The sequence below is a fragment of the Stenomitos rutilans genome, assembly GCF_059505485.1.
In genome coordinates this window covers 13,203-61,568 of record NZ_JCACKR010000088.1, presented here as the reverse complement: position 1 = coordinate 61,568, position 48,366 = coordinate 13,203, and the positions used below count along the sequence as shown (strand labels likewise).

Sequence of the window (48,366 nt, the reverse complement as noted above, 5' to 3'; positions counted from 1 at the left end):
CCATTGTACTAATTGCCTCTTTCACTCTGCATTCTCTTAAGATGCCGGGTTAATAAGTTGAACTTGGTTGAGTACGTGATTCACTTACTGCGCTTGCGGTTCCTGCATCATCTTCCAATTGGGACAACACTTAAGCAGATTGAGCAGCAGTTGGAACAATTTCTGGAATTCCATCAGTTTCTCTCAGCGGAGCAGGTACAAAAAACGCTCAGCTTTATCTTCTCATCAGTTACATAATCTTTTGCCGGGAAGGGAGTAAAAGCGAAGCATGACCGTGCTTGCGGTAGACTAATATCAAGACATTTTGACTAACTGTATTGAGTCTTATTCTCTTTTCCACACTTCAGCAGTCATGTCATGTCCATTTCCACCAATACCCACTAGCGTTTGAGCATCCTTGCTCATTGAAACTTTAAATATATTGTTTTGCTCCTGGATTGTGCCGATGTGTCTCCCAGTACCGACATCCCAAGCTTGGATCAACCCATCAGTCCCAGTACTCAGCAAAGTCTTGTTATCAGGGCTAAAGACGAGACTATAAACAGTATCAAGGTGTCGATGTAGATGAACATTTTTGAATTTATCAACTTTTTGAATCTGTTGCCCCGTCTCAAAACTCCAAATCCGAATATCATCAATCCTACCACCTGCTAGTAATCGTTCGTCAGAACTCAGAGTAAGCCCCCAAATTACAGTTGAAATACCTGTGTTCTCAAGAGTCCGCAGAACTACCCCTGCCTTCAAATCCCAAACTTTGATTTGGTACTCCCAACTCTTTGGACGAGTTCTATACAACGCATAATCTGCACTAATTAAGTATTGGCTGTCTGAAGTGAATATGAGCGGAGCAGAAACAACAGCAGGTAGTTTATATCTCTTCTTACCTGTTTGAAAATCCCAGGCAACGAGCTTATCAAATTCAGTAGCAAGAATCGTCATATCTGGGCTGAGAGATAATCTATTTGCCCAGCCTCCACCTTTAAAGGTACGAATTTTTTTACCGCTATCTATGTGCCAGGCTTGAATTAGACTCCCACCGCTGATCAATGTCTTACCATCAGAGCTAACAGCTAGAGAATAAATTCGATCTACATCACTCTGACCAAATAACTCCGCAATCATCCATGCTCGAACTTGCTGACCTGTTTGCAAGTCCCAAACGCGAATCGTTCGGTCTTCTAATCCGCCAGTAATTAAAATACAGCCGTCTGGACTGATGGCATGCGACCATTGACGACCTAAGTTGATAGATAGTTTGTGCTTGAAGAGGGTATGGAAATCTAACGTCATTTTCGCTCAAGTATTGAAACCGTTTACTTATAATGAATGGGTTTCCTGGCTCGTTTATCAAGTCGCTCGTAAGCTGCCTGAGCGGTGGGTAAGCTTTCGTAGGTGACAAAGTATTGAGTTGACCATTGGGAGATGCGATCGCCAAACCAAACTGATTCTGGGATCAAATCATGGGCATCTGCCTGACCGTTATTGTGGCTCAGGTGAATTGCGCCCACTGGATAGTTTTCGAGCAGAGCTAAACAGGTTTCCTGGGTTCGCTCTGGATCGCCATGATGCCAGATCAATACATGCGACACGTCCACGAGCAGGGGATAATCCACAAGCGTATCGAGGCTGGAATACCAGTATTCGGGTGAGGGCATGACTTCCAGAAATACAGGTACCTGCAATGTTTTTTCCATTTGCGCCAATGCCGTTTCGAGGTGCGATCGCTCACAGTCGCGCTGCAACGGCGGATGAAGCGATACCGCTCGCACATCATGATCCGCGATGAAGGCTGCATAGGGTTGCCAGGTTTTGGGTAAGAGCGGATTCAACCGTAACCGCATTCGCTCCTGATACAAACAAGCATCATGTAAAATCAACGGCATATTTCCGTAATTAACTTCTACCCCACAGGGACTCCCGATCGCCAGTTCCAAATACTGCAACTGCATCGGTTCGCGCAACGTTTGGAAGATGTCCAGACATTGATCGATTGAACGCATCCCGATCGCTGTAATACTAAGTCCCAACATTCAAGCCACTCCTAAACAATAGCGTCCATGTCGTTAAAGCTTCAGATATTGAGATTCATTCATGGTTTCCTCCTGTACAAAGGCGAAACTACCGATACCATCCCGCCACAATTTTCCAAGCAATTCGTAATTGTCTGCTGCCTTCAGTTCATCGCTTAGTTCATCCCAGTAATCGTATCCACCAATGTATTGAACCTGATTTGCTTCACACCATTCATTAAAAACAAAGTCTGACTTTTCTTCAAAACAGCCTGTATATTCCCATTCGCTTACCAACTTCTGATGAAGCTTTTCAGCCGCTGCTTCTGCTTCCGTTTTAGTCAAATAGCGGGCAACTCGTTTAGGAACGTAACTGCCAATCTCTCCTCCGCTATAGTTATCCCGTCCATTTCTACAAAAGTCTTCATAGTCGGTATGACCGAGTTCTAACCAATTGATTTCATCTAAAAAATCTAGATTCTGATATTCAGGATCTAGACTAAAAAACTCATCATTAAACTGAATGGCTGATTTAAAGACGCTGTAGACCAGATCGCCCGGACTCAATAAAATACCATTTGCGATCGCTGCTTTTGCTTTTTCTGAGTCTATCGATTGCAGCAGTTGATACGCCGTTGCTCGAACTGTTAGAACAGGATCATTATTTAGAGTAGCAATCAGTAAATCAATGCCTGCTTCACCATAGCTCAGTGCAGTGCTGAGAAGTTGCGATCGCTGTTCGGGTGGTGCGATCGTCAACCGCTGCTGGAGTCCTTCAATACCACCCAGCGTGGCGCTATTAATGGGTGGTGGCGTTTGTCCACCTAAAATGCCATCGGTTACTTGAGGGTGTTCCATAAAGTTGGAGATTTAGAGCGATCGGGTGACTTTGAAATAACCATTGCGCTTGATAGTTTGCTCATGAACGACTGCCAATGCACCTGCGGTATCCTTCCAAAGCTTGCTCAGTAGCTCAATCTGCTGCTGTGCTTTGAGTTCCTTAACCAGTTGACATCCCATTTCCCACCAATCGTCCTCTTGTTGTTGCAAAGGCAAGCCATTGTTAGCACGCCAACCATTCACATCAAATTTCATCGTGCGAACCCATTCAAATTCAAACAGGTTAGGGGTATCACGATCAAGGATGAGCCTCTCATGGATTAGCTCTGCTATCTCCTCTGCTTTTTCTCTTCGCAGATGTCGTGAGATCAGCCTGGGATTTTCCGTTTCCTCCATAAGTGCATCAAATGCCTCTGAATCTAATGAATCCCAATTAATTTCTGCAACTAGAGGACGTTCGACAACATCTGTGTAATCTCCTGCTGGATGAATGTCTTCAGGGATGGAATCACAGCGATAGAATGTTTCGTCATCGTATCCAACAGGAATTTCATAGATGCAATAGAGGGTGTCATTGGGCTTCAAGGGAATACCTGCCACGATCGCGCTTTTTGCTTTCTCAGAATCGATGTCCTGTAAGGCTTGGTATGCCTGTAAGCGAACCGCGATCGCATCATCATTTAGAATCGTAATCAGTAAATCAATCCCCGGTTCTCCAAGCTCTGCAATCTTTGGCATGACGGCAAGTTTCTGTTCTGTGTCAAGATGCAGAAACCGCTGTTGCAAGCCTTCCTGTCCACCCAGAACCGCTCCTGTGACAGGTGGGGCAACTTGACCACCCAGAATGACATCCGTAGCTTGGGGTTGTTTGGATTGTTCTGCCATGTGGTTTCACCAGCTCACGCTCTTGCGGTAAGGGTTCCCGTGACGGGGAAGTAGCCATCGCGATCAACGTTTTCTTCATGGACAAAGGTAAATTTGCCCATGCCAATCAAATTGCAGAATTCCTCTAAAAGCGGGTAATTTCGCTGACTCTGAAGCTGCTGCAACACTTCCTCCTGTGCCTCCCACCAGTACTCGCCCTGATCATCGTCTTCAGGAATATCTTCATCAACATAGTCACTCAGATCAATACTAATGTTGTGCGCTGTACACCAATCTCTAATGGATTGATTAAAGTTGCGATAGAAGCTACATAAATCGCCTGCAATATCTCTTAGATGATAGTTTCGAGGATTGAGATTAAGTTGATGACGCTGATTAAATGTTGCAAAATCTCCATTTGCTAAAAAAACTCGATGCAGGTCTTGGGCAATGGTTTCAGCTTGCTCTCGAAAAAAATAGCGCTCTACTGGATACAGCAGTTCTCCGTCATAACAGAAATCATGCGCTTCATATGCCTGTACAGAGTCTAAGAGGGTGTAATATTCATCGTCGTAGTCGATCGCCGAAATATATACCCTGTAAAGTCGATCGCCCTTCTTGAGGGGAATGCCTTTGGCGATCGTCTGCTGCACTTTTTTAACCGTTGTGGTTGGTTCAGCGATTGCCTGCTGCAACTGTTGATAGGCTGTTGCCCGAATCGTTAAGACTGGATCGCTGTTCAGTGTCGTGATGAGCCATTCTACGCCCGCTTCGCCATAGGCTAGGGCAGCCGTGAGGAGGTGCGATCGCTGTTCCAAATTGCCAGCCATAAAACGTTGTTGCAATCCTTCCATGCCACCCAAAACCACACTGGCATTAGGAGATGGAGCTTGACCACCGATGACTGCATCAGTACTTTCAGGATGAAGATTTGCGCTCATGATACAATTGTACTATAAATTTTCTACGACTTTAACATAAGTTGGCGCGGTCACAATCTCTTCATGAACAAACGCTAAACAACCAACCGCTTCCAGCCAAAGCTGCCCCAACAACTCGTACTGCTGGCTTGACTTCAATATTTCCACAACCTTACACTCCAAATCACGCTGTATTTCCCACCAGTCATCGATTTCGTAGTCGTCTTTCTCCCATTCCTTCCAAATAGACTGTTGTTCCTTTCCGAGTTTCAAATCATTTTGCAGGCTGTAGAAGCTGTTGATTCGTTGCTCGAACGCTGAACGGCTTTCACCTGGTAAGCGCACCAAAACATTGTTTGTTTTACACCACTCAATGAGGCGAAAACTTTCATTTTGACCAATATCAGAGATGTTTTCCTTTAAAGCTCGCCATTGATGATGTACTTGAGCCGCGATTTCTGCATTAGCTTGAGAAAGATGCTGAGAAACTAAGCCATGCTGATATTCGTTGTAAAACTCAGAGAGCGAATTTACGCCATCATAGGCGCGACAAATTTCTTCTACAGAATCGGCTAGATAATACCAGCAGTCGTTATAGCCAAGATAGGATTCGTACACAGTGTAAATGCGATCGCCCGGATTGAGCAATAATCCATCAGCGATCGCTTGCTGTGCTTTTGGAGAATCAATTTTTTGCAATAACTGGCAGGCAGTTGCCCGAACAATTAGGACTGCATCATTCACAGCTTCTACTAATAGATCAATTCCAGCTTCACCGTAGCTAAGGCTTTGTGGTAGCAGTTCTACTTTTTGATCAGGTGAAGCAACTTCTAATCGCTGATGTAATCCTTGAATGCCTCCTAAGATGGCTCCACTGGTAGGCGGATGTACGTGTCCACCTAAAACCAGATCGCTTTGCTGTGGCTGAGAGTCGTTAGCCATAATGCTATGTTTCCAGTGCTGTCAGGCGAAGATAGTAGGGGCGATCGATTACATATTCATGAACAAATGCCAGTGGTCTGTAGCGTTTTTGCTGCCAGAGTTCTCGTAGCAAGCTGAATTGCTTCTGGTTCTGCAAACTCATCAGCACTTGAAATTCGTATGCCCAATCTTCGTCTCCCCAATTTTTAGGTATCTTCGCATCCACAACGACTTGATTAGCTGCAACCCAAGCCTTCAAATTAAATCCCGCAGGTGTGTTGCTTTGAGAAATGCCACCAGCATCAAAGTCCTCATCGTCTTCCTCCAAATCATCCTCATCTGCTTCAATGTACGAATCAAGCTCATAGATTTCACAACCCAGGTTGCCAAACTTCTCCTCATAAACGATCTGGGCTTTTACTGCTGCGGCAGAAGGGTCAACATAATAGGCAATCAGACTCGGATCGTAGCCCTCGTCACAAGGATCTCGTTGATTGTCTTCTGGGGCATCTGATATGTATTCAAAAGCGTGACCGTCAGAATCTTGACTGGAGTGGTAGAGGGGATACTCTTCCAGATAATCCTCGTCCTCTTCCTCGTCAATTTGAGCGCGAATATAGTAGAGATCATCGCCAAAGGATACAGATGATTCGTATACGGCATAAATACGATCGCCAACTCTCAATGGCAATCCACGCTTTAATTCGAGATCGTTTGGTTTAAGAGACTTGAGCGGCAAGTAGGCAGCCATGCGAACCTGCAAATTGTCATCCTGCAATCCCCGCTGAATTAGCGGTAAAGCACTCTCCCCATAGGTTGCGGCTTCTGCCAGTGCTGCCAACTTCTGGGTGATGTCTGCCTGGTTAAAGCGGTGTTCCAGTCCAGCCAAACCGCCCAACACGGCACCACTGAACGGAGGGGGAAACTGCCCACCCAGAACAAGATCCTGAGCGTTGGGAGTAGAGGGTTGCGTCATAGAAGATCCTTTAAGGTGATGGCATTTGATGGGCGATCGGCACTCGTTCTAGAATGCCCATGCCAAACACTTTGTCTAACTCCAGGTAATCTAAATGCACATACCCAATGTGGCAATGGCAGGTTTCGTTGGTGCAGGGTCGTTCCACCAGAGCAGTTTCAAAGGCTGGATCATAGAGATTGCCGATCGCGTCCTTGATAAAATGACAGCGCCGCATGGTGCCTTCACCATCCACTGAAATGACTGATGCTCCGGCTCTACAAGCTTTGCCCAGACTGAGATAGTGATGAGTGTTCAGTTCATACAGCGGATCAATCGATTGAAAAAAAGCGCGATCGTCTGGGGTGAGTTGAGGCAATGCTGCTTTTACTGCATTAATCCAGAGATAAATGGATTGGGGCAGCCGTTGACGTAATGTAGTCATTGCTTCTCTAAATTGTAGAAAGCCAACAACACCAACGCTAAAGCGAATGCCATAATGCTGCAAATAGTTGCACTTTTCTAAAAACTGATCCAGCTTTGACCATTCGGGATGGAACGTTGTCCACAGTGCAAGGCGATCGGGATTTGTCTGCTCAATCCAATCAAGCGAACACGATAGATTCGTTTGAATTGCCACCTTCCGCACCTGCGGCAGATGGGACAACTGAGCCAGCGTTTGCTGATACCAGGAATGAATCAACGCTTCGCCCCAGGGTGTAAACAGAATCGAGAACTCATGCTGCGGATGATCAGCAATCCAGGCGGCAAATTTTTCTAGGGACTGGCGATCAACTGCCAACTCAGCAGCCGTTTGTTGTCGTTTCGCAAAAGGACAATATTCGCAACCATAGTTGCAGCTTACTAATGGACCACGATAAAGAATGGTGAGGTGCATGAGGGGAGGGATGAGGGATGAGGGGTGAAGGATGAACGATGAACGATGAAGGATAAATGGGTTAGGAGGGAAATGACGGTTTAATTCAAAATTCATCATTCCCTACTCCCTATTCCCTACTCCCTACTCCCTGGTTATTTCAATGCATATTGCGTCATGAGCGAGTGAACCTGATGGGAAAAGAGCCAGGGACCGATCGCATCCGATCTCTCAATCCCTGCTTCGGTTAACAAGAGTAAATCGGCTCGCTGGCTGGCTAGATGCCAATCCAGGAGCTGCTGAAGCGGCGGAAAATCGGCTAAAGGTTCTGTGTGGAAGCGATCGCGGTAGCTGGTTAAACTTAGTCCTTCATTGGATAGCAGGGAGAGTAGCAGGAAACGACGCTGTTGTTCCTCACGGTGGAGTTCAAAGCCGTAACTTGCTATGTCAAAGTCGGCATCCTCACGAGTCACATAGTGTTCCAGAATGTGACGCACCTCTTTGGCATTGACAGCATATTCATTGGAGTAATGCAGCGATCGGGTATAGGAACGTGCTCCGCAGCCTAAGCCAACCATGCCATCTGCCTGACAGCAATAAACGGGGCCAGATGTGGTAGCGGTATAGTTGGCGCGGAACATCCGCATTGAGATTTGAGTATAGCCTTCTGCATGCAGCAAAGCTCGTCCCGCCCGATAGCATTGTAACCGCACGTCATCCCATTCTCGATCCGTCAACCCTAAGCCAGTCAACGGACGCACATAAAGTGGGTAAAGATAAATCTCTTCGGGTTGAAATTGAAGGGCAGTGCGGATGGAATGTAGCCATGTGTCTACGGTTTGTCCAGGTAACCCGTAGATCAAGTCTAGATTGAGCGTGGGAAAGCCCAGATCCCGAATGCGTGTCAGAGCAGCCTGCACTTGAGTAGAGGTTTGGCGGCGCTGGGTTGCCAACACTTCTTGATCAACAAAGCTTTGCACTCCAATGCTGATCCGATCAACGTGGCGATCGCGCAAGAGCCGTAACTTCTCCGCCGTTGCTGTTTCGGGCGACACTTCCACCGAAATGGGAATGTTTTTAAGATTGGCACCCATTGTGTCTTCTGCCACATTGAGAATGGTTTCCAATGCAGCGATTGAGAGTTGAGTTGGCGTCCCACCCCCTAACGCGAAACGGGCAAATTGCACCGCTCCCAGTGCGGTTTTCACGCGCTCTGCTTGCCTCTGCACCGTGTTCACATACTGATTGACAAACTCATCATGATGATTGACGGTTGTAAAAAGATTGCAAAAGCCACAGCGCATCTCACAGAACGGAACGTGGATGTACAAAAACAGAGCATCCCGTTTCTCCGGTGACCAGATATCAGCGAGCGATCGTACCGGGAAGGGGAGGTATGCTGTTTTGTGAGGATAGGAGTAAACGTAAGTTTGGTAGGGCGATTGGTTAAGTAGGGGCGGGGGAGAGAGGGTGGGCATGGGAAGAAGGGGTAGGGCTAACTTGGTTTACTCGGCTGAGGTTTGCACATCTCGCACGGCTTGTTTTAATGTTTCAGCCGCTTGTTGTTGACGATCGGTTGCCGTTTGATCAATATCCGCATCGGTTACAAAGCCAACAGAGGCACGATAGTTATTCTTAATAGCTTGCAATCGATGCTGGGCCGCTTCAATGTCCTGATAGCTATTCATCTTCAGCGGTTGAATACCTTGTTTACCCAGCACCCGCAATTTTTCTCGATGACGCCTGAGAAGCGGCTCTATTGGGGTGTTATGAGGAAGTTGTTGACGTTGAACGTTCGGTATATCTGCTGTTGTATCCATTTCCAGAGTGTTTGATGTAATCAGGAAACTGCTATTCGACAACTCAGTTTCAAAATCGATCGCTTTACCCCCTTTTGGTGCTAGCCCAAACCATTGAAACAGCCTCACCAGCCAGGATAGGGGAAATTGGTAGCACGCCCCTACAGTGGTGCGATCGCCACTCAGTAGAACCCGGATGAATGTGCGATGAGCAGGATTAGTGCGGCTAACGGTTACATCTTCAATATCTGCGATCTGGCGGAACCCTAATTTCTCCAGCGCTTTTTGGGACTGCCGATAAAATGCCTGATTCAGGTTGTGGAAGGTTTTGCAATCCACCTGTTGAAAGATGTGCGGCTGCCCATAGAGCGATTGCATAGTTTGCAGTAACTTTTCAGCGGATGCTTGATTTTCTGAGTGTTCGTTTGACATAAATGTGCGGCTTCAGCTTTGGTAAACGTTCGCGGTATGCTACTTCTAGTATTCCCAATTTTCCCAGAGGATAAATTCTATCAGTGTTGTTGATTCTGAGTATGAAAAAGGTGCTGTATGCTTGAAATTTCGTTCGATTCATACTGCTTTTCAGCAACGTCATTCTAGCTTCTTACCGCTGTACTTCAGTGCAGTGGAATTGCTCTGATTCAATCAAAATTTCGGCATAGGGAACTGTCCAAACGTTAGGATGGGCAAGTCGATGTCCGGTGTAGCCATCTTCGCCGTAAGTGGTGCCGTGATCGGAGCAGAGGATGCCGAAAGTGGGAGCACGATCGTATAACGTTTTCCAGAGCGGCACGAGCGCACGATCAATGTATTCCAGGGCAGCCGCGTGAGTTTCAATGGAATCGGCGATCGCTCCAGGGAGATAGAAATAATTGGGTTGATGGAGCGCAGAAAGATTAATAAAGAGGAAAACGCGCTGGTCTTGGGGAAGATGATTGAGGCGATCGCACGCTAACGCAACCTGGTGAGCGGTGGAATTGCGATCGGTGACACCCAATGCCGGACTCCAATACTGCTCTTGAAACAATCCGGGTAAAACCTTTCCAAGCGGATTGCATTGATTGAAAAACCCAACACCGCCAATACAAATGGTGCGGTAGCCCCGGTCTGCTAACCCTTCTGGAAGACTTGCGCCATTGAGAACACAGGTTTCCGGCGCGATCGTGGTGCTGCCTTCAAACTGAAGTGCAAAGGGACGGGAATGGTTGCCAGGCGCGATCGGTGTGGGCAAAAACCCCGCGAAAAAGGCGTGGTGAGCCGCATAGGTAAAGCTACCGGGAGAATGGCGCATTTCCCAGCCAGTGTCGGGCAGAAGTGCAGCTAAATTAGGGGTGCGTCCTGCCTCCCATAACGATTGAGCGACATCATAACGTAACGTATCGAAGGTGAGAAAGATGATGTCATGGGTACCGACGATCGTGTTGTAATTCAGAATTCGGAATTCGGAATTCGGAGTATGCCATTCAGTATATTGAAAGTCAGGCATGTTTGGTTTGAAATTCGTAATTTAGCATTTGCAGTCTAATTTGCTCCAACTCAAAACTCTCTAGCAAAACTCAAAATCCAAAATCCAAAACCCAAAACTCAAAACTCAACTCCTTCCTGTTCCAACAGCATGGCAAGCTCGGTGGTATAAGTATCCCATCCTTGCCACGTAATCCCCTGAAGCAAATCACCAAACGCATTCAGTTCCAAAATATAGTGATCACGCAAATTGGGCGCAATTAACAAGTCAATGCCACAGTAAAAGCTGCGTGGGAAACAGGCAGCAGCACGTTCACAGGTGTGCAGCATCTCGTGCCAGTGATCGACTGATAATGCCTTTGGTAAAGCAGAAACGTCACGTCGATCGTTCCCCAAGTGTAAGTTGGTCATGGGACTATTTCCCACACGCAAAACCACCTGCCGCGCTTTGCCACCAATCACAACCACCCGCGCATCAAATTCTCGTCCTTCCAGCCGTGCTTTGGGCATCCACGCTTCGACCTGCGCCGACTCATTGAGTAAAAAATTGATGATATCGGCAATTTCATTGGGGTTAGAATACTGACGAATTTTGCGGGAGTTATAAAATCGCATGTCTCCCGCTTCCGTCACCCGCTCAACGGTGGTAGTGGCTCGTTCTGAAGTTCCGCGTCGCTCGTAGGCAACGACTCCAGAGGCAGACGAGCCATGTGCCAGTTTCACGAACACTCGCTGACAGTCCTGTACATTCATTTGTTCCACCAAATGCTCGTAACTGAGAATGGCAGCATCTGAATTCAGCGATCGCGGAGTTGGAATCTTGTGCTTCGCTAAAAGGCGCTGACACTGCACCTTGTCAAACATCGTGATGATGTCTTCTGGATGATTGAAAACGCTGCCCTGTATTTGTTCTGCCCAGTTTTGCAACTGCTGCCGCCAACCCAAATACCATTGACGAGGATAGAGAATGCGCCCCTTATCTGCGGGTAGATGGGAAGCGTTGATCGCCCCAATCCGCTGATGCTGACCTGTATCATCGACGTTCGCTCCTGCCGCAATCAACGCGCGATCGACCGTAAAATTTCGCTCTGGGGCATCAAAGCGAAACCAGAGATTCGGAGCCTCCCATTCGCTTAAGGAACACCGCCCTGCTAGCAGTTCCTCATAGGGCACCAGTGTAGCCGTTGGTAAGCCCAATCGAGTGAGCGCTTGTTGGAAAAGTGCCACTCGGCGAGTTTCAGGATTGGCGATGAGAACAAACTTGAGTCTGGAGCAATGGCTCATGCCGTTTCAGTTTATTCCTGCTGGTGACGGGCTTGGAGTTGTTGAAGCTCAGCAGTTGTAAATTCAGTAATGCGAACGATCGTTTCCAGTGGAATGTTCTCCTGAAGCATTTTTAGAGCCAGCGATCGTCGCTCTTCTTCTCTTCCTTCTTCTCTTCCTTCTTCTCTTCCCATCTGCTCGATCGAGGTGACGTAAGGCATTTGTTTCTCCTGCTCATACTGCTCAAGTTCAACCCGAAACGCCTGTTTCAAACCTTCCGGCAACTCCATCATCCAGTCCAGAAACCGGAATAAGTTCAGTATATCTTGCCGCTCATAGCCTTGCTCATAGAGTCGTGTGTCAACCTAAACTTCCATTCCTTGCGGCTGACCGCATCGTTACGAGTCTCCTTTGTTTTGAGATGCGCCATGACCGCAAGGGCAAAGGGATTCTGACTGACTTCCAACTCAGACCAGCGGGATGCATAATCCAGCAGCTTGATGATGGGAAACCGAAAGGTTGCTTCACAGCCCCAAAGTTCTTCCCGAAACGGTTGCGGTCGCCAGGTTGTTCGCTCATCTCCTAGAATGGCTAAACTTGCAATTCGCTGCTTATACCGATCGCGTAAACGGTAGTAGTACACAAACATCCGATCGCTGAAGCGACTCTCTTCCTGGTTTTGGATCTCAATATGCGCTAACACCCAGGTCTCCTCACCACTGAGTTTCCAGACTTTCACAAGTTTATCAACCAGCCGTTTACCCAGTTCCGCATCCCGCACGACCTGTCGTAACTCCTGATCCAGAAAGTCATAGCCTCGATTCCAGTCAATGTCGGCGTGAATCTGGGGAAAGAAAAACTGCATGAAGTCTTGAAAATAAACCTCCAGAATATCTTTCCAGGGGCTATCAAATTCATCCTGTTGCTCAGTCATCGGCTTGCTAAAAATTACTGCCTCAGTCGTGCTTTCAGAGAGATTCTGAGAGCGAAGGGAACTGAGACGGGTAACACGAACTACTCGGAAACCGCGCAATAGCGTTCTTCATACTCCTCGTATTCTTCCGTGCGTTGCTCGTCTGCAATGACCTGAATGCCTAAAGATTGCAACTGATCAATCATAGCTCCCGAAAGATAGCTCTCTGAAACATTGAGGATTTCCAGATCTCGAATGGCGTCACACTCCAGTAGTTTGGCGGCTCCTTCATCGGTGAGGGTGCCCATTGATAGGTCGAGCACTTGCAGTCCAGCCAGCAGGGGCGATCGCACCAATCGCTCAATCAAGTCATTGGTAAACTGGCTATTGCGTAAACCCAGATAAGTTAAACCGGGAAAGATCAACTCATCTAAGATCGGTGCTAGATCCTGTTCCCAGCAGTCGCCGCCATAGTTTTCGCTGCCGAACCAGAGTTCCAAATGCTCCAGTGCTGGAAAATCCCAGGCATAAATTTGCTGTACCGTTTCTCGGCTTAAGCCCCCAGTTTCGACAATGAGTGCTTTCAAATACTCATGGACGGCATTTTCTGCTGATGTGAACTGTAAGCCCATGCCGCCCCGCACTTGCAGCAGTTCTAATTGCGGATATGCCTGCAAGATTGGACTCATATCGCTTTGCATCAGCCAGGAAATCTCACACTCCTCAGAAGTGATATCGCCGATGAATAGAGCTTTTAGGTTGGGCAGGCGATCGCTTAGCGCTACCAAGCGTCCTACAAACTCTTGCGACGACGTATCTCCCGTACAGATCCCTTCTCCGTCATCCCATGTGCCAAATACCAACGCTTCAATTTGCTCTGGCTCTTGCGTATTGAGCAAGTCGTTGAGGCGATCGCTCATGACATCCTGCGTTTCATCATAATCACAGCGAAAGGCATAGGCAAGCTGTGACGGATTTAGCAACGCATCGCCCTGTACGCCCCCCTCATGAACCGTTCGATTGGCAAAGTGAGTGACATGGTTATACCGATAGCCAGTTAACCGTTCGGTCAAGTTCCATTGAGGGGAAGAGGGTGGCAGTGTTTGGGTGCCTTCGGGTTGTCGCAAGAGCCAACGGGCGCGTCGCCGAACCGTTTTGGAGCGATCGCTCAGTGCCTGTTCTAGACAAGCTCGTCCTGCCTTACCATAGCCCCAGGCTTGATCGAGAGCTTCTAAGCGAATCGTGAGATCAGGATTACCAAGTTTTTGCTGAATCCCTTCAACGCCGCCAAGAATTGCGCCCTGAGTTGGTGCGGGATTTTGCCCTCCCAGAACGGCATCTGAGGAGTGAGGCTCGGAGTTTGAGTGGGTCATAGAGATCCAATACGGCAGATTTTTTGTAGAGTTCCCCAAGATGCTAACTCAACATCATTTAGTATCCTTCAGTAAGGTTAAGAGCGCATCCAGCCATTACTGGTCGGCTTCTGGAGAGCAGGTGAAGGACATTAAGCGGGCATAATTCAGTCGCAAATCGTAACTGGCACGATCGACCTCCAGCACTTTCTACTTCCTGATTGTACTCAGTGCTCTTCAATCATTCGCTTCTGAAGGAAGTCCCCAAACCTGAATCGTGTCGTTTGCACCCGTCGCTAAAAATTGTCCATTGGGGCTGAAAACAGTGGATGTAATATAAACAAGACCGTGTCCTTCTAGTGAGTGGAGAAGATTTCTTGTTTGCCAGTTCCATAGCTTGATTTGACCGGAATGATAGGTTGTAGCCAGAGTTTGTCCATCCGGGCTAAAGGCGGCACTGCGAGCACCTGGAATATAGTCATTGCGAGCACCGACAGGGCGAATGTATGCGTTGGCGGGTAGCTCTATCGTGTTGAGCACGTCCCCGGTTTGAAGGCTCCACTGGTAAACAATACTCTTTGTACCTACACCAGCAATGGTCTTTCCATCTGGACTGAAGTAGACGGCGTGGCAGAAAATATCCTGTTTACGGATCCGTTCTCCTGCCGCTGAGAAAAGAGTGTCATTAATCAGTACCCATTGCCCGTCGGGGCTAACTTTGACAGCTTCTATGCTGTGCGGCATCCTCTCAAAACGGTCAAAAGAGCGCGATCGCTTTTCTTTCAAATCCAAAGCTTTTACTCTGTCATCCTTGGTTCCAACCAACAATGTTTGCTCATCTGGGCTGATCGCGATCGACGTTAGACTAGCTTCATATCTTCCCAAGGTTTCGACTTGCAACGTTTCAATGGTTTGCCCAGTGATCAAATGCTTGATCCGAATCTGGTTGTCTGAGTATGCGAGGTAACAGGTTTGTCCATCAGGACTGATCGCGATCGCTCTACAAAAGATGAACCCGTGTATGCCTCGCTCGCCTTCGCCTTGAGACGACAGTAGGAGCTTTCCGGTGTTCAAGTCCCAAACGTTTAGTGTGTCAGCGTTGTGGCTTACAAGCTGTTGTGAATCTGGGGTAAAGGCAATATTTTGATAGCCAAAAGTGCTTCCATCAAAGGTGAAGAGATGCTGAAAGGAGCGATAGGGGTTGTATTGAGAAACGGCATCTGCGATCGCAGGTTCTGTTCTCTGAAGCAGTTCCCCATAAGCTGCCCATCGCAATTGTCTCGACTCTTTTTGGATGAGAGCTTGCAGAAGTAAATTTAGCCCTGCTTCACCGTATTGAGATGCGTTTGCAGCGGCTGCGATTTGCTGCTCCCAAACACCACTTGATAACCGTTGCTTAATGCCTTCCAGTCCTCCCAAAACCACACCTGTAGGCGGCACTTGCCCCCCTAGTACAGCGTCGTTTTGCTTGGGTTGGCTAAAATGGTCGGTCATTTTGGTTCAAGCAAAAGCCTGATTTATTGGTTGATTATGCAATTCGCTCATCTTCTGTATCATTTTGCTCTAATTTAACTTCGCGATCGCCTCTCGTTCCACCAGCATTGTTCCCGTTAACAAATCGCGCACCGTTGCCACCAAAATTCGGTGTTCGGTGACTTCAAACTGGACGGCGAGGCGATCGATGCCCAGTTGTCCGGGTGGGTCTAGCCGTGCCATGCAGACCTGTTCGTGATTGCGTTCGAGCGAGCGGTAGGCTTCTTGCTGCCGTAGAGGAGCGCTGCTCATGCGTCCCTGTGCGTCATAGGTCACTTCGGCTTCGTTTACATATGCCACTTCGCCAATATCTAGCCGAATTTCGGTTTGTCCTTCTAACGCCGCTTGCAGCATCAGTGGTTCTGCCCGTTGAGCAGGATATTTGGTTCCCGGTTCAAACAGCGAAAAGTAGCTGTAGGCGCGGGAGTAAGGTTCCCACAGCCGAATGGCATAGCCATGACGCAAATAATCTTCTAGTCCGGCAATTTGGGTTAGCGCCAGTGCCCCATGAGCGACGGCTTCAAAGGGTTTGTGAAGCTGGACTCGCTGCCGCCCAAAGTAAGAAATGAACAGTTGCTGAATTGCTTGGATTTGGCAGCTTCCACCGACCAGCAAGACCTGATCAATCTCTGTTTTTTGGATTCCCTTACGAAAACCCAGCGTCAGCACTTCATCGATCGCCTGTCGCAGTTGTTCAAGCAATTGGCGATTCTCTAGCAGAGATTCAAAGCGCGATCGGCTCAGGCTCAGATCGTGGTACATCAGTTGGTCTTCATCAAACCAGCTTTCTTTCGCCTCGTCGTGGCTGGAGAGACGAATTTTGAGTTGTTCCGCGATCGCCAGCAAATTCTGCCAGCCCACTTCCCCCAGCGATTCGCGCGGCGTGCCGATCTGCTGCAAGTAATCGTCCACAATCCAGCGATCGATGTCTTCACCACCAACGTAGCTATCTGCCTTAGCCACCACCTCGGCGCGCAAAATCTCCTGTCCGGTTGCCATTGCAGCGGTGCGAACCAGACTGAGATCCAGCGTACCGCCCCCAAAGTCTGCCACCAGCACGGTAGAACCCGGTCGCTGTACCGCATAGCCCAGGGCAGCAGCGGTGGATTCATCGACGAATTTCACCTCAGGAAAGCCCAATTTAAGCGCCAGATCTTGAAACCAGTTGAGGTAGCGCTCAAAGGCTCCCACAGGCACCGTGAAGATCAGCAGCGACGGTTCAATCTGGAGCGATCGGATCGCCAACCAGATCTGCGCCAGAAACTCAATAGCGACACTCGCCGCATCGTAAATCTGTCCATCCAGCGTGCGGGCAGGCGGCTGAAAATCGGTGGCTAAGTCTCGTTTGAAGGTGCGGAAAAACCGTTGGGGTTGCTGCAAGCCCAAGCGCTGCGATCGCACCAGCTCTCCCAACACCAAATCATCTGCCCCCCGCACATAAACCAGGCTGGGTACAACCGCAACGTCCTCTGTCCCGTTGAGACTACTCGTAAGGCTGAAGAGTCGCGACAAACTGGAAAACCGGAGCGTTTCGGGTGCCTGGGTATCGGGTTGCAGAATGCTGACCACGGTATTACTCGTGCCAAAGTCGATCGCAACGGCAGTCATGCGGTAGCTCCTAAAGGCAACGTGCGGCTGACTTTGGCGGGAATGAGAATGCGATCGCCCTGACGGTAGCCCACAAACCGAATGTAGATCGCCTCTCCAGGCTGAAGATCGGCAGTGTCTCCCTGATGCAGTTGGGGATCATACGCCACGGATGCCCACGGACTGCCGATCGTTTGATAGCCCCAGGACTGAACCAGATTATCCAGGGTCGTAAACATGGCTACGACATTACGAGCAGGCAAATCGGGCTTACCCTCCACCATGCGTCGCACGGTGGGATATTGAGTCAGCAATGCCTGCACTTGCCCAAAAGCGGCTGCTTGAGTATCTTGCTGCACCTGGGTTGCCTGCTGTTCCAAAGAACTACGAAGGCGAAAACACTGTTGCTTCAGGGCTTCCACCTGATCTTCTAACGCTGCCTTCTCTCGCTGCGTCGTTTGCAAGGTTTCGGTCGTCTCCTGCAAGCGTTGCTCCAGATCTTGCTGGATTTGTTGAGACGTTTGTTTGAGCGTTTCTAACTCATGCTGAAGTGCCAACTGAGTAGCTTGAGCGTTACGCTGCGATCGCCAATACAGCACACCCAAGCCAGCGATCGCGGTGATCAATCCCTCGCTCAAAATCCATGCCGTGTCCATTGGGCTAACCTTGCTGGAGCGTTTGTGATTGTTCCGTTACGGCATCAATGCCGACCGCGTTCTCGTCATTGTCGGAGTATTCCGGCAACAACTCGCGCGATTCGACTTCGCCGAGCGATCGCTCCAAACCTTCGGTTGCCAACATGCAGGTTTCGCCCTTGCCATTGAGCACCGTTTCAGTCACTTTTCCGTCTTTACCAATGCGATACTCAATCTTTTGATACTCTGCCATCGCGTTCACTCAACTGATTCTAAGGTTGCTAAGACTATGCCATGTGCCATGCTACTGCCAAAGCCGCTAAAGGCAGATAGGTTCTCCTTTTTCAAGCATGTGAAGCTAGGAGTGGTGATGCCTTACATAATGGATCGACTAACTGTTGCACCTCATACAGAAGATAGAATACCCAATTTAGTCATTGAATGGCTTCAACGCGATGAGTTACAACCAAACCCGCCCCCTGGTTCCAATTTTTGGGAAACCAAGCTTCCAAGGCTCTCCACAATATAGCTGTTGGTATACCTTATGAGAAGTAGCGAGAGCGCAAAGACCGCGCCTTTGATGTGTCTCAAAGCCAGGTTGGGACGTGTCTCAACCTGGCTGGCTACTCTTTTAGAGAGCCTTGCCTGCCTGCACTAGAAGTGTGGGCTAACAGCCATAAACCCTATTCAAAGGACTGAAAGGAGTTTGCACCTGTTAAAAGAGGATTCGCACCGTTAGCCATAAATTGCAACCTACATTGATTGCATCCCACGTTTGTAGCCCTCATCCTTTGCTTATATGCCATCGCTTGCTCCTCGAAGAGTAGGCTTTAAAACCTTGCAAAACTGGGTGCACCCACTCAATCTCTCTTTCTTATCTGCCAAAGATCTCTAGAAAGCTTTGAGCATCTAGTTCCTTCAGAATTGGCACTGAGAGGCAGATTAGTCGCAACTCCCAGTTCTTATCAACGCAGCAATCAAAGATCTGACATCAGTTGTAGTCAGCAACAGCATCACGCGCCGAAACAAAGATTAAGGGAGCGTTACGGCGATATCTAATACATCCTACGACTATGGCTGTAGCAGCTTATTGTCCCAACTTGTTGACGCTTATTAAAAAACTTAGCAATCTTTAAGGTAGCGTTCACCCAGTATTCAGATGCGTCACGCATGATGAGCTTTAGCCGAGTAAACCACTCCACAGTTGAATTCACTGGCAAAGGAAACATGAAAAGACGCTATTTTTTATGGGCTGGGACAGCTATGGTTGGCACTGTTTGGCTATCACACCATTTTCCTGGAAGGTCAAAACAAGAGATGGCAGCCGCAAGTCCGAAACCAATCCACAGTCGCTTTGAAATTACCAAAACAGAACAGGAATGGCGCAAGCTCTTGACCCCAGAACAATTTCAAGTGCTACGTCAAGAGGGCACGGAGCTGCCCGGTTCCAGCCCACTCAACAAGCAACACGGTAGGGGAACATTTGCCTGTGCAGCGTGTGATTTGCCGCTGTTCACATCAGAGACAAAGTTTGATAGTGGAACAGGTTGGCCGAGCTTTTATGAGCCGATCGTGGGAGCCATTGACACCACGATCGACACTTCCTTCTTCATGACTCGTGTAGAAGTCCATTGTCATCGCTGCGGTGGGCATTTAGGGCATGTCTTTGACGATGGGCCTCAGCCAACAGGTAAACGTTACTGCATGAATGGCGTGGCGATGAAGTTTGTGCCAGCGCAAGCCTAAATCCAAATGATGTTGCAGCCATTGGCTCTGATTGATAAACCCGTAGCTCTTTATCCAAGCTGCTGCCACACTACGCCTTGTTCAAGCGACGCCATACCCACAAACCAATCCTGTGATAACCGATTCATGTTGGTTATTCCGACAGAAAGCTAGCAGCATGAAAGCGCCTTTGGTTTTACTGAAGGCGCTTTCATGTCTTCAATCCATCACTAAAAACGCTTAGCTTACGATACAGGTAGCTTTTCATCGTCTTCAAAGATCTCGGACAATCCATTTAGCTAAAAGTCTATGCTTTAGCCGCAGATGCTGGGAATTTCAACGATCGAACGGTTCATCCCAACCCCTCGTTACCAACTCATTCCAACAGCAATCTTTCTGTTGCGAAGCCAGGGTTGACCAGCAAACACCCAACGAAAAGCGCTAAAAAGTCATTTACTGATCGATGCTTCGATGATGGAAGTGTAGAGTAAGATGAGAAAAATTAACCTGTAGGAATTTTGTTGTGGCTAATTCTTATGTTTCTTATCTGCAAACGTTAGCGAAAGAGGAAGCGATCACCTTTGTAGAATCATTGCAGAAAGTGAAAGAACACTTGAGTCACGAACTTCAATGGATGAATGGACAAGTTCAGCAGAAAACCATTCAGCTTCAAGGGATTGATCACTTGTTATCCGAAGCCGTTGGGTTAGGGTTACTCGCCCCCCAAACGGCTTCCACCGCCGCTATAGAGATTGAACCAACCAGCGGACAGATAACTCCATCTGTACCTGCCGCTCTTGTTGAAACGAACGGCAATCGTTCAGTCGAATCTGTGCAGACTCCAACCGCTCCGCCCAAACGGGGTAAGCAGCGACAAGCAAGCAATACGACTTCATCCAAGCCTAGTGGAAAGCCACCCACCGCTGGCAAGGTCAGTGCCGCAAAAACGACGACAAGGGCAACCGCGACTCAACCTAAGAAACCAGGGCGACCCCCACGATCTGTCAGTGAATCAGGTAAAGGTGCTGACTCTGGGTTCCAGCAATTTTTGCAGTCCAGCTTTCAAAACAAGTCAATGACCGATGCAGTTGGTCAGATCTTGGCGGATGCTAAAGAGCCACTAAATACAGATGCCATTATGGATCAGTTGTATACTGGCTTGTCTGGTGAACCGTACCAGCGGGCAAAGAGTTCGCTTAGCAATATTTTGTCGGTTGGTAAGACCAAGGGTAAGTGGAAGAGTCCAGGACGTGGGCTGTATATCGGTTCCTAAACGTCGTTGAGCTTTTATACCCGTTCTACACAAGCGCGAATTAGCGCTGAGTGCTGTAGCTTGCTGCGAAGGGTGAGAGGCGTCAGCAGCTTCCCGCCCAACGTGCTAAGTAGTGATACTGAATCTAGCGTTGCAAACAGGGGTAGGGTACTCAAGGAGTGAGCCACTAACCGCCCGTTTGTAACCGTCGCTCAAATTCTTCACGAGTCCGTTCTAAAAGGACGATCGCGTCCTGGTAGACAGCATCATGTTCTTGCTTGAGCCATCCTAAGAGATGGGTTAACTGAGCATTGCGCAGCTCTAAGTCAGTTTGAAAAATTGCGGCAGTCGCCATATGAGTGGCGTACTCTGTAGGGTGCCCTTGCGTAATGAATGTGGCGGTTAACGCAGCAAGCGCATGTTGGCGAACGGGATCGGGTGTCTGTTCAGAAAGCATTAGAAGCAGGAATCGCTAAGAGGAACGTCATTTAAAAAGCATTCCCCTTGACTCAGAAAATCAGAACCAAGGGGACGCATGGAGAATCATCAACAGAAATCATCAACCGAGAACACTAAACTGACTGACGTTGTTTTGACAGTAATTGGTATGCTGCCAGAAAGTCATCCGTAAATATGTGGATACTGGATGGATCAGTGGAACCTGCGGCTCGGTAGCGCCGAATGGCTTCTAGAGCCGCTTGATTGCTGAGAAGCGCCAAATCTGCCCCATTCCACCCTTCGGTTTGGGTTGCCCAGTTAGTTAGATCTACGGATGACAAGGGGCGATCGTCGTTATGAACCTTAAGAATTGCCAGCCGGGTTTGTCGATCGGGTAGATCCACTTTGAGTTGAAGGTCTAACCGTCCAGCACGGAGTAAGGCAGGGTCGATCGCATCCGGGCGATTCGTTGCGCCAATCAGCAGTACGTTGAGACAGCCCTGAAGCCCATCCAACTCGGTCAAGAGTTGTCCAACTACGCGATCGCTCACGCCTGAATCGCCGTTAAACTTGCCACGCACGGGCACCAGCGTATCGATTTCGTCGATAAAGACCACACAGGGAGCCGCCTGCCTTGCTTTAGCAAATAACTCACGCACTTCCTGTTCCGCAGCTCCGACCCAACGGCTCAACAGTTCAGGCCCATTTACAGCGATGAAATTGGCTCTTGCCTGCGAGGCCACGGCTTTTGCTAAAAGCGTTTTACCCGTCCCTGGTGGCCCCCACAGCAAAATGCCCCGTGGCGCTTTGGCTCCGGTGCGCTGGTAGAGTTCGGGATAAAGCAAAGCACCTTCCACCGATTCTTGCAGCGTGCGCTTGATCTCCTCCAAGCCGCCGATTTCCTCCCAGGGCACGTTAGGCGACTCAACTTCGACCGATCGCAGCACCGAAGGCTTCACCTCTTTAAGCGCCTGGAGAAAGTCTGCCTGACTCAGCGTCATGTTCTCTGGCACCACACCTTGTAGAGACGGCACCTGACGACGCAGGGCGCTGTAAGCGGCTTTCTGACAAACGGCTTTTAGGTCTGCGCCAACCATACCGACAGTCAAATCAGCCACGATCGCCAAATCAACAGAGGCATCCAGCGGCATCGTGCGAGTGAGAATGGTGAGAATTTCCAGCCGACCGTTGCGATCGGGTACGCGGAACTGCACTTCGCGATCGAACCGCCCCGGACGACGCAAGGCGGGATCAAGATGATCCGGACGATTAGTGGCAGCCAGAATAATCACGCCATTGGTTTTGGCAAAGCCATCCATCAAGCCCAGTAGCTGCGCCACTAGCCGCTTTTCGACCTCGCCTTCTACCTTGCTACGATCGGGCGCGAGACTGTCAATCTCGTCAATAAACACGATGCAGGGAGCCGCTTTTGCTGCTTTCTCAAAGATGCCACGCAGTCGAGCCTCTGCTTCTCCATAGTATTTGCCCATCACTTCAGGGCCGACGATCGCAATATAGTTCACGCCTAATTCTTGCGCCAGACCTCGTGCTGTCAGCGTTTTCCCTGTACCCGGTGGCCCCACCAGCAGCACACCACGCGGTGGCTCTAGACCCAGTTTTGCCAGCAAATCGGGACGCTTAAGGGGAATTTCTACCAGTTCCCGTAATTCTTTCAGCACCTCAGAAAGGCCACCCACCTCACTGAGCGGAGCCGACGTGCCGCTATGGTCATCTGGCGGCGTCACAGGCACGTCCTCTGCTCCCCCTGCCCCACCAGCATCCGTCCGCATTCGGCTCACCCCCATGCTACTGGGAATATTGCCCTGTCGGGGAATACTGCTCATACTGCGGGCATTCACTTGAATGTTTGTTTTTAGTTCGCCCGCCTCTGCTTTTTCTTCCAAGGCTTTCGCCAGTTCTAACAGTTGCTCAAAGCCTTTAAATAGGTCGCTCATCTGATCCTCCTGACCGTTGCAGGATAGCTGCTGTCTTGTTGTGGGTAGTCTGTGGGTAGCGTCATTGAACGAATGCTATAGACGCTGACCCAGTATGCCCAAAACAATGAACCAGTTCGACTCTCTTCATTTGGCAATGTTTAGCGGCAAAGGAGGTGTAGGCAAAACGACTCTCTCCTGTGGCTTTGCGCGACGATGGGCACAGCAGTTTCCCAACGAAACCATTTTGCTGCTATCCACTGACCCAGCCCATTCTCTGGGTGATGTGTTGCAAATGGTGGTGAAGGATGAGCCTCAGCCGATCGCAGATTTGCCCAATTTGCAGGTGCGATCGCTCGACGCAGAAACTCTCCTGCAAACCTTCAAAGCCGAATACGGCAAGGTGTTGGAACTGCTGGTCGAACGGGGCAGCTTTGTCGAAAACGAAGACCTCACCCCCGTTTGGGATCTGAGTTGGCCCGGACTGGATGAACTCATGGGTATTTTAGAAATCCAGCGACTGCTGCGCGAACATGAAGCCGATCGCGTGGTCATAGATATGGCTCCCAGCGGACACACACTCAATCTGTTCGGCTTAATGGACTTTTTGGATGAGTTTCTGAGCGCTCTCGAACTCTTTCAAGAAAAACATCGCGTGATCAGCCAATCCTTTACCGGACGCTATACCGCTGATGATGCCGATACCTTTTTAAAGAATATGAAGTTTGATCTCGCAAGCGGACGGCAATTGCTGCAAGACCAGGCTTTCACCGCGTGTTTGGTGGTAGCGATCGCCGAACCCATGAGCCTTTTAGAAACTCATCGCTTCCTGGATGCATTAAAGACGTTGAAAATTCCGGTGGGTGGGGTGTTTGTGAATCGGTTGGTGGAATGGGGAGTGGGGAGTGGGGAGTGGGGAGTAGGGGGAGCAGGGAATGTAGGAGAAGCGGGGGGAGCAGAGGAAGCAGAGGGGGCAGGGGAAGCAGGGGAAGGTTCTGACTTCCGACATCCGACATCTGACATCCGACTCTCGACTCCCGACTTTCTCGATCGCCTTGCCGAACAACAACAACTTCTCACCAAATTCCTCCTGCTGGCTGGTCAATTGCCTGTTTTTGGCGTGCCTCAGCAAGTGCAGGAGCCAGTGGGTGCGATCGCGCTGGATGCTCTTTTGACTCAGGTTCAGCAAGCCACTGTAGAGGCAACCCTCGTTACTGCGCCTCATATTCAAATACCGGACAAGCTAGTGCCAGGTTTCGGAGATTTTATCGCAGAAGGGCGGCAACTGATTCTGGTTGGCGGGAAGGGGGGTGTGGGTAAAACAACGGTGGCGGCGGCGATCGCGTGGGGGATAGCTGAGCGGTATGGCGATCGTAATGTTCGGGTGATTTCGATTGATCCCGCCCATTCCCTTGGTGATGCATTTGGGCAGTCGTTAGGAAACGAGCCTGTCGCGCTGACCTCCAATCTGAGTGGTCAAGAAATTGCTGCGGAGCTTGTGCTCGATCGCTTTCGGCAGGACTACCTGTGGGAACTGGCAGAGATGATGAGCGGTGAGACCAGTGATGGCGAGACGACGCTGAAGCTGGCTTACGGCCCTGAAGCGTGGCGAAAAATCGTGGCGCAGGCGCTACCGGGCATTGATGAAATGCTGTCGTTGGTCACTGTGATGGAATTGCTGGAGTCTAAAGCGCAGGATTTGATTGTGCTGGATACAGCACCCACTGGGCATCTACTTCGGTTTCTCGAAATGCCAACGGCGATGGGTGACTGGCTTGCCTGGATCTTTAAACTGTGGATTAAGTATCAAAACGTGCTGGGGCGCACTGAGCTAATGGGACGGCTACGAACCTTGCGCCAACGAGTGATGCAAGCACAAAAGAAATTGAGAGACCCTGAGCATACGGAATTCATTGGGGTGATTCAGGCGCAAGCTGCCATTACTGCTGAAGCGCACCGTCTCGCTGAAACGCTGAAAACAATGGGTGTGGCTCAGCGCTACATCGTGCATAATCGCTTTGAGCCAGGACAAACGCTAACAGAGGACTTGTTCCCAGACCAGACGATCGTCCATTTGCCAGGTTTACCTCGCTCGATCGCACCCGTTGATCGCATCCAGATGGCCGCAAAATTATTGTTCTAACCGCAAGCAAAGACAGTCTGCACAGATAGAATACTGGTACTAATCCATCGTGCATGGGTCGTCTGTTCAACGTTTGTAAGGAAAGGAGCAATGTTTTTTGAGGTTTTGCCACTCCGGGCAGTGGCGTTTCAGAGTTTGTTTTTGTTGATTGCAATCGCGCTCGAAGGGCCGATTTTTTACCGCACGCTGGATCTCGATTACAAAGCCAGTATGCAGTCTGCGATTAGCGTTAACTTGCTTTCAACTTTTATCGGTTGGCTCTGTTTCTTTATTAGTCAGCCCTTCCTGCCTGTAGAGTGGCGTGTGCAGCTCATTAGCTTTATCTTTTTTGAAAATTTTTATGCTGACCCACTACTTAACGTCGCACCTGTTCTAGTGGTTTTGACGCTAGGGATGTTTTTAGGCACGTTTCTCATCAAGCTACAGGGGTTAGAGTTTTTGGATCTTCTTTTAGAACGAAAAAAGGAGCCAACTAGCGCGATCGCAGAAAAATCAACACGCTTTCGTAGCAAACAAGCCCAGTTAATCGGGTTTCGAGCAAATAGCCGCATTTATGCCGTGCTTGTCGCAAATGCTGCTAGCTTTAGCGCGATTCTGCTGCTTCTATTTCTGCGTTTGCTCGGTCAGGTTTACGTTTCTTCTTAGGCAACGCACGTCGCATGGCAGATATTTTAAATTTTTTAGGCTCTGTCTTAAAGGTCTTAATCCCCACCAGTATTACTTCCTGGCAGGCGATCTTTTGGTTTGCTGTGCTTATTTTTGTTGTGGGTAATTTAGGGCTTAATGCAGCCGTCAGAAATATTGTTTTCTCCGTTCTAAGCATTGACGAGATCTTTAAGCAGTTACGCAAAACGTTAACCCCGCCAAAGCCAGATTCCTGGCAAACGCTGCTTTGGATCAGCATCTTTTCTTGGGCAATGTCTCTATTACCAGAGAGCCTTTTTATTCAAGGGTTTATTGCGACCTGTGCCTGGTTTTTTCTCATTCCAGGTATCCATTGGTTTATGCATGAGGAAAAGTTTAAGGTCTTTGATCTCACCATTAATGTTAAAAAAGGCTTGACGGTGAATGGCATCTGGCTAGGGCCCTGGGTTACAGGCGCGCTAGTTTGCATGCTCCTGTTTTCAGGATTTCCAGAAAACCGCCTCTCCACCGCATTCCTTTTGTGGCCTCCGCTTTCGGCAATCATTGCAGCCCTACCCAAATTTATTGCAATGGGTCCCAAGTACAAAATTCCTGACTCTGCGGCGCGACAGGAACTGGTCATTTTATTGCTGACGAATCTTCTATTTAGCTGCTGGTTTCAGCTCTTTTTCTTAACTCAATCCTGGCTGGTTGATTACCCCAGTCTCCTGTCACAAGATTTGAGCAGAAGCGCCTTTGTGGTGAAGGTGGCTAGTAATCGTCCCTCTTCTCGCGGGATTGTGATTTTAGATCAGGCAGAGATTGCTTTAAAGGAACAGTTAGACGGTCGATCGTGGTCGCAGGTGGAGCGGTGGCTCTTTGACCTGAAACCTCAGATGCAGCAACTTGAAGCCACGGTGATGAGCCGCTTGCCTCCGCTAAAGGAGAATGGACTGTGGCATCTGAGCGGCGAGGTTTTGCCGAGAACAGAATATCAACTGCAATTGATGGCGCTTTGGCGAGGGCCATCGGCTGATGGATCTGGGTATTATCTAATGAAGCCATGCCAAGTTACGCGCATCCCAGATACGCGCCGCGCGATCGCGCGCACGGTGGCATCGACTCAGATTGCTCAAGTGTCATGTGATATGACGACGGATATCAAAGCAGGACAACCAGATATGGGGCTATGATGGCCTCTGCAATCGTGCGCCCTCTTAAGCCTGTCCCATTCCACTCTCCTGTATGAACTCTACCTATGAATGCTGCTAGAACGTTGGTGATCACAACAAACGTGTTTCGTGAGGTGATGCGCGATCGCGTCCTCTATCTCATCGGCTTATTTGCGCTGTTTCTGATTGCGTGCGTGCGTTTGCTGCCAGAAATTGCGGCCACAACTGAAACCAAAATTCTGCTAGATGTGGGTCTGGCGGCTATGAGTTTACTCGGTCTAGTGATTGCCATCTTTGTTGGCACGGGATTAATCAATAAAGAAATTGAAAAGCGCACGGTGCTGGTGCTGATGGCTAAACCGATTAGCCGCACAGAGTTTATTGTGGGCAAACATTTGGGACTATCGGCAGTGTTAGCGGTCTTGGTCGGCGCGATGACGGTAATTTATATGGCCGTTTTAGTGGTCGATCGTGTCTCCTTTCCCATCGGCAGCATTCTGGTATCGTCGCTCTATCTCTTTCTTCAGCTTTCGCTGGTGACAGCCGTGACGATCGTGTTTGGCGTGTTTACAAGTTCACTACTGGCAACGCTACTCACCTTTGCGGTCTACTTCATGGGCAACTTCAGCCGCGATCTGGTGACATTAGGCGCATTAAGCAAGAACCCAGCCGTCGAAAATCTGACGCGCAGTATTTATCTAGTGTTGCCCGATCTAGCGCGACTAGATCTGAAAAATCAGGCCGTATATGGTCAATTGCCCGGTTTAAGTTTGTTGCTGGAGAACGCTGCCTACGGCATTCTATACATTGTGGTGCTGCTGGCGATCGCCACCTTCGTCTTCTCCCGCCGCGAATTTTGATGACATGCAAAGGACAACGGTAAGTTCAAAACTTTAAGATAGATGCAATCCAACTTGACGGAACAGCTTATGTCACTTGATGAGCTTACGCCCCTTCTCAAGGAGCTATCCTACGCCGATAAGCTTCTGCTGCTGCACGTCCTGGTCGCTGAGTTACTGAAAGAATCTGGTCTAACCCCATTGGGGGCTCAAAGCAACATAGTGAGTCAAGGGTTACATGATTCTTTTGAAGCAGCGGCTGTTTTAGCAAAAGCACTGACAGAAGAAAAAGTGGCTACACATGGTTGATAAAGTCAGATTTGCCTTCACAGAGGTAGACCCAGATCTGGGTGCATTGAGTACACTGCCTTATCTACCGATCGTTCTGACGTATCAAAACCAGTCTATCAACGTCTCAGGTTTGTTAGATACAGGTTCTAGTGTGAACGTCTTACCTTATGAAATGGGCTTGAGATTGGGTGTTGTTTGGGAACGCTAACGGCTCTCTGTTTCGTTGGGAGGCAATTTGTCCAAGTTTGAAGCGCGTGCCCTGGTTTTGACTGCAACTGTTGAGCATTTTCCCCCGGTAGAATTGGCGTTCGCCTGGACACAAGACAGAAACGCTCCCTTGATCTTGGGTCACATGAATTTTTTCCTTGCCTTTGATGTGTGTTTCTACAGGGCTGAATTGCTGTTTGAAGTCAGTCCTAAAAGATTTCAATAGAAGGCGATCGCTCAATCTTTCTTATTACGATCGCCACCGTCGTCTTCTCACGCCGCGAGTTTTGACCACTATTAGTATGGATCTAGCTTGCCAGTTTGCTCCAGGCTACATAAGGCAGATGTGATGCCGTTGCTTTGACTTGCTCTGCTTGTGCCACCAGCTGCCCACATGCATCCCAGGTGCCACTAAGCATCATTTGGCGCACCCCTTCTCCCAGCGTGACGGGAATCGATGTAGTGCCATACTCGACCGTCAACGTTTCTAAATTGATGGTGACAGATAAGTCAGGGGTAGCCGCGATCGCCTCTTGCAACTGCTTCACCGCATCGGGAGTTGCTGTCACACAGGGAATGCCCATCGCCACGCAGTTCCCAAAAAAGATTTCGGCAAAGCTCTCACCCACGATCGCGCGAATGCCCCACTTAGAAATCGCCTGCGGTGCATGTTCCCGCGACGAGCCACAGCCAAAATTGTTATTCACCACCAGAATGGTTGCGCCCTGATACCGCGGCAAATCAAAGGGATGCTGCCCATTCGCCTGCTTGCGATCGTCCGCAAAGACTTCGGCACCCAGCCCATCAAACGTCACGCAGCGCAGAAACCGTGCCGGAATAATGCGATCGGTATCAATATCATTACCAACGACCGGAATACCGCGCCCCGAAACCGCTTTGACTTCACTCACCATAGAACGTACCGCTAATTAAGAGTATCTAGTATAAAACGAATTAGCTCATCACTTAAAGTCGGTTAAGCGCTAAGTGTTTTGAAGCTTAGCGTGACAACATTGCGGCCCAGACCATAAAACAAAGTGAGCAGATAAGAGAAAGTGCGATCGTTGCCTTATACTTATGTCTGAATAATGGCTGATGCAAAAGTAGGTGAATGCTAAAGAATATCGGGAGTAAAATACCCATTTCAATCAGAAGGTTACGATAGAAATAATAGTTTGAGAAATTTATGCTGCCTGCACTGGGTAGAAGACCAAAAGGCAGTTTAAACGTATATAGACTAAATGGATAGAGCAAAGGTAAGCGCATCGAACCAGTGAGCATATCAAAAACCAGGTGTGATAAAGCAGCAAGGACTAGCTGAGCTGAAAGAATGGCTAATTTACGCCCTCTAATTCGTAAAGATATCAGGATTAAAATTGTATAGCACGGCAAAAGTAAGCTGCCAAAAATGGAATGCGTAATTCTTAAACCCTGATGCGCCGAGGCATGAAGCGACGGCACAAAATGATCAAGATCGGGAGTCCATGCTATGAGAACTAACCAAATTAACCATAGCCAACGATAGTTTGAACGATAGATCGAAAGTTGATACAGCGATTTTGCTGAAAAATAGAGGCTAATAGCTGGAATGCTGTGACCAATAAAAGAAGACATTTGACGTTCTAAATTGATGACTGTATTAGAAGGACTGACTGATAAAATTCTCAAGACCTTGATGCTTACGCAGGTTAGGCAAAGTCGTTTCTCTATCTTTAATAATTTGAAATATTTCCTATCGGCTGTAGACCTGAAAACAGATCCAATATGGTTCTTGTTGAATTCCATATACGGCCTGAATAAGACGCAATTAGGACTACATCGCCATTCTGAACCATGAGCGGCTTCGTAGCCTCAACTTTTAGACGTGTATTAATGTTAGCTAATTGATGTGTGGTAGAACCGTTGGCATTGAGGTGAATCACTATTGCAACATTTTCTCTGCGTTCTAGGTTCTTCAAGCCGCCTGCTGCTAAGATTGCTTGATTCGAGGTTGCCCTTGCTGGCAGAATGAAGTTGCCGGGATGAACAACATCACCTAAAACTGTAATGTTGGTCGCGGAGGTAGTAGACGTTTCTTGAGGTGTCTGTACGAAAGCTGTGTTCGTCACCGTTGGGATCATAACGGTATCACCATCTTGCAGCAAGAAAGCTTGAGTTAAACCACCAACTTTTAGGAATTGCCAGAGATCAACGTTAATCGTTTGGCTAGTATGATTGGCTTGAAGGCGACGAATCAAAATTTGGCGTACATTTGCTAGTGGTGTGACTCCGCCTGCAATTTGGATCGCTCCAGTGAGCATTGGGCATTGATTGATACGTTCAAAGCTATTGTCTTGGTAACGCTGCCTTAAAGATGCCTGATCACAAACTCCAGGCGTTACAGGCGCTACGAAATAGGAGCCAGGACGCTCTATAGCTCCGAGTATCTCAATCTTTAAAGGGAGATTTGGTTTCACCAAGCTTTGCGCGATCGCAGGAACCCCTAAAACAACTTCAACAAGAGCTAAAAAAAGGAATTCTGTAATCGCTTGACTAATGCTTTTATACATAGGTGAAAATTGGTTTTTAATCAGTTTTAGTCAGCATGATTCAACAAATCACTGCGTTGTATCAGGCGATGAGATATGATCTGCGGCGGCGAGGCTGAGGTCGTAGTCGATCGCGCCAGATGCATCTGAGACAATGACAACCTCATAAAAACCAGAATCCATGAGCTTGCCCGACCAGCTTGTTTTGGACGAGTCTTCTAACAATGCGGCGGCTTTGCTGGTGGGTGGATAGATCGAGAGCCGCATTGCCCGACTCGCCTGCAACGTGATTTGAATAACCTGATCTTTCGTTAGCTGAGCGATGTATGCCTTGCCTTCACCGGGTTTGAGCGTACCACTGACCTGTTGGCTAAAGCGACCTTCGGGAAATTTGATTGTCTCTAACGCTGTGCCAGCCTTGACTGCACTGAGTTGCTCAGACGCGATCGCTTGCCACACCTGACCGATCGGCTTATTCAACAAATTCTGATTGCGCGGCTGATCAGGAAACAAGTAGAAAAATTGCACATCCGTCAGGTCATTGAGCGCTCGGCCGCTGAGATTGAGTTGGTTCACCGCCGCCTGCCGTGCCTGCACATCTGCATCGGTATAGCTGCCCAGGCGCGATCGAGCATCGGCATTGAGCGGCTTGAGTTGGTTTAACCAGTCACTGGCGATGCGATCCCATTCGGCCCGGAGGTTAGCATCAGCAGAGTCAGCCGTAAGTTGTCGGCCCACGCGATCGGGATGCTTGTCGTAAAACGTGGCATTCACCAGACTGGTGAGAAACCCGGCATCAATTTCCAACTCCTCACGACGGTTGTTCAGCGCTTGCTTGCGATCTTGTTCTGCCTGCGAAAACTGCGGAGACGCGCTATTGTTCGTGCTGGGCGTGCCTGGTTTGACAGGTTGGGGTTTGGATGGTGTGGGCTTCCAATCGGCGGCAACCCACCAGGCACCCCAGATAGTAGCACCTGTGAGGAGAAGTAGCGCGATCGTGCCCACAACCCCACCCCACCCATCAACAGGCCGTCTCACACGAGGCAGAGGTGAGTAAGCGGTTGCTCCCTGGGTGAGCGCTCCTGATTGGGCAGGCGAAACGGCTAGAGTGGCTAAATACAGTGCTGAGGGCGATCGCTGACCATTGGATAATGGGCTGTTCTGGCTGTAATCTGGACTGGCACCCAACGCTTGCATCACTTCCTGAGCCGACTGATAGCGCTTAGAGGGATACGGATCCAGCATGCGATTCAGCATGTTAGCCAACTTGGGACTCACCGTGACCTGCCGCTGCCACTGACGACGATTGCCTACCAGTAGATCCTGCGGTTCTTTGCCCGTCAGCAAAACCAACACCGTGGCAGCCAGCGCATACAAATCACTGTGTGGAGACACTTCACCGTGATCCATTTGTTCGCTGGGCGCATAGCCCGCTTTACCCAAGCGAGTCACATTTGCAGGAGCCGCGATCGCCCGTCGCAACTGAGAATTCACCTCAGCGGCAGCCTGCTTTACGCCCCCAAAATCGATCAATACAGGCAGACCATCTGCACTACGCAAGATCAGATTGTCGGGCGAAATATCTCGATGGATCACACCGCATCTGTGGATGTAGTCCAGCACGGGCAGAAGTTGCACCAGCAGTTGTATCACCTCTGCTTCTGTGAAACCGTAGCCCTGAGCCTGGCGCGATCGCAGCAATGCCTGGTACGTCTCACCTTCTACATAGTCCTGCACTAGAAACAGTCGCCTTTTGCCCTGCCAGTCTGCCTGAAACAATTCCCGAAAGCGTGGAATCTGCGGGTGTTGCAGCTTATGCAGAATGCCCGCCTCCCGCTCAAACAATTCCTCTGCTTTGTGTAGCGCCTCTGTTCCCTGCACCTGGGGCGCAAACTCTTTCAGCACGCAATACTCATGAAACCGATGCGTGTCTTCTGCCAGATACGTCCGCCCAAAGCCACCATGTCCCAACTCGCGTATCACCCGATAGCGCAATCCCAGGGTTTGACCCGCCATACCACCCGCTGGCGATCGTGGCACAGTCGGCAGCATCTCACCGCATAGACGACAAAAACGATTACTGTCAGGATTATCGTGCCCCTGACTGCAAAAGAGAGAGTTCATCGGATTTTAATGGGTAGCGGGTAAAGGGTGTTGAATATAGAGAGGGCGATCGCACAGTGGGCTTAATGCAGTCTCCATCATACTCATCGCTAAAGTAGTCTAGAAGGTGGCAGGCAAAAGGATGAGGAATGAAGGCAGAAGGCAGAAGGCAAAAGGTCAAAGACTGACCGCTGACCGCTGACCGCTCAATCAACTCTCAACTCAAAACGCTTAACTCAAAACTCTCTCCCCTCCCCATGACCTTCCACATCGGCTGTGCAATTTGGGCGTACAAAGGTTGGCTGGGAGACCTGTTCCCATCGGATAGTCGCGCGGCTGATTTTCTGCATCTCTATAGTCGTCGCTTTACGGCGGTAGAAGGGAATACGACGTTTTACTCCATCCCGGATGCGGAGACAGTGAAGCGGTGGGCAACGGAAACACCGGATGGCTTCAAGTTTTGCCTGAAGTTGCCGAAAAGTTTGACGCACAATGGTTTGTTGCAACCTGCACTGCCGGGTACGCTAGCTTTTCTGACAAAGATGCAGGGACTGGGCGATCGCCTCGGCCCTTTGTTCGCCCAACTGCCGCCCAGCTACAGCCCGTCAAGCTTTGCCGATTTAGAAGCCTTCTTGACCGCTCTGCCCCGTGACGCAGCAGATTTTGCCCTGGAAGTGCGTCATCTCGACTGGTTCAAAACACCTCATGCAGAGCGACTGACTGACCTGCTAGAACGATTGGGCGTTGGACGCGTTCTACTCGATACTCGTCCCATCTATGACGCACCCGACGACCCACAGTTGCACTCCGAGCGCAAAAAGCCGAAACTGCCCCTTCAACCAAGCGTCACGGCTCCCTTCAGCCTAATTCGCTTCATCAGCCATCCCGATCGCACCCTCAATCAACCGTATTTAGAGAAATGGGTTGCGCTGGTGGAGCAATGGCTTCGGCAAGGAACCCACATCTACTTCTTTGTGCATTGCCCTCTAGAGGAGCGATCGCCCGCCAACGCACGCTACTTTCAATCCCTACTTGAACAGCGTGGTACTCCTGTTCCACCGCTTCCCTGGAACAGCATTGATACACCAACTCAGTTGAATCTGTTCTGAGCGTCAGAGTGCTCAACACAACGCTAGAGCTTACACAAACCTCGGAGGTTTTAACCAGTCATGAAGATCGCAGCCAACGGTAGGCTTAAACCTCCGAGGTTTAGTTGAATAGCTCCGATGTTGTTTCGGATCGCAGGCACCACATTTCCAATGACACTGCATCCATTCGCAGTGTTATTGGAAACATTCGCAATGTATCACGCTGCAATTTGAATGTTCCCGATGTAATTGGCAATTGCAGGCAAACCATTCGTAATACAACCGCATCCATTCGCATTGACATAGAGAACATTCGTAATGTGTTGTGCTGCAATTTGAATGCACTCTATGACAGAAGCGATCGCAGCCGCAATATTCAAGATCGCAGGCGCGACATTCAAATGAATGAGGCAACCAGTCTTGAGGACAATCGCACGAGAAGCAGTGGCAGATGCCTATCGTTAATGCGTAGGATAGGAGAAAAATTCTGCTGCCTGGTTTTCTATGGCGGATGCGATCGATTTTCAGCCCTATCTCAAAGCGCTTCCTGATCCAGCGAATCACGACTGGGGCGATCGCTATACGCCAACTCAGGCTGAGTTGCCATTGAAGGTAAGGGCGATCGTCCAAGACAATCCAGGCGACCCCACTGCTCAACGTTCATTAGAAGCACAGAAGCGCGAACGCTTTGAGGTGTTGGAGGGTTTGCGAAAAGCAGTGCGGAAACATCATCAGGGGTTGCTGATTGGCAAACCGGGTTCCGGCAAATCAACTGCATTGCGCCGTCTACTGTGGGAGGACGCTCAAACAGCTTTAAAAATTGCTAATAGTGGACAGGGTAATTTCACAGTTCCCGTTCTCGTTGAATTGCGCGATTGCCGCAGCGGTTCTGTGCTGGAGTGGATTCAGAAGGCTCTACGACGATTGCGCCTGAGCCAGGAAACTGTTGAAGACCTGCTGTTTGCAGGACGACTGCTGCTGTTGTTTGATGGCTTGAATGAAGTGCCGACCTCGGATGCTTACTCAGCGCTGGATGAGTTTCGGCGGGATGAAGACTTCCACACCGTTCCCATCATCGTCACCACACGCGAGTTAGGTGCAGGAGCAGACCTGGGCATTGAGAAAAAGCTAGAAATGGTGCCGTTGACCGAACCCCAGATGCGGGAGTTTATCCAGAAGCGGCTGCCGGGGCAAGCCGATGAGTTATTGCGCCAGCTTAAGGATCGTTTGCGAGAACTGGCAGAAACGCCGCTGTTGCTGCAAATGCTGTGTGATGTTGTGGCAGAAAGCCCCGATGGACAGATTCCTCAAAATCGTGGGGAACTGTTTCGTCAAGAATTTGCTCGACGCTACGAGACATTTAAACCGCTGAAAGGAAGAGTATCAGACGACTCGCGCCGCTTTGCACTGGAACTGCTCCAGCACCTTGCCTTTGTGATGACGCAAGGAGACCCGCACACCACTCCCTTAAAGCCTACTCCCGCCTGGTTAACCATTCCTAAAGTGCAAGCCGAAACAATTCTGGAAGCTTATCTTACGAATCGCGTTGAAGCTCCTGCTCAAGCTGCAAAAGAGTGGCTGGAAGATCTACTGGAATTTCATCTGCTTCAAATTGCCAGTAATCCTGACGAGATCGAATTTCACCACCAACTATTTCAGGAATACTACGCGGCTGAAGCGCTACTGCAAAAGCTGCCAAAACTGAGTGATACCGAACTAAAGCAGAATTATTTGAATTATTTGAAGTGGACGGAAGCGATCGCTTTAATGTCATCACTACTAGAGAACGAAGTGCAAGCATTACAAGTCACAAAATTAGCGTTAGAAGTGGATTGGATGCTTGGCGCACGATTAGCAGGAGAGGTACAACCGAAATGGCAAGAGCAAACGGTCGAAAGGATAAGTACGCTGGATATACCTCCGAAATACAAGATGCAGCTTTTAGGTAATACTCACTCTGATCATGCTGTGCCGTACTTGATAGAGAGTCTAATTGACGAGCAAAATGCAATATGGGTTTTTGAAGCAGCCTTTGCTTTGAGGGAACTGAATAGAAAATCAGCGATTCCAGAGTTACTGAAAACATTAGATCACCATAATTCAGTTGTCGTTGTTGCTGCACTTTTCGCGTTAGGAGCAGTTGGCGATAGTACAGTAATCCCATCATTAAAACGGGCTTTAAATCACTCGAATGACAGTATTCAATCACAAGCTGCTGAAAGCCTGGGTGAACTATACATCCATTCAGCCGTTCCAGATCTACTCAACGCATTGAAAGATAAGACACGTGTAGAAAAAGTTCATATTCAGGTTGTTAAAGCTCTAGTTGCACTAGCGTCTGATTCAGCGATCCCAGATTTGCTAAAGATAGCTTTAGAAGATTCATCAGACTTCCTTCGTTGGGTTACAGCTGAAGCTTTAGCCCAGATCGATTATGATAAAGCGGCTAGGGAACTACTTAAAGCTTTAAATTCTGAAAATCATAATATTCGTGACAACGCCGCAGAAGCATTAGGCAAAGTAGGCAACGAAATAGCAGTCGAAGAGTTGGTTGTAGCGTTACGAGAGCATAGCTGGCAGGCTGCCATAGCGTTGAAAGAGATAGGAAGCACAAAAGCAACTCCATTGCTGATTACAGCCCTTCAAAACCCTTGTGCTGCTGAACTTGCTGCTTGGACATTGGGCGAATTAGGCGATTCAATGGCAGTACCAAGCCTGATTAATGTACTTGATCACTGGCATTCCCAATTAGTTGAAAATGCTGTTGAAGCATTAGGTCAGCTGGGCGATGAAGCTGCAATTCCAGCGCTAAGTGAACTTCTACAGACAAACCCGGCAAATAGCGTTCGTCTGAATGCCCTCATCGCTTTAGGAAAGCTGGGTGAAAAGCAGGTGCTTCCAGAACTAATCAATCTGCTGAAGCAGCAAGCTCTTGGTCGTGCTTCGCGCCGATCTGACTGGTGGGAAATTTTTGCCGCGTTGGAAAAGATCAGTGGACAGCTAGTTGTTTCTGCACTGATACAAGTGCTTAAGTCACCGATGCCTAACTTCCGTTGGAAGTCGGCTGAAGCTCTAGGGAATTTGGCAGATCCTTCCGTGATCGATAGCTTACTTGATGCATTAACAGACGAGCATTCTACCGTTCGGATGATGGTTGCACAAGCACTAGGTAAATTTGATTGTCAGTCTATTTTGCCAAAGCTAATTTCATTTCTAGAACCTGATAATCCAAATATTCAAGATCCAAATGTTCGAGAGGCTGCTATTCGTGCTTTCGGTGATTTGGCAGATAAAAAATCAGTCGAAGTGCTCATACAAACTTTGACCGATCCAGAGCTTGTTGTCCGCTACAGCGCGGCTGAAGCATTGGCTAAACTCAGCAATCTCGAAAAAATGCAACATCATGTTGCTGAAGTGTTAAGTCCTGCCTGGAAATCAAGTTTTGTGAATGATGGGTTTGTTTATCCACTCCGAGATATAAAAAATAACTGCAAGTTTTACAACTACAAAATTGCTTGGTCAGCGGTGGAAGAAGGGAGTGGGGTATTGGGTGTTGGGGGTGAAGATAAGAAAGGCACTACTTACGCAATTAAGGCTGAAGTGGTACAAATTATTGAGCAAAACCACGGTAATGTCATTGGGCAATAACCACCTAGGTCAGAATAAAGAAACCAGCAAACGGTGAGGGCAACGATGGAAATCGCATCTCATATCAGCGTCGATTCGGCAATTCATCACGGTACGCCTGTCATCACGGGCACTCGCGTTCCTGTATCCATTGTTCTCGGCTCACTCGCAGGTGGCATGGACAAAGAAGCGGTCATGCAAGAATATGAATTGACCCAGACTCAGGTGGAAGCAGCACTTGCCTATGCCACTGAGTTAGTCAAACAAACGACAGTGATTCCTCTGGGAGCCTGAGCGTTGAACATCCTCGTTGATGAAAATATGCCGTGTTCCCTCGCACCGCAAATTGCCGCGTTGGGTTTCTCCGCTCAAGACGTGCGCGATATTGGTCTCCGGGGACACCGTGATACAGAAGTGATGGATGCCGCCATTGCTGCCGATGCGATTATCATCACCCGCGATCGTGGACTCGCCGATCCGAGAGGTTGGGCAGAAGCATTCAGCGCAGGCGTCATCTTCGTTAACCTCCCAGACGATACGCCTGCAACCACCGTCAATGCCAGGATTCTCGAACTCCTATCAAACCGTTTACCCGTTTCGCTTCTGGGTGCTCTTACAACCGTTGAGCCTCGTCGTGCGCTCTCCCGTCCCATTCGTCGCAGATCTTAATCAGGAACGATCATGACTGAATCCTCTAAATATTCAATCAACACCGAAGTCAACCAGATCATTGAAACCAACACTGGCACTGTCATTGGTAAAGGCATTCAACACAACTATGCGACAAATCCTGAGTTAGCTGAAGCACTGGCTGAGTTCAAGCAAACTATTGTTGATCTACAGCAAAAATATCCCCAGGCAACAGACGCACAAATTCCGGCGATCGTGGATGTTGAGTTTCAAGAAATCAAGCGCACTCAACCCCAACGCTGGCAAAACTTTCTCAACTTGAAACGACAGTGGAACGGGGTCAAAAAAGGGCTGCTCAAAGTTGGTGAACATTTCGCCGAAGAAACTCCGTGGGGCAAAGGCGTAATCGGCTACCTTGAAGGCGTAACGGATGAAGTAAAGTAGACACTTTGACCGTAGAAGCGCCTCAAAACTAACATCTGCTCTACAACAGTTCCCTACAAAATTTCTACAGTGCCCTGCTGCCCATCAATGCGGACGCGCTGACCGTCTTGAAGTAACTGCGTCGCGTTGTGGATATCCATCACGGCAGGGATGCGGTACTCACGAGCGACGATCGCCCCGTGTGACAATCTGCCACCCACTTCTGCAATGAGTCCTCCCGCCCTTGCCAGCAGCGGTGCCCAACCCGAATCGGTGTAGGGCACGACGAGAATACTGGTGCGATCGACCTCTGGCAACTCCGCCAAACTCCGCACCACTTTGACAATGCCCTCTACCTCTCCCGGACTCGCGCCGATGCCCTGTAGCTGCTGCGATGACTGTCCTTTGTAAATGCTGATCGTTGGTGCCGGTAGATCATTGCCATAAATCAGAAAGGGTACTGCCTGAAGTTGACGATCGGCTTCCAACTGCGATCGACGCTGCCCCACTAATTTCTGAAACGTTACCCCTCTCTCTTCACCCCTCTCTCCTCCCTCTCGAATCTCTTCCCACTCTAGAAAAAAGATATCCCCTGACTCTGCCAGTAACCCTGACTCCAGCCAATGGTTTTCTAGAGCAACAAAGCTCCACCGCAATTCTGCCAGCAAACGACTGTAGATCTCTGTCACTCGACCTTTAAGCGTGAGGCGACGCTGTACTCGCTTGACGTTGCCAGTGGGTCGATCGATCTGAGGCGCGATCGCAGGTGGATGTTGACAAAACTGGACGAAGAGCGATCGTACAGGCTGCGGATCTTCTTTCCAGGTTGGCACCGCGATATCCGTCCCCACCTCGCTTAAGTAGCCGTATTGCTCGATCAGCACATCTAACTGTGTCAGGATGGTTTGCCCCTCGAACGTTTGAGCCAGAGAAGAGAGAGGAGTGGAGAGTGGGGAGTGGGGAGTGGGAGAGTTGTGCATTCTTACTTCTCCCTCTGCTTCCCCTACTTCCCCTGCTTCCTCCGCCCCCTCTGCTTCCCCTGCTTCCCCTGCCCCTTCTACTCCCGACTCCCTCTCTAAAACTTCTCTTGCCTCTTGTGCCAGCGTCTGAAGCGATCGCAAGGCCGCAATTTCTGGCGTATCACTGTTGTCTAATTGTTCATCCTTCACTTTCAGGATGCTTTTGCGTAAGGCGGCGCTGAGAGGAGCGAGAATGCTGTAGTAGGTAGCGGTTTGCAGCAGGTTGAGAATGCGATCAATGCGTGCCAGAAGCGCTGATGGCTCAAGCTCAGTCGCGGGTTGTCGAGAGAATTCTGTTAGAGCGGGTGCAAACTGATGGCGAGACGCTTGGCGAAAATCGTTTTCTAGACGAAATTCTCGATTCAATAAGCGTAAAAACCCTGGCACATTTCGCAGGGTGGATTGAAGCGGCGGTTTGCTAAATTTTGCGCCGCGTGTCAGAAATTCCAGGCTTTCGGGGGGCAGGCCCATGCGTCGAAACAACTGTCCTAACAATGAGGCGTTGAAGTAAGCGTAGGAATAGTGGAGCGTGGCAGTGTCGTTGAAGTCTAGTCCTTTGGCGCGATCGCCCAAAACAAGCGTAAACAGATTGCCCCACACGCCACAGGTTAAGGGACGATTGATTGACCAGGTGAGGGGGTGAATGAAACCAGGAATAACCTCAGCCGCAATCTTGCGCGTCCAGATGGGCAGCAGCGTGGTGATGGGTCGCGCCTGCAAGAGCCAGAGTTGCTTGCCATCATAGCTCCACTCAATATCCTGGGGAGTGCCTTGATTTTGAGCTTCTAAGTGTCTGGCGAGAAAGGCGACCTGCTGAAGCAACCGACCTGGAACAGAGCCATTGCCATTGATAGCTAAGGTCAGATCGTCTGGTAGTATCCAGCTAGATGGGGTTTGAGCCGTTGCGGGAGTGAAGTCGATCGCGGGCACAATCACCTCATACCGTTCTGGCGTTACCTGTCCCGATACAACCTGAGACGCACTGCCTGGTAACGCTTCGATTGCCACTGCATCTCCCTGCCTCGCCATTGGATCACGGCTAAAGGCAACGCCTGAAAAGGCTCCCCGCACCTGTTGCTGAATCAAGACCGCCATGGTGGCATCGGGTAAGTGGCGATCGCGCCGATACTTTACAGCACTCGGCTGATTGTAGGAAGCAAAACAGCGAGAAATAGCAGGCATCAATTGTTCGGAGCGGACGAGGCTGGGAATGGATTCGTACTGTCCTGCTGCCGATGCGGCTTCTGAATCTTCGCCTACCGCAGAAGACCGCACAATGAGCGGTGCTCTGGGCGATGGTTTGAGCCGTTCTAACAGTGGCTCTGGATCGTCACCAGGACTCAGCACCCAGCCCATCGGCACCGGATAGCCTGATCGCTTTAAGCGAGAGAGCGTTGCCGCTTTGTGCCCAACCTTACGAGCATCCACTGCATCATTAAGGGAACGGAGGGCACGATCGCCGCGAAAGAATTTGAAGGTTGATTGCGCGTCTGCTTTGGCGGTGGTGGAAGCCAGATCCAAATCATCAGGAATCTTGGTGTAAATCCAGCCCAGCATGATGGCAAGGACGATCGCCGCGCCAATCAGATCCTGGTTTAAGGGATGGCGCAACGCGGTGATGAGGGGAAAAATCACTAATACGCTGAGCCGTCCCTGCTGTCGTTCGCGCAGAATCGTGAAGCTAATCGCGCTGATGAGGAAGACAAACCCTGCCGCGATCGGGTCATGAACGACATAGCCCCAGACGACATTCGTTGTGCCCGCACCCTTGCCAAACCAGTAGCGCCCCATAACCAATGCCATCAGCGCAATGAGTTCCCAAACTGGATCGACAGGAAAGAACGATCGCGCGAGCAAAACGGCTGCAATGCCCTTCAGGGCTTCTGATAAGACGGCAAGCGTGCCTACCACTCGCCCACCGTGATAGAAGGCAGCCGAAACGCTCACATTGCCTGTGCCGACTTGTGCCAGGTTACGTCGCGTAAGGGCAACCGTGATCCAGGCGATCAGCGGCAGTCCACCCAGCAGTGGACAAACCACAAAGATTAATAGTGCGCCCCAAACCTGTGTCAGCGTCATAAGCGTGCATCAATCATCCTGCGGCTGAGCTGCTTTGTTTAAGCATTACCACGCTTAAACAAAGCAATAATGACGATGAGAACATGCTTCACCTCTGTCTCATCGTATCGTTAGATAGGTGTTGACTTATAGTTGCGCTCAGGGCGATCGTCGCACATACAGGGCTGCGGTATCGAGTCCCAGTCGTGGTGAAAAAATTTAGAACCAGGGATCAGATCGCATCAAAACAATCGCAGAGAGCGATCTTTGTGACCTTCGCGTCTCGGTGGTCGTTTAAAGGTAAGGCAACTTAACTCTTGAGCGTAATCAGCCGCCTAAATTACCGCTGTACGCATCCCCGCTGCCAGCAAGTTCCGGTCTTGTTCTCATACCGGGTAGTGCTTTTGTTTCACCTGTTTCGATATAGCCCACGTAGAATGCGCCTTCTTCCACACTAAGCGCACTGGCATTCACATCGCCTTCTAACCGAGCGGTGCGGCTGAGGGTCAGTTTCCCTTCGACTAGCACTCGTGCCTTGAGAACTCCATGCACCGTCAGGTTTTTCGCTCGCACTTCTGGCCCTTCAATTAGCCCGCTCTCAGAAATCTGCATATCACCCCGCACTTCAACGGTGCCATGAATGATGCCATCAACCAGCAGATCGCCCTCAACGTGAAGCGTGCCCTGAAACTCACTGTTGGGAGCGATGTAGGTAGGTAAGGTCTTTGACGGTGGTGGCGTATTTTTTCTAAACATACCGTTCTCTGAGGGTTAAGACTCAACCATTTAATTCTTGCGAACGTATAAAAAGCACATGATGTGTGCTCAGTCCTCGCCGTCATCATGGCACACTCATTACTGAAAGTTAAGGCTTTGCAGGTAAAAAGTTGCGATCGGCGTGGAGGGGTGGAGGGGAAATTGAGCGGTCAGCAGTCAGCAGTCAGCGGTCAGCTTTTTTAGCTTCGCTAAGTTTAGGAGGCAAAAGGCAGAAGGCATGAGGCAGAACTAACTCAAAACTCAAAATTCTCTTCCCCTGCTCCCCCTGCTCCCCCTGCCTTCCTTACCGCTCCACTCCCTCCCTCGTGGTCACAATCAAGCGTAGGATAAGTGAAGCCTGGTGGATGAGGACAGAATCATGGTCAAGCGCTTGCGCTCCAAACATAGTGCGACACGTCATGTTGGTTCGTGGAGACTCGATCACCCACTACAGCAATTTGCCTTTAAAGGCTTGCTGACAGGGGTAATAGTCACTGCGATCGTGGGACTTGTAGCACCGCCACTGGGGGCGAACACGATCGCAGGCTTATTTGGCCTTCCCATTCCCAGCCTACCGATTCCGGGTGGTTCGGTGGAAGATCTGCTGAAAGGGGCGATCTCAGAGCAGGCGATGAAAGCATTGGGCAGTACGTTGCAGAATGAGGCTCCGATCGAGTCCAGTAGCCAAGCGACATTCCCAATAGTGAATCAAGTACCAGGCAAGGCATTTAAGCCGAACGCCATGCCAACAACGCTCATGGCTCAACTCCGTAATGCGACTGATGGCACCGTCGCGCTACAGCCTGGAGATTACCGCATTCCAGTCGATGTGTTTTGCATGAAAGTATCGGCGCACAGCCCTGCGGGGCATCGCTACTTGCTGGCACCACTGAAAGGAAAATGGGCGGATATCATTGTGGCGTTAAATGCGCGATCGGCCGGCACTGCCATTCCGCACAAGCAGCTACAGGTTTTGTCGTGGAACTTGCAGGCTGGAATGAAATATGAGGAATTGGCAACCGAGCAACGGGCGATCGTCGATCAACTGCTGCCCGACTACAAGCCTCGGCTATCGCGTAGCTTTTATGAACAGATTGAATCAACGTGGAGCCAGCTTTCTGGCACGGTTCCAGGGCTACCGTCGATGGATTCCGCTTTGGGACGGTTAGGAACGGTTGGGAATGCGATCGTCACGCTCCGCCAAACCCGCGAAACCCTGCTCCGCTATGGCAATAATTTCGAGGCTTTGTCAAACGCCTTTGTGCTGCCTGGACAGGCCAATACGCCTACCGATGGAGCCAATACGCCGTGGAGCCAAATCAGCCCTCGTGTTTATGCCCGGTTAGTAACTCAGGGCACCTATGCCGATCCGGGTGAACTTCAGGTGCGCGTCACGGCAGAAGCACCCGTGGGTATGGGCGATCGCCCCCTGGTAGCTACAACGAATCTAGCCGATTTGCATCTGGCTGCTACACCAGTCAAAGTACCCCTGGCTGGCTTAGTAGGCGATCCGCAAGATAGTAGCGTGCAGCCCCTATCAATGTCTCCGCGACCAGAGGATAAAGACGAGGATGAATCGGGTTCTGGAAACTTGCACATTGAAGAAAAAGGCTTTTCGGGGCCGCAGCCGCCAGATCCACTGAATCAGGTGTAGGGGCGGCTATGCTACGCCTCTAACGTCTCCGTTCACCGCTGTCGATCGCTCCTCCTACGGAATCTGGTCACAGGAGGGCGATCTGGGTGCGAACCAATCTATTGATGTCGTTTGGCGAACTCGGCGAGCAACGTTGGATAGTCTTCTGGCAAAGGAAACTTCTTAAAGCTATGGACGGCAGGGGTCGTTGTCCACATCAGTTTCTCATCCGTGTAGGTCTCAATGAAGGGACGAAAAGATTGGGCATCATCCATCATCGTCGCTCGGACATTCACAAAGTCATCCATACCTTCTGGGCGCGTGAACAGCCAACTCATGCAGTGGGCGCAGAAATAATGACGCGTTGCGCCCTGAAGGCCGCCAATGACAGGGTCACCTAACGTGACCTTAAACCCATTGCTGGGATACAGGGTGCTCAAGCTAAAGGCACTTGCTGTCATCCGCTGGCAACCCGTACAGTGGCAGGCCATAGTCAGTAACGGTTCAGCATGCACTTCAAATTGGACTTGTCCACATCGACATTGCCCTTTTCTGGAAGGCTTACGGTCGGTCATTATTGACTCCTTCGCACTTAGCTCGACAACAGTCTCCTTTGTACTCGTAATCTAGAGCAACGCTCCGATGCCTGCTATGAGTCGAAGGGAGAATACCGCGCGGTATTGGTTTCTAGCTAATAGAAATTCAATCTATGACCTACGGAAACACCGCACCCTGAGTTGCACCGTGCTTTGTGCTGGCATCGTAGGCTTTGTGCTTCTGCTTGAACGTTGCTTTGACGGCATCTCGTTTTTGGGTGGCAAGTTTGTTCAAGGCATCACAGGAGGGAGCAGCGGGCATAGCTTTCAGTTGAGTCAGCAGATCGTTTCCGGCATCAATGCCTAACTGCTTGTGGCCTTCTTCATGCGTTTGCAGGGCCGCCAGGTGCTTTTTCCAGCGATCGATGAGCGCTTGAGGAGTTCCGTTGGGTGGCGTCCATTCTGGCAAATTGAAGGTAGTTTTAACGGTGACGGTGACGGTTTTCAGCTTACAACTGCCTTTCTTACCACCAGAGGTAAACTGCGCATCTAAATCCCAGGTTGTGGATGCATCAAAGCGCTTGCCTTCATCCTGGTTCATAGGGCCCAGTTGGTTCATCTGCGATCGCAGCTCAGCCGTTGTTTTGCCCTGAATTTTGTACGGTGCCGTTGTGGGAGTTGCCACCACTAAATCGGGATCACCTGCCCAAGCGGTAACCGCATAGCCCACCATACAACTACCAATAAATACGGCTAAACCTTGATGAAACATAGGATGTTGGGATGCGCGATCGCTTAAGGGGCTGTAAAAATCATGCCATGTTTTTGCCGCCAGCCGACCCTGCGGAAAGTAAGCTAAAGCCATCCACGGTCAGCTTAGAAGTTTTGAGTTTTGAGTTTTAAGTTTTGAGTTGAAGAGCTATTAGCGGTCAGCGGTTAGCTTTCTGTTCTGGATACCAGGCTCTCGTTTGCTATCCGGCTTCAAGGAAGCCGGAACTTGGTAGCAAGCACTAGCTGAAAGCTGATAGCTAATCCACCGTTTGTTTTAAGGCTTACTGGAGCCTGGTTTGTCCGTCGGAATCGTAATATCGATCGCCGTTACCAATTGCCCTAATGTCTCCAACGATGGTTTGATCGTGTCTCGATTGCCAACCACCAGTGTGGCAAGCTTTTCTGGCTGTAAGTAGGTTTTGGCAACGCGCTGTACATCGGCGATCGTGGTGGCTGTGACGCCCTTTTGGTAGCGAAAGATGAAGTCACTTGGATAGCCAAAATACTCGTAGCGTAGGAGCCGAGACAGGGTTTGCTCAGGCTGCTGAAAGTTGAAAATAAAGGAATTCAGCACGGAGTCTTTGGCGAAGGCAAGCTCGGAAGGGACGATCGGTGCTGTACGAATTTTGTCTACCTCGGCTCTCACACTTTTAATAAACGGCACTGTTGCATCCGATCGCGTTTGCCCACCTGCTACAAACAAACCAGGATAGTCGTACTGCGGCCCCCAATAGGCATAGACCGAGTAGGCCAACCCCTGGCGCGATCGCACCTCGTTAAACAGCCGTCCACCAAAGCCATTCAGCACTTCATTCATGACTGATAGTGCCGGATAGTCAGGACTATTGACCTGTCCGCCGAGATGCCCAATTTGCACATTGCTTTGCGTTAGCTGCGGCTGGTTGACCAAAAAGATGCCACCCTGCTTCGCCTGCGCGACGGTTGGTAGCGCAGAGGATTTCGTCTTTGCAGGCTTCCAGTCACCCAACTTCGCTTCCACAAGCTGGCGCATGGCCTTACTGTCAAAATCACCCACAATGCCCAGCAAAATGTTATTCGGTGAGAAATATTGTTGATGAAACTGCACTAAATCATCACGCGTGATGTTTGCCAGCGTGGCGTACTCGGTGTAGCGGGCATAGGGGCTACTGTCACCATACACCAGCTTGCGAAACTCACGATTGGCGATCGCGTCTGGCGCATCATTGCGACGAGCAATGCCTCCACGCTCCTGATTTTTTGCCAGGTTTAACTTATCGGTGGGGAAGGTCGGTTGCCTTAGGGTATTCACAAACAGGTCAAACACGTCTGGTAAGTCTTCGGTGAGGGTATTGAATTCAGCATTACCCGCAACGTCGTTGATCGCGGTTTCAACCGAAGCGGCCCGCTGCTCCAAAAACTCGTTCATGGCATCGGCGCTGAGGGTTTGAGTGCCCCCGGATCGCATCACTGTGCCGACTAGCCCCGCTAGCCCGACTTTAGAGGCTGATTCCAGTCGATCGCCCGTGCGAATGAACGCACTTCCATTAATCAACGGCAGTTCGTGATCTTCCATCAGGTAAACCACCATGCCATTTGCCAAGGTAAATCGCGTGTAGTCCGGCAGCTTAATGGCAGGTGGCGGCGAAAAGGTCAATTCGGTGTAGTGCTTTGGCGTGGCAGCAGCGGCTGGATGCAGTGCCAAGAGCAATAGCAGCAGCGGCACCATCACAAAGGAAAAGACCAGCACAATGATTTTTGCCGTTCTCTGCTTTTTAGTTTCTGTCGTCGTTGACATCGCGTCCTCAATTGCTGGATTGCCCTCTGGTGGTCTAACTGACTTCTCTTTTTCAGTTCCTTGTGAATTGAGAACTGTTTTTTAGAACTTGTATCTTATTTTTAGACTCACAATACATCACTCAATGCAACGACAGGTAAATTAGGCACTTTGCGGAAATCAGCATCATTAGTCAGAAAAACAGAATACTTTTCACTCATTGCTGTTGCTGCGTGGATTGCATCTGGTGTTCTTAAGCTTGTTGCGGCACGAAGGTGAGCGGCTGCTTTAAGAACAGCCTGAGTGACAGAAATTGCTTGTATGTCTGATGCTAGAAGTAAGCTTTCGTAAATCTGAATCAAGTCAGAGTTTCTGTTCCTCAATGGAAGGACCCACGTTTCCATCAGCGTCAGTTCATTGCTAATCACTTTTAGTTTGTCAACATTTAGTTCAAGCCAAAGTGTTTCTAACAGAGGGAAATAATCTGGAATCTTTTCCACGCTGTAAATCACGATCGCCGTATCAACATAAACCAGACTGGATTCTGGGATGGTTAGCGTTCCCATAAGTCTCGCTCTTCTTTAAGGTAGCGATCAACCGCTTCAGCCGTTTTAAACTGTTGCTGACCTGGCAGCTGGTTGAGAATGTCGATCGCGGCCTGCTGTTTGGGAAGTGCTTCTGACAGCACAACAAAAACCTCGACCTCTTCACCAACCGAGCCAGGTGGTATTTGAATCTCAATCTTGTGTCCTGGAAGGACTTTAGTCGTAATGTGTAACGCCGATTGCATCGTTATCTTTGCTCCATGAGGGTATAAGGCATCGACAGTCGTAATGTGTAACGCCGATTGCATCGTTATCTTTGCTCCATGAGGGTATAAG

General features: G+C 49.6%; 48 protein-coding genes and 1 pseudogene. 15 read left to right on the top strand and 34 right to left on the bottom strand.

Going from position 1 to position 48,366, the window contains the following annotated elements:
- Window positions 1-54 precede the first annotated feature (54 nt).
- Window positions 55-237 (top strand): annotated as a pseudogene (locus AC5JLP_RS16075) (IS630-like element ISAcma32 family transposase); the annotation flags it as partial.
- Between the two features lie 87 nt (window positions 238-324).
- Here the strand turns inward: AC5JLP_RS16075 and AC5JLP_RS16070 are convergent.
- From AC5JLP_RS16070 to AC5JLP_RS15980, 19 genes are all read right to left on the bottom strand, one after another.
- The gene (locus tag AC5JLP_RS16070; protein ID WP_496068939.1) at window positions 325-1,290 is read right to left on the bottom strand and encodes a WD40 repeat domain-containing protein; all 966 of its coding nucleotides are present in this window, start codon (window positions 1,288-1,290) and stop codon (window positions 325-327) included.
- 23 nt (window positions 1,291-1,313) lie between these two features.
- Window positions 1,314-2,030, bottom strand: a complete 717-nt coding sequence (locus AC5JLP_RS16065; RefSeq protein ID WP_496068938.1) for a hypothetical protein — start codon at window positions 2,028-2,030, stop codon at window positions 1,314-1,316.
- A 33-nt stretch (window positions 2,031-2,063) separates the two neighbouring features.
- A complete protein-coding gene (locus AC5JLP_RS16060) occupies window positions 2,064-2,867 on the bottom strand; it encodes a hypothetical protein (protein WP_496068937.1) in 804 nt (267 codons plus the stop codon).
- 12 nt (window positions 2,868-2,879) lie between these two features.
- Complete coding sequence (locus AC5JLP_RS16055; RefSeq protein ID WP_496068936.1) at window positions 2,880-3,734, bottom strand: hypothetical protein; 855 nt, start codon at window positions 3,732-3,734, stop codon at window positions 2,880-2,882.
- A gap of 14 nt (window positions 3,735-3,748) precedes the next feature.
- Complete coding sequence (locus tag AC5JLP_RS16050) at window positions 3,749-4,654, bottom strand: hypothetical protein (RefSeq protein ID WP_496068935.1); 906 nt, start codon at window positions 4,652-4,654, stop codon at window positions 3,749-3,751.
- A gap of 12 nt (window positions 4,655-4,666) precedes the next feature.
- Window positions 4,667-5,575 carry a hypothetical protein gene (locus AC5JLP_RS16045; protein ID WP_496068934.1) on the bottom strand — a complete coding sequence of 303 codons (909 nt, stop codon included), beginning with the start codon at window positions 5,573-5,575 and terminating at the stop codon, window positions 4,667-4,669.
- 4 nt (window positions 5,576-5,579) lie between these two features.
- Window positions 5,580-6,530 carry a hypothetical protein gene (locus tag AC5JLP_RS16040; RefSeq protein ID WP_496068933.1) on the bottom strand — a complete coding sequence of 317 codons (951 nt, stop codon included), beginning with the start codon at window positions 6,528-6,530 and terminating at the stop codon, window positions 5,580-5,582.
- 10 nt (window positions 6,531-6,540) lie between these two features.
- Window positions 6,541-7,506 carry an STM4011 family radical SAM protein gene (locus AC5JLP_RS16035; protein ID WP_496068932.1) on the bottom strand — a complete coding sequence of 322 codons (966 nt, stop codon included), beginning with the start codon at window positions 7,504-7,506 and terminating at the stop codon, window positions 6,541-6,543.
- A gap of 35 nt (window positions 7,507-7,541) precedes the next feature.
- Window positions 7,542-8,864: an STM4012 family radical SAM protein gene (locus AC5JLP_RS16030; RefSeq protein WP_496068931.1), complete on the bottom strand. Its 1,323-nt coding sequence runs from the start codon at window positions 8,862-8,864 to the stop codon at window positions 7,542-7,544.
- Window positions 8,865-8,891: 27 nt separating this feature from the next.
- A complete protein-coding gene (locus tag AC5JLP_RS16025; protein ID WP_496068930.1) occupies window positions 8,892-9,617 on the bottom strand; it encodes a hypothetical protein in 726 nt (241 codons plus the stop codon).
- A gap of 172 nt (window positions 9,618-9,789) precedes the next feature.
- Window positions 9,790-10,671: an STM4013/SEN3800 family hydrolase gene (locus tag AC5JLP_RS16020; RefSeq protein ID WP_496068929.1), complete on the bottom strand. Its 882-nt coding sequence runs from the start codon at window positions 10,669-10,671 to the stop codon at window positions 9,790-9,792.
- Between the two features lie 98 nt (window positions 10,672-10,769).
- The gene (locus tag AC5JLP_RS16015) at window positions 10,770-11,933 is read right to left on the bottom strand and encodes an STM4014 family protein (RefSeq protein WP_496068928.1); all 1,164 of its coding nucleotides are present in this window, start codon (window positions 11,931-11,933) and stop codon (window positions 10,770-10,772) included.
- Window positions 11,934-11,944: 11 nt separating this feature from the next.
- Window positions 11,945-12,205 (bottom strand): hypothetical protein, encoded by a 261-nt coding sequence (locus AC5JLP_RS16010; RefSeq protein ID WP_496068927.1) that lies wholly within the window; start codon window positions 12,203-12,205, stop codon window positions 11,945-11,947.
- A 23-nt stretch (window positions 12,206-12,228) separates the two neighbouring features.
- The gene (locus AC5JLP_RS16005; protein ID WP_496068926.1) at window positions 12,229-12,846 is read right to left on the bottom strand and encodes an RpnC/YadD family protein; all 618 of its coding nucleotides are present in this window, start codon (window positions 12,844-12,846) and stop codon (window positions 12,229-12,231) included.
- 80 nt (window positions 12,847-12,926) lie between these two features.
- Window positions 12,927-14,198, bottom strand: coding sequence for an STM4015 family protein (locus tag AC5JLP_RS16000; protein ID WP_496068925.1), 1,272 nt, complete (start codon window positions 14,196-14,198; stop codon window positions 12,927-12,929).
- Window positions 14,199-14,414: 216 nt separating this feature from the next.
- Window positions 14,415-15,671, bottom strand: a complete 1,257-nt coding sequence (locus AC5JLP_RS15995) for a WD40 repeat domain-containing protein (RefSeq protein ID WP_496068924.1) — start codon at window positions 15,669-15,671, stop codon at window positions 14,415-14,417.
- A gap of 69 nt (window positions 15,672-15,740) precedes the next feature.
- On the bottom strand, window positions 15,741-17,318 hold the full coding sequence (locus tag AC5JLP_RS15990; RefSeq protein ID WP_496068923.1) for an Hsp70 family protein: 1,578 nt from the start codon (window positions 17,316-17,318) through the stop codon (window positions 15,741-15,743).
- Entirely contained in the window at window positions 17,315-17,953 is a 639-nt protein-coding gene (locus tag AC5JLP_RS15985) for a hypothetical protein (protein ID WP_496068922.1), read from the bottom strand. Before AC5JLP_RS15985 ends, AC5JLP_RS15990 begins: the two co-directional genes overlap by 4 nt.
- A 4-nt stretch (window positions 17,954-17,957) precedes the next feature.
- A complete protein-coding gene (locus AC5JLP_RS15980) occupies window positions 17,958-18,185 on the bottom strand; it encodes a DUF2997 domain-containing protein (protein WP_496068921.1) in 228 nt (75 codons plus the stop codon).
- 974 nt (window positions 18,186-19,159) lie between these two features.
- On the opposite strand from AC5JLP_RS15980, the gene msrB reads away from it, so the two are divergent.
- Entirely contained in the window at window positions 19,160-19,678 is a 519-nt protein-coding gene (gene msrB / locus AC5JLP_RS15975) for a peptide-methionine (R)-S-oxide reductase MsrB (protein WP_496068920.1), read from the top strand.
- Between the two features lie 502 nt (window positions 19,679-20,180).
- Complete coding sequence (locus AC5JLP_RS15970) at window positions 20,181-20,930, top strand: hypothetical protein (protein WP_496068919.1); 750 nt, start codon at window positions 20,181-20,183, stop codon at window positions 20,928-20,930.
- Between the two features lie 166 nt (window positions 20,931-21,096).
- Here AC5JLP_RS15970 and AC5JLP_RS15965 read toward each other — a convergent pair whose 3' ends face one another.
- Together AC5JLP_RS15965 and AC5JLP_RS15960 are read right to left on the bottom strand one after the other, a co-directional pair.
- On the bottom strand, window positions 21,097-21,366 hold the full coding sequence (locus AC5JLP_RS15965) for a hypothetical protein (RefSeq protein ID WP_496068918.1): 270 nt from the start codon (window positions 21,364-21,366) through the stop codon (window positions 21,097-21,099).
- Between the two features lie 115 nt (window positions 21,367-21,481).
- Window positions 21,482-23,302, bottom strand: coding sequence for an AAA family ATPase (locus tag AC5JLP_RS15960; RefSeq protein WP_496068917.1), 1,821 nt, complete (start codon window positions 23,300-23,302; stop codon window positions 21,482-21,484).
- A gap of 106 nt (window positions 23,303-23,408) precedes the next feature.
- Here AC5JLP_RS15960 and AC5JLP_RS15955 point away from each other — a divergent pair, with 106 nt between their 5' ends.
- From AC5JLP_RS15955 to AC5JLP_RS15930, 6 genes are all read left to right on the top strand, one after another.
- Window positions 23,409-25,424, top strand: coding sequence for an ArsA family ATPase (locus AC5JLP_RS15955; RefSeq protein WP_496068916.1), 2,016 nt, complete (start codon window positions 23,409-23,411; stop codon window positions 25,422-25,424).
- Between the two features lie 90 nt (window positions 25,425-25,514).
- Complete coding sequence (fraC, locus tag AC5JLP_RS15950; RefSeq protein WP_496068915.1) at window positions 25,515-26,069, top strand: filament integrity protein FraC; 555 nt, start codon at window positions 25,515-25,517, stop codon at window positions 26,067-26,069.
- Between the two features lie 14 nt (window positions 26,070-26,083).
- Complete coding sequence (locus AC5JLP_RS15945; protein WP_496068914.1) at window positions 26,084-27,241, top strand: DUF5357 family protein; 1,158 nt, start codon at window positions 26,084-26,086, stop codon at window positions 27,239-27,241.
- 65 nt (window positions 27,242-27,306) lie between these two features.
- Complete coding sequence (locus tag AC5JLP_RS15940; RefSeq protein ID WP_496068913.1) at window positions 27,307-28,080, top strand: ABC transporter permease; 774 nt, start codon at window positions 27,307-27,309, stop codon at window positions 28,078-28,080.
- Between the two features lie 54 nt (window positions 28,081-28,134).
- The gene (locus tag AC5JLP_RS15935; RefSeq protein ID WP_496068912.1) at window positions 28,135-28,368 is read left to right on the top strand and encodes a hypothetical protein; all 234 of its coding nucleotides are present in this window, start codon (window positions 28,135-28,137) and stop codon (window positions 28,366-28,368) included.
- Entirely contained in the window at window positions 28,361-28,558 is a 198-nt protein-coding gene (locus AC5JLP_RS15930) for a hypothetical protein (protein WP_496068911.1), read from the top strand. Before AC5JLP_RS15935 ends, AC5JLP_RS15930 begins: the two co-directional genes overlap by 8 nt.
- Before the next feature lie 307 nt (window positions 28,559-28,865).
- Here the strand turns inward: AC5JLP_RS15930 and leuD are convergent, their stop codons facing one another.
- The 5 genes from leuD to AC5JLP_RS15905 form a co-directional block, all read right to left on the bottom strand.
- Window positions 28,866-29,471 (bottom strand): 3-isopropylmalate dehydratase small subunit, encoded by a 606-nt coding sequence (gene leuD / locus AC5JLP_RS15925; protein WP_496068910.1) that lies wholly within the window; start codon window positions 29,469-29,471, stop codon window positions 28,866-28,868.
- Between the two features lie 85 nt (window positions 29,472-29,556).
- A complete protein-coding gene (locus tag AC5JLP_RS15920; protein ID WP_496068909.1) occupies window positions 29,557-30,171 on the bottom strand; it encodes a metal-dependent hydrolase in 615 nt (204 codons plus the stop codon).
- A 98-nt stretch (window positions 30,172-30,269) separates the two neighbouring features.
- Window positions 30,270-31,106, bottom strand: coding sequence for a polysaccharide biosynthesis/export family protein (locus AC5JLP_RS15915; RefSeq protein ID WP_496068908.1), 837 nt, complete (start codon window positions 31,104-31,106; stop codon window positions 30,270-30,272).
- A gap of 48 nt (window positions 31,107-31,154) precedes the next feature.
- Window positions 31,155-33,209, bottom strand: a complete 2,055-nt coding sequence (locus AC5JLP_RS15910; RefSeq protein ID WP_496068907.1) for a protein kinase domain-containing protein — start codon at window positions 33,207-33,209, stop codon at window positions 31,155-31,157.
- Window positions 33,175-33,402 carry a hypothetical protein gene (locus AC5JLP_RS15905; protein ID WP_496068906.1) on the bottom strand — a complete coding sequence of 76 codons (228 nt, stop codon included), beginning with the start codon at window positions 33,400-33,402 and terminating at the stop codon, window positions 33,175-33,177. Before AC5JLP_RS15905 ends, AC5JLP_RS15910 begins: the two co-directional genes overlap by 35 nt.
- 43 nt (window positions 33,403-33,445) lie before the next feature.
- On the opposite strand from AC5JLP_RS15905, the gene AC5JLP_RS15900 reads away from it, so the two are divergent.
- Window positions 33,446-34,297 carry a DUF72 domain-containing protein gene (locus AC5JLP_RS15900; RefSeq protein ID WP_496068905.1) on the top strand — a complete coding sequence of 284 codons (852 nt, stop codon included), beginning with the start codon at window positions 33,446-33,448 and terminating at the stop codon, window positions 34,295-34,297.
- A gap of 197 nt (window positions 34,298-34,494) precedes the next feature.
- Here AC5JLP_RS15900 and AC5JLP_RS15895 read toward each other — a convergent pair whose 3' ends face one another.
- On the bottom strand, window positions 34,495-34,677 hold the full coding sequence (locus AC5JLP_RS15895; protein ID WP_496068904.1) for a hypothetical protein: 183 nt from the start codon (window positions 34,675-34,677) through the stop codon (window positions 34,495-34,497).
- Between the two features lie 103 nt (window positions 34,678-34,780).
- On the opposite strand from AC5JLP_RS15895, the gene AC5JLP_RS15890 reads away from it, so the two are divergent.
- From AC5JLP_RS15890 to AC5JLP_RS15875, 4 genes are read left to right on the top strand one after another with little or no spacing between them, the layout of a single operon-like run.
- A complete protein-coding gene (locus AC5JLP_RS15890; protein WP_496068903.1) occupies window positions 34,781-37,924 on the top strand; it encodes a HEAT repeat domain-containing protein in 3,144 nt (1,047 codons plus the stop codon).
- A gap of 45 nt (window positions 37,925-37,969) precedes the next feature.
- Window positions 37,970-38,197: a DUF433 domain-containing protein gene (locus AC5JLP_RS15885; protein WP_496068902.1), complete on the top strand. Its 228-nt coding sequence runs from the start codon at window positions 37,970-37,972 to the stop codon at window positions 38,195-38,197.
- 3 nt (window positions 38,198-38,200) lie between these two features.
- A complete protein-coding gene (locus AC5JLP_RS15880; protein ID WP_496068901.1) occupies window positions 38,201-38,572 on the top strand; it encodes a DUF5615 family PIN-like protein in 372 nt (123 codons plus the stop codon).
- Between the two features lie 12 nt (window positions 38,573-38,584).
- Entirely contained in the window at window positions 38,585-38,977 is a 393-nt protein-coding gene (locus AC5JLP_RS15875) for a hypothetical protein (protein ID WP_496068900.1), read from the top strand.
- 53 nt (window positions 38,978-39,030) lie between these two features.
- Here AC5JLP_RS15875 and AC5JLP_RS15870 read toward each other — a convergent pair whose 3' ends face one another.
- Window positions 39,031-42,054: a glycerol-3-phosphate acyltransferase gene (locus AC5JLP_RS15870; protein ID WP_496068899.1), complete on the bottom strand. Its 3,024-nt coding sequence runs from the start codon at window positions 42,052-42,054 to the stop codon at window positions 39,031-39,033.
- A gap of 306 nt (window positions 42,055-42,360) precedes the next feature.
- Window positions 42,361-42,789, bottom strand: a complete 429-nt coding sequence (locus AC5JLP_RS15865) for a bactofilin family protein (protein ID WP_496068898.1) — start codon at window positions 42,787-42,789, stop codon at window positions 42,361-42,363.
- A gap of 379 nt (window positions 42,790-43,168) precedes the next feature.
- Between AC5JLP_RS15865 and AC5JLP_RS15860 the strand changes: the two genes are divergently transcribed.
- The gene (locus AC5JLP_RS15860) at window positions 43,169-44,443 is read left to right on the top strand and encodes a hypothetical protein (RefSeq protein WP_496068897.1); all 1,275 of its coding nucleotides are present in this window, start codon (window positions 43,169-43,171) and stop codon (window positions 44,441-44,443) included.
- Window positions 44,444-44,541: 98 nt separating this feature from the next.
- Here AC5JLP_RS15860 and AC5JLP_RS15855 read toward each other — a convergent pair whose 3' ends face one another.
- The 5 genes from AC5JLP_RS15855 to AC5JLP_RS15835 form a co-directional block, all read right to left on the bottom strand.
- On the bottom strand, window positions 44,542-44,997 hold the full coding sequence (locus tag AC5JLP_RS15855) for a GFA family protein (protein WP_496068896.1): 456 nt from the start codon (window positions 44,995-44,997) through the stop codon (window positions 44,542-44,544).
- Between the two features lie 139 nt (window positions 44,998-45,136).
- Window positions 45,137-45,823, bottom strand: coding sequence for a DUF922 domain-containing protein (locus tag AC5JLP_RS15850; RefSeq protein ID WP_496068895.1), 687 nt, complete (start codon window positions 45,821-45,823; stop codon window positions 45,137-45,139).
- Between the two features lie 180 nt (window positions 45,824-46,003).
- The gene (locus AC5JLP_RS15845; protein ID WP_496068894.1) at window positions 46,004-47,506 is read right to left on the bottom strand and encodes a M16 family metallopeptidase; all 1,503 of its coding nucleotides are present in this window, start codon (window positions 47,504-47,506) and stop codon (window positions 46,004-46,006) included.
- A 107-nt stretch (window positions 47,507-47,613) separates the two neighbouring features.
- Window positions 47,614-48,051: a type II toxin-antitoxin system VapC family toxin gene (locus AC5JLP_RS15840; protein ID WP_496068893.1), complete on the bottom strand. Its 438-nt coding sequence runs from the start codon at window positions 48,049-48,051 to the stop codon at window positions 47,614-47,616.
- A partial coding sequence (locus AC5JLP_RS15835; RefSeq protein WP_496068892.1) for a hypothetical protein occupies window positions 48,039-48,366 on the bottom strand: 328 nt, incomplete at its 5' end. The genes AC5JLP_RS15840 and AC5JLP_RS15835, both read right to left, overlap by 13 nt.

Coding starts and splice junctions, on each gene's coding strand:
- AC5JLP_RS15980 (WP_496068921.1), bottom strand. CDS start 18,185: ATGGCAGAGTATCAAAAGATTGAGTATCGCATTGGTAAAGACGGAAAA.
- AC5JLP_RS15910 (WP_496068907.1), bottom strand. CDS start 33,209: ATGAACTCTCTCTTTTGCAGTCAGGGGCACGATAATCCTGACAGTAAT.
- AC5JLP_RS15940 (WP_496068913.1), top strand. CDS start 27,307: ATGAATGCTGCTAGAACGTTGGTGATCACAACAAACGTGTTTCGTGAG.
- AC5JLP_RS16060 (WP_496068937.1), bottom strand. CDS start 2,867: ATGGAACACCCTCAAGTAACCGATGGCATTTTAGGTGGACAAACGCCA.
- AC5JLP_RS15990 (WP_496068923.1), bottom strand. CDS start 17,318: ATGACTGCCGTTGCGATCGACTTTGGCACGAGTAATACCGTGGTCAGC.
- AC5JLP_RS16020 (WP_496068929.1), bottom strand. CDS start 10,671: ATGCCTGACTTTCAATATACTGAATGGCATACTCCGAATTCCGAATTC.
- AC5JLP_RS15860 (WP_496068897.1), top strand. CDS start 43,169: ATGGTCAAGCGCTTGCGCTCCAAACATAGTGCGACACGTCATGTTGGT.
- leuD (WP_496068910.1), bottom strand. CDS start 29,471: ATGGTGAGTGAAGTCAAAGCGGTTTCGGGGCGCGGTATTCCGGTCGTT.
- AC5JLP_RS15850 (WP_496068895.1), bottom strand. CDS start 45,823: ATGGCTTTAGCTTACTTTCCGCAGGGTCGGCTGGCGGCAAAAACATGG.
- AC5JLP_RS15920 (WP_496068909.1), bottom strand. CDS start 30,171: ATGTCTTCTTTTATTGGTCACAGCATTCCAGCTATTAGCCTCTATTTT.
- AC5JLP_RS16050 (WP_496068935.1), bottom strand. CDS start 4,654: ATGAGCGCAAATCTTCATCCTGAAAGTACTGATGCAGTCATCGGTGGT.
- AC5JLP_RS16065 (WP_496068938.1), bottom strand. CDS start 2,030: ATGTTGGGACTTAGTATTACAGCGATCGGGATGCGTTCAATCGATCAA.
- AC5JLP_RS15885 (WP_496068902.1), top strand. CDS start 37,970: ATGGAAATCGCATCTCATATCAGCGTCGATTCGGCAATTCATCACGGT.
- fraC (WP_496068915.1), top strand. CDS start 25,515: ATGTTTTTTGAGGTTTTGCCACTCCGGGCAGTGGCGTTTCAGAGTTTG.
- AC5JLP_RS15955 (WP_496068916.1), top strand. CDS start 23,409: ATGAACCAGTTCGACTCTCTTCATTTGGCAATGTTTAGCGGCAAAGGA.
- AC5JLP_RS16010 (WP_496068927.1), bottom strand. CDS start 12,205: ATGATGGAGTTGCCGGAAGGTTTGAAACAGGCGTTTCGGGTTGAACTT.
- AC5JLP_RS15845 (WP_496068894.1), bottom strand. CDS start 47,506: ATGTCAACGACGACAGAAACTAAAAAGCAGAGAACGGCAAAAATCATT.
- AC5JLP_RS16005 (WP_496068926.1), bottom strand. CDS start 12,846: ATGACTGAGCAACAGGATGAATTTGATAGCCCCTGGAAAGATATTCTG.
- AC5JLP_RS15890 (WP_496068903.1), top strand. CDS start 34,781: ATGGCGGATGCGATCGATTTTCAGCCCTATCTCAAAGCGCTTCCTGAT.
- AC5JLP_RS16025 (WP_496068930.1), bottom strand. CDS start 9,617: ATGTCAAACGAACACTCAGAAAATCAAGCATCCGCTGAAAAGTTACTG.
- AC5JLP_RS15995 (WP_496068924.1), bottom strand. CDS start 15,671: ATGACCGACCATTTTAGCCAACCCAAGCAAAACGACGCTGTACTAGGG.
- AC5JLP_RS15840 (WP_496068893.1), bottom strand. CDS start 48,051: ATGGGAACGCTAACCATCCCAGAATCCAGTCTGGTTTATGTTGATACG.
- AC5JLP_RS15870 (WP_496068899.1), bottom strand. CDS start 42,054: ATGACGCTGACACAGGTTTGGGGCGCACTATTAATCTTTGTGGTTTGT.
- AC5JLP_RS15960 (WP_496068917.1), bottom strand. CDS start 23,302: ATGAGCGACCTATTTAAAGGCTTTGAGCAACTGTTAGAACTGGCGAAA.
- AC5JLP_RS15915 (WP_496068908.1), bottom strand. CDS start 31,106: ATGTATAAAAGCATTAGTCAAGCGATTACAGAATTCCTTTTTTTAGCT.
- AC5JLP_RS15945 (WP_496068914.1), top strand. CDS start 26,084: ATGGCAGATATTTTAAATTTTTTAGGCTCTGTCTTAAAGGTCTTAATC.
- AC5JLP_RS15930 (WP_496068911.1), top strand. CDS start 28,361: ATGGTTGATAAAGTCAGATTTGCCTTCACAGAGGTAGACCCAGATCTG.
- AC5JLP_RS15985 (WP_496068922.1), bottom strand. CDS start 17,953: ATGGACACGGCATGGATTTTGAGCGAGGGATTGATCACCGCGATCGCT.
- AC5JLP_RS16040 (WP_496068933.1), bottom strand. CDS start 6,530: ATGACGCAACCCTCTACTCCCAACGCTCAGGATCTTGTTCTGGGTGGG.
- AC5JLP_RS15875 (WP_496068900.1), top strand. CDS start 38,585: ATGACTGAATCCTCTAAATATTCAATCAACACCGAAGTCAACCAGATC.
- AC5JLP_RS16055 (WP_496068936.1), bottom strand. CDS start 3,734: ATGGCAGAACAATCCAAACAACCCCAAGCTACGGATGTCATTCTGGGT.
- AC5JLP_RS15965 (WP_496068918.1), bottom strand. CDS start 21,366: ATGCTTTCTGAACAGACACCCGATCCCGTTCGCCAACATGCGCTTGCT.
- AC5JLP_RS16045 (WP_496068934.1), bottom strand. CDS start 5,575: ATGGCTAACGACTCTCAGCCACAGCAAAGCGATCTGGTTTTAGGTGGA.
- AC5JLP_RS16030 (WP_496068931.1), bottom strand. CDS start 8,864: ATGCCCACCCTCTCTCCCCCGCCCCTACTTAACCAATCGCCCTACCAA.
- msrB (WP_496068920.1), top strand. CDS start 19,160: ATGAAAAGACGCTATTTTTTATGGGCTGGGACAGCTATGGTTGGCACT.
- AC5JLP_RS15865 (WP_496068898.1), bottom strand. CDS start 42,789: ATGTTTAGAAAAAATACGCCACCACCGTCAAAGACCTTACCTACCTAC.
- AC5JLP_RS15900 (WP_496068905.1), top strand. CDS start 33,446: ATGACCTTCCACATCGGCTGTGCAATTTGGGCGTACAAAGGTTGGCTG.
- AC5JLP_RS16035 (WP_496068932.1), bottom strand. CDS start 7,506: ATGATGAATTTTGAATTAAACCGTCATTTCCCTCCTAACCCATTTATC.
- AC5JLP_RS16070 (WP_496068939.1), bottom strand. CDS start 1,290: ATGACGTTAGATTTCCATACCCTCTTCAAGCACAAACTATCTATCAAC.
- AC5JLP_RS15855 (WP_496068896.1), bottom strand. CDS start 44,997: ATGACCGACCGTAAGCCTTCCAGAAAAGGGCAATGTCGATGTGGACAA.
- AC5JLP_RS16000 (WP_496068925.1), bottom strand. CDS start 14,198: ATGACCCACTCAAACTCCGAGCCTCACTCCTCAGATGCCGTTCTGGGA.
- AC5JLP_RS16015 (WP_496068928.1), bottom strand. CDS start 11,933: ATGAGCCATTGCTCCAGACTCAAGTTTGTTCTCATCGCCAATCCTGAA.